This is a genomic window from Bacteroidota bacterium (genome assembly GCA_016714535.1).
Lineage (GTDB): Bacteria > Bacteroidota > Bacteroidia > AKYH767-A > OLB10 > JADKFV01.
Map to the genome: position 1 here is coordinate 173,015 of JADKDR010000005.1, position 57,671 is coordinate 230,685.

The 57,671-nt window shown below is 38.7% G+C and carries 42 protein-coding genes and 2 pseudogenes (2 of these 44 running past the window's edge); 28 read left to right on the forward strand and 16 right to left on the reverse strand.

Annotation, left to right across the window (positions count from 1 at the left end):
* The 6 genes from IPO27_08380 to IPO27_08405 form a co-directional block, all read left to right on the forward strand.
* A protein-coding gene (locus IPO27_08380) for a T9SS type A sorting domain-containing protein (protein MBK8846537.1) crosses the window boundary here: on the forward strand, window positions 1-1,475 show its 3' portion. Its footprint begins 958 nt before the window's first position; 1,475 of the gene's 2,433 nt are visible here — the last part of the coding sequence; its start codon lies beyond the left edge, outside the window; its stop codon occupies window positions 1,473-1,475.
* Window positions 1,476-1,944: 469 nt separating this feature from the next.
* Window positions 1,945-3,495, forward strand: a complete 1,551-nt coding sequence (locus IPO27_08385; protein MBK8846538.1) for a toll/interleukin-1 receptor domain-containing protein — start codon at window positions 1,945-1,947, stop codon at window positions 3,493-3,495.
* 6 nt (window positions 3,496-3,501) lie between these two features.
* Window positions 3,502-6,303: a hypothetical protein gene (locus tag IPO27_08390; GenBank protein ID MBK8846539.1), complete on the forward strand. Its 2,802-nt coding sequence runs from the start codon at window positions 3,502-3,504 to the stop codon at window positions 6,301-6,303.
* Window positions 6,294-8,078, forward strand: a complete 1,785-nt coding sequence (locus IPO27_08395; GenBank protein ID MBK8846540.1) for a hypothetical protein — start codon at window positions 6,294-6,296, stop codon at window positions 8,076-8,078. The genes IPO27_08390 and IPO27_08395 overlap by 10 nt, the downstream gene beginning before the upstream one ends.
* Window positions 8,014-10,557 carry a T9SS type A sorting domain-containing protein gene (locus tag IPO27_08400; GenBank protein ID MBK8846541.1) on the forward strand — a complete coding sequence of 848 codons (2,544 nt, stop codon included), beginning with the start codon at window positions 8,014-8,016 and terminating at the stop codon, window positions 10,555-10,557. Before IPO27_08395 ends, IPO27_08400 begins: the two co-directional genes overlap by 65 nt.
* An 8-nt stretch (window positions 10,558-10,565) precedes the next feature.
* Entirely contained in the window at window positions 10,566-12,374 is a 1,809-nt protein-coding gene (locus tag IPO27_08405) for a thrombospondin type 3 repeat-containing protein (GenBank protein ID MBK8846542.1), read from the forward strand.
* A gap of 5 nt (window positions 12,375-12,379) precedes the next feature.
* On the opposite strand, the gene IPO27_08410 is transcribed toward IPO27_08405, so the two are convergent.
* Window positions 12,380-13,630, reverse strand: a complete 1,251-nt coding sequence (locus IPO27_08410) for a sugar MFS transporter (GenBank protein MBK8846543.1) — start codon at window positions 13,628-13,630, stop codon at window positions 12,380-12,382.
* Between the two features lie 95 nt (window positions 13,631-13,725).
* On the opposite strand from IPO27_08410, the gene IPO27_08415 reads away from it, so the two are divergent.
* Complete coding sequence (locus tag IPO27_08415) at window positions 13,726-14,826, forward strand: hypothetical protein (GenBank protein MBK8846544.1); 1,101 nt, start codon at window positions 13,726-13,728, stop codon at window positions 14,824-14,826.
* 7 nt (window positions 14,827-14,833) lie between these two features.
* On the opposite strand, the gene IPO27_08420 is transcribed toward IPO27_08415, so the two are convergent.
* From IPO27_08420 to IPO27_08440, 5 genes are all read right to left on the reverse strand, one after another.
* On the reverse strand, window positions 14,834-19,489 hold the full coding sequence (locus IPO27_08420) for a PKD domain-containing protein (GenBank protein ID MBK8846545.1): 4,656 nt from the start codon (window positions 19,487-19,489) through the stop codon (window positions 14,834-14,836).
* A gap of 381 nt (window positions 19,490-19,870) precedes the next feature.
* Entirely contained in the window at window positions 19,871-20,338 is a 468-nt protein-coding gene (locus IPO27_08425; protein MBK8846546.1) for a DUF1569 domain-containing protein, read from the reverse strand.
* A gap of 12 nt (window positions 20,339-20,350) precedes the next feature.
* Window positions 20,351-20,980: a dTMP kinase gene (tmk, locus tag IPO27_08430; protein MBK8846547.1), complete on the reverse strand. Its 630-nt coding sequence runs from the start codon at window positions 20,978-20,980 to the stop codon at window positions 20,351-20,353.
* A gap of 126 nt (window positions 20,981-21,106) precedes the next feature.
* Window positions 21,107-21,823, reverse strand: a complete 717-nt coding sequence (locus IPO27_08435) for an oxidoreductase (protein MBK8846548.1) — start codon at window positions 21,821-21,823, stop codon at window positions 21,107-21,109.
* A 98-nt stretch (window positions 21,824-21,921) separates the two neighbouring features.
* Window positions 21,922-22,728: a 2,3,4,5-tetrahydropyridine-2,6-dicarboxylate N-succinyltransferase gene (locus tag IPO27_08440; GenBank protein MBK8846549.1), complete on the reverse strand. Its 807-nt coding sequence runs from the start codon at window positions 22,726-22,728 to the stop codon at window positions 21,922-21,924.
* A 131-nt stretch (window positions 22,729-22,859) separates the two neighbouring features.
* On the opposite strand from IPO27_08440, the gene IPO27_08445 reads away from it, so the two are divergent.
* The 4 genes from IPO27_08445 to IPO27_08460 all read left to right on the forward strand — a co-directional run bounded on the left by IPO27_08445 (window position 22,860) and on the right by IPO27_08460 (window position 26,995).
* Window positions 22,860-24,713, forward strand: coding sequence for a hypothetical protein (locus IPO27_08445; GenBank protein MBK8846550.1), 1,854 nt, complete (start codon window positions 22,860-22,862; stop codon window positions 24,711-24,713).
* Window positions 24,714-24,715: 2 nt separating this feature from the next.
* Entirely contained in the window at window positions 24,716-25,099 is a 384-nt protein-coding gene (gene secG / locus IPO27_08450) for a preprotein translocase subunit SecG (protein ID MBK8846551.1), read from the forward strand.
* A gap of 226 nt (window positions 25,100-25,325) precedes the next feature.
* Window positions 25,326-26,462: a serine hydrolase gene (locus IPO27_08455; protein ID MBK8846552.1), complete on the forward strand. Its 1,137-nt coding sequence runs from the start codon at window positions 25,326-25,328 to the stop codon at window positions 26,460-26,462.
* A 149-nt stretch (window positions 26,463-26,611) separates the two neighbouring features.
* Window positions 26,612-26,995 (forward strand): DUF805 domain-containing protein, encoded by a 384-nt coding sequence (locus IPO27_08460; GenBank protein ID MBK8846553.1) that lies wholly within the window; start codon window positions 26,612-26,614, stop codon window positions 26,993-26,995.
* A 248-nt stretch (window positions 26,996-27,243) separates the two neighbouring features.
* Here the strand turns inward: IPO27_08460 and IPO27_08465 are convergent, their stop codons facing one another.
* Entirely contained in the window at window positions 27,244-28,005 is a 762-nt protein-coding gene (locus IPO27_08465; protein ID MBK8846554.1) for a hypothetical protein, read from the reverse strand.
* 376 nt (window positions 28,006-28,381) lie between these two features.
* On the opposite strand from IPO27_08465, the gene recN reads away from it, so the two are divergent.
* Window positions 28,382-30,040, forward strand: coding sequence for a DNA repair protein RecN (recN, locus tag IPO27_08470; protein MBK8846555.1), 1,659 nt, complete (start codon window positions 28,382-28,384; stop codon window positions 30,038-30,040).
* 97 nt (window positions 30,041-30,137) lie between these two features.
* Window positions 30,138-30,854 carry a bacillithiol biosynthesis deacetylase BshB1 gene (bshB1, locus tag IPO27_08475; protein MBK8846556.1) on the forward strand — a complete coding sequence of 239 codons (717 nt, stop codon included), beginning with the start codon at window positions 30,138-30,140 and terminating at the stop codon, window positions 30,852-30,854.
* Window positions 30,855-30,857: 3 nt separating this feature from the next.
* Here the strand turns inward: bshB1 and IPO27_08480 are convergent, their stop codons facing one another.
* Entirely contained in the window at window positions 30,858-32,006 is a 1,149-nt protein-coding gene (locus tag IPO27_08480; protein ID MBK8846557.1) for a 1-deoxy-D-xylulose-5-phosphate reductoisomerase, read from the reverse strand.
* Between the two features lie 443 nt (window positions 32,007-32,449).
* Here IPO27_08480 and IPO27_08485 point away from each other — a divergent pair.
* A pseudogene (locus IPO27_08485) lies at window positions 32,450-33,453 on the forward strand (NAD-dependent epimerase/dehydratase family protein).
* A 50-nt stretch (window positions 33,454-33,503) separates the two neighbouring features.
* On the opposite strand, the gene IPO27_08490 reads toward IPO27_08485, so the two are convergent.
* On the reverse strand, window positions 33,504-34,496 hold the full coding sequence (locus tag IPO27_08490) for a DUF1028 domain-containing protein (GenBank protein MBK8846558.1): 993 nt from the start codon (window positions 34,494-34,496) through the stop codon (window positions 33,504-33,506).
* 250 nt (window positions 34,497-34,746) lie between these two features.
* On the opposite strand from IPO27_08490, the gene IPO27_08495 reads away from it, so the two are divergent.
* Window positions 34,747-36,441 carry a T9SS type A sorting domain-containing protein gene (locus IPO27_08495; GenBank protein MBK8846559.1) on the forward strand — a complete coding sequence of 565 codons (1,695 nt, stop codon included), beginning with the start codon at window positions 34,747-34,749 and terminating at the stop codon, window positions 36,439-36,441.
* Window position 36,442: 1 nt separating this feature from the next.
* The gene (locus IPO27_08500) at window positions 36,443-37,012 is read left to right on the forward strand and encodes a hypothetical protein (GenBank protein ID MBK8846560.1); all 570 of its coding nucleotides are present in this window, start codon (window positions 36,443-36,445) and stop codon (window positions 37,010-37,012) included.
* Here IPO27_08500 and IPO27_08505 read toward each other — a convergent pair.
* Window positions 37,005-37,295 (reverse strand): DUF721 domain-containing protein, encoded by a 291-nt coding sequence (locus tag IPO27_08505; GenBank protein MBK8846561.1) that lies wholly within the window; start codon window positions 37,293-37,295, stop codon window positions 37,005-37,007. The genes IPO27_08500 and IPO27_08505 overlap by 8 nt on opposite strands.
* Before the next feature lie 162 nt (window positions 37,296-37,457).
* Between IPO27_08505 and IPO27_08510 the strand changes: the two genes are divergently transcribed.
* From IPO27_08510 to IPO27_08520, 3 genes are read left to right on the forward strand one after another with little or no spacing between them, the layout of a single operon-like run.
* A complete protein-coding gene (locus IPO27_08510) occupies window positions 37,458-38,324 on the forward strand; it encodes a transglutaminase family protein (protein ID MBK8846562.1) in 867 nt (288 codons plus the stop codon).
* A 25-nt stretch (window positions 38,325-38,349) separates the two neighbouring features.
* Entirely contained in the window at window positions 38,350-39,195 is an 846-nt protein-coding gene (locus IPO27_08515; protein ID MBK8846563.1) for a hypothetical protein, read from the forward strand.
* A 57-nt stretch (window positions 39,196-39,252) separates the two neighbouring features.
* Window positions 39,253-39,987, forward strand: coding sequence for a DUF2807 domain-containing protein (locus IPO27_08520; GenBank protein ID MBK8846564.1), 735 nt, complete (start codon window positions 39,253-39,255; stop codon window positions 39,985-39,987).
* 35 nt (window positions 39,988-40,022) lie between these two features.
* On the opposite strand, the gene IPO27_08525 is transcribed toward IPO27_08520, so the two are convergent.
* Window positions 40,023-40,907, reverse strand: coding sequence for a universal stress protein (locus IPO27_08525; GenBank protein ID MBK8846565.1), 885 nt, complete (start codon window positions 40,905-40,907; stop codon window positions 40,023-40,025).
* 147 nt (window positions 40,908-41,054) lie between these two features.
* On the opposite strand from IPO27_08525, the gene IPO27_08530 reads away from it, so the two are divergent.
* Entirely contained in the window at window positions 41,055-41,549 is a 495-nt protein-coding gene (locus tag IPO27_08530) for a DUF1573 domain-containing protein (GenBank protein ID MBK8846566.1), read from the forward strand.
* A 44-nt stretch (window positions 41,550-41,593) separates the two neighbouring features.
* The gene (locus IPO27_08535; GenBank protein MBK8846567.1) at window positions 41,594-42,076 is read left to right on the forward strand and encodes a DUF1573 domain-containing protein; all 483 of its coding nucleotides are present in this window, start codon (window positions 41,594-41,596) and stop codon (window positions 42,074-42,076) included.
* A 119-nt stretch (window positions 42,077-42,195) separates the two neighbouring features.
* Here the strand turns inward: IPO27_08535 and IPO27_08540 are convergent.
* The 3 genes and pseudogenes from IPO27_08540 to IPO27_08550 all read right to left on the reverse strand — a co-directional run bounded on the left by IPO27_08540 (window position 42,196) and on the right by IPO27_08550 (window position 49,691).
* Window positions 42,196-44,336, reverse strand: a pseudogene (locus IPO27_08540) (elongation factor G).
* 771 nt (window positions 44,337-45,107) lie between these two features.
* The gene (locus IPO27_08545) at window positions 45,108-46,484 is read right to left on the reverse strand and encodes a T9SS type A sorting domain-containing protein (GenBank protein ID MBK8846568.1); all 1,377 of its coding nucleotides are present in this window, start codon (window positions 46,482-46,484) and stop codon (window positions 45,108-45,110) included.
* Between the two features lie 117 nt (window positions 46,485-46,601).
* Window positions 46,602-49,691 (reverse strand): hypothetical protein, encoded by a 3,090-nt coding sequence (locus IPO27_08550; protein MBK8846569.1) that lies wholly within the window; start codon window positions 49,689-49,691, stop codon window positions 46,602-46,604.
* Between the two features lie 213 nt (window positions 49,692-49,904).
* On the opposite strand from IPO27_08550, the gene mdh reads away from it, so the two are divergent.
* From mdh to nuoH, 6 genes are all read left to right on the forward strand, one after another.
* The gene (gene mdh, locus IPO27_08555) at window positions 49,905-50,846 is read left to right on the forward strand and encodes a malate dehydrogenase (GenBank protein MBK8846570.1); all 942 of its coding nucleotides are present in this window, start codon (window positions 49,905-49,907) and stop codon (window positions 50,844-50,846) included.
* Window positions 50,847-50,988: 142 nt separating this feature from the next.
* Window positions 50,989-51,369 (forward strand): NADH-quinone oxidoreductase subunit A, encoded by a 381-nt coding sequence (locus IPO27_08560; GenBank protein ID MBK8846571.1) that lies wholly within the window; start codon window positions 50,989-50,991, stop codon window positions 51,367-51,369.
* Between the two features lie 313 nt (window positions 51,370-51,682).
* Window positions 51,683-52,216 carry an NADH-quinone oxidoreductase subunit B gene (locus IPO27_08565; protein ID MBK8846572.1) on the forward strand — a complete coding sequence of 178 codons (534 nt, stop codon included), beginning with the start codon at window positions 51,683-51,685 and terminating at the stop codon, window positions 52,214-52,216.
* Window position 52,217: 1 nt separating this feature from the next.
* The gene (locus tag IPO27_08570; GenBank protein ID MBK8846573.1) at window positions 52,218-52,715 is read left to right on the forward strand and encodes an NADH-quinone oxidoreductase subunit C; all 498 of its coding nucleotides are present in this window, start codon (window positions 52,218-52,220) and stop codon (window positions 52,713-52,715) included.
* A gap of 29 nt (window positions 52,716-52,744) precedes the next feature.
* Window positions 52,745-54,031: an NADH-quinone oxidoreductase subunit D gene (locus IPO27_08575; GenBank protein MBK8846574.1), complete on the forward strand. Its 1,287-nt coding sequence runs from the start codon at window positions 52,745-52,747 to the stop codon at window positions 54,029-54,031.
* Window positions 54,032-54,156: 125 nt separating this feature from the next.
* Entirely contained in the window at window positions 54,157-55,179 is a 1,023-nt protein-coding gene (gene nuoH, locus IPO27_08580; GenBank protein MBK8846575.1) for an NADH-quinone oxidoreductase subunit NuoH, read from the forward strand.
* Window positions 55,180-55,464: 285 nt separating this feature from the next.
* On the opposite strand, the gene IPO27_08585 is transcribed toward nuoH, so the two are convergent.
* Together IPO27_08585 and IPO27_08590 are read right to left on the reverse strand one after the other, a co-directional pair.
* Window positions 55,465-55,875, reverse strand: coding sequence for a GNAT family N-acetyltransferase (locus tag IPO27_08585; GenBank protein MBK8846576.1), 411 nt, complete (start codon window positions 55,873-55,875; stop codon window positions 55,465-55,467).
* Window positions 55,872-57,086: a DegT/DnrJ/EryC1/StrS family aminotransferase gene (locus tag IPO27_08590; protein ID MBK8846577.1), complete on the reverse strand. Its 1,215-nt coding sequence runs from the start codon at window positions 57,084-57,086 to the stop codon at window positions 55,872-55,874. Before IPO27_08590 ends, IPO27_08585 begins: the two co-directional genes overlap by 4 nt.
* A gap of 102 nt (window positions 57,087-57,188) precedes the next feature.
* Between IPO27_08590 and IPO27_08595 the strand changes: the two genes are divergently transcribed.
* Window positions 57,189-57,671: the 5' portion of a glycosyltransferase gene (locus IPO27_08595; protein MBK8846578.1), read on the forward strand. 477 nt of this gene lie beyond the right edge of the window; only the first 483 of its 960 coding nucleotides appear in the window; its start codon is at window positions 57,189-57,191; the stop codon falls past the right edge of the window.

Consider the following 57,671-nt stretch of genomic DNA (forward strand, 5'->3'; position numbering starts at 1 on the left):
GCGCGGGACTAAATATTTCGCAGTACTATTCTATTGATATAAATCAAAGCAATAATAATTTTGTAATGGCCGGAGCACAAGATAATGGCTGCAACTATATTAATGTGGGAGCAAATACTAATTTGCATGTCAAAGGTGCCGATGGCATGCAAGTAGCAATACAGCCATCAAATAATAATGTGATTTATTATAGTTGGCAAGAAGGAGGAATGTTTAGAAGCGACTCGGGGGGCGCTGATGCATTGGAGCATTATATATCGCCACCGGGTTCTGGCAATGGTGCATTTTTTACACCATTTATTATGGATAAACAAAATGAAAGCAGGCTATATGCTGGTTACCGAAAAATATTCCGTACTAATAATAAAGGCGATAGCTGGGCAGCTATTACAGATAGTTTATCTGGTAAGGTTTCGAGGCTTGCTCTTAGTACCAATAATAATCAACTTATGTTATGTGTAATTAATTCTAGTTCGGTGCTACGCACAACGAATGCGCTGGCTGCACTGCCAACCTTTACAGCTGTAACTGATACAGATATTGTCTGGCCCATTTCGAATGTAGTTTTTAGCGAGCGCAATGCCGATCAGGCTTTGCTTACTATGGGTGGATTTAATGCAAACAAAAAAGTAGTTTATAGTAACAATGGAGGTGTAACATGGACGCCCATAAATACGGGTTTGCCAAATGTGCCTGTAAATTGTGCAGCGTTTCATCCGGCTTACAACAACTACCTTTTTGTAGGTACAGATGTAGGCGTGTATATGTATGACTTGAATACGGGTGGCCCATGGGTAGCGTATAATAATGGTTTGCCCAACGTAATAGTGCGCGACTTGAAAGTTTATGCTGCAACTAACACCCTTGTAGCCGGCACATTTAGTCGCGGCTTGTGGCGTACTCCCTTACCACGTGTATGCCCCAGCAATTTATTTTTGGATAATACCAGTACCTCATCGGCTGCCGAGTATTGGCATGCCAGCAATGGAGTAGAGAGTAGCGATAACATGACCTGGGGCAATGGTGCGGCAGTTACCTACAAGGCCAACGATTTTATACAAATAAATCCGGGATTTTTTGTTGGTAATAGCATGACCTTTAATGCCAATATTGAGCCATGCGCAAACAATAACTTATTGATGAAACAAACCGGCACGCTCGAAGGACCTATGGTGCCGGAGTACACAAGCGATACCCGCAAAACGTATGCTGAAGATAGCAGGGATTTGCAGGTATATCCCGTGCCGGTTGACGAAGCTTTCACCATACGATTTGTAATAGAGGAGCCAAGTGATGTAACGGTGAGTGTATATGATGTAAAAGGTAATTTTATAAAGTCGATATTGATGAACGAAAAACTCGATAGGGGAGTTTACAGTCAGGATGTATCGGCACTTGAATTAAGCAAAGGAATTTACCTGGTGCGGCTTTTAAAAAATTCGGAAGTAATTACCAAACGGATTACAAAAATGTAAATGTTTTCTGTAGTTGATAAAATAAAAATGCAGCCATTGGCTGCATTTTTTGGTTTGGGGTTAAAGTTAGTAAGGGGTAACGTAACTGGTTACAAACTTAATTTTTGTGCACAAGGATTGGCTTATACATAAAGGGATATCGAAACAATAACGGTATAGGGTATTAGTTACTAATGCCTTTATTTTTTCTATTTTAGTAATGGCTTTGTGTATAAAACGCGCTGAAGACAGTGCACTTTTGAAAAAGTGCTATTTTTTACAAATTCGATTTTTTTATTTCTTATTAACAAGGAAGTTATATATTTGTCTTCGAATTGAATCCATTAGGATGATTTTTGACACTCGCCTTACCCTGAATTAACATTCAAAACTACGCTAACCAATTCCAAAAGGGAGTGCATAACTATCCTGTAGATTAGCAGGAACCATTGTCTTGTTTTATTTTTATTTTGACTATTAAAAAGAACCTATGACACTAAACAAGGATATCTTTATAAGCTACGCACACCACGATAACCAGCTACTTCCTGGTGACAAGGAGGGGTGGGTTACCGAATTCCACAAGGCTCTGGAAGTTATGGTAGGGGAGTATCTAGGCAAGGTACCCGTTATATGGCGTGATTCCAAACTTCAGGGCAACGACATGTTTTCTGATGAAATTACCGAAAAATTCCAGGAACTTAAAGTAATGATTTCTGTAATCTCCCCTAGGTATCTCGAATCAGAATGGTGCACCAAAGAAGTGAATGGTTTTTATGATATAGCTCAGACTAATGGTGGTATAAGTATAGAAAATAAGGCGCGGATTTTTAAAATAATAAAAACACCAGTTGAGTTAAAAGAGTTGCCTGAACGATTAAAGCCGATATTAGCCTACGAATTTTTTAGTACGGATACTACAACAGGTACAACACGTGCTTTTAAAAAAATATTTGGTAATGAAAGCGAGGTAGCTTTTTGGACCAAAATGGATGAAGTGGCACAACACCTTGCTAAATTAATTAAAAAGTTAAATTCAGCTTCGACACAAATACAAGTGGTTGAAAAAAGTGCAACCGTTGTAAATGACAGGAAATTTAATAAACGCACCATTTACCTTGCCGAAACAACAAGTGATGTGCGTGAGTTTCGCGATAACCTGAGGCGTGAACTCGAAGATCATGGATTTAGAATATTTCCTGATAAAAATCTTACCCTGGTTGATGATGCATTTAAGAAAGAAGTAGAGGAGTATTTAAAACAATCTTCTCTATCCTTACATATAATAGGTTCAAAGTATGGAACCATACCCGAGGACTCAGACAAATCAATTTTGTTATTGCAGAACGAGGCTGCTGCTGCTCAAGGCGCATCAGCAGGGCTAAGCCGGCTTATATGGGTGCCACCTATCGATAATCCTGCCGAAGAACGACTTAAACCATTTATTGAACATTTAAAACAAAAGGAGGACTTGCAAAATCTTTCTGATTTGCTGGTAGGTTCACAAGAAGATTTTAAGCATGCAATATTTGATACCATACGAAAACTAGATGAACATGATAAGGCTGTGGAGTTAGCCAGGCAAAAGGCCAAAGCAGCACCGGTTGCAAACAACAATGCGGTCTCTAGCCAAAATTCGGGTCCCCGGGTTATCTATCTTATTTGCGATAAGCGAGATCTTGAAAACACCAAAGATTTAGAAGACTATTTATTTGGATGCGGATATGATGTAATGCTTCCGATATTTGAAAGTGATGAGGCGGAAGAGCGGAAGATAAACGATGAATACCTTAGCCTGTGCGATGCAGCTGTAATATATTACGGTCAGGCCAATGAGGCATGGCTGCGTAGCAGGTCAAGTGATTTGGCACGTAAACCGGGATTGCCCAATAGCAAACCATTGCTTGCAAAATTAGTGTATTTGGCAGAGCCATCAACTCCACAAAAAGAACGATTCAGATCGCACGACCTCATGATAGCAAATGGCCTCAACGGATTAAACAAAGATAATTTCAATGCCTTTATTGATTCACTTAAATAATACAATATGGGTATACGTCCAGGTAAATTAAAAAATCCTTTTGTTGGTTTACGCTCCTACGAAGAAGAGGAAGATTATTTATTTTTTGGTCGCAGTGCAGAAATAAATGACTTACTTAAAAAGTTTAGTACAAGCAGGTTTCTTGCTGTACTTGGTTCATCGGGCAGCGGCAAATCATCATTAGTAAAGTCAGGATTTTTGCCTGCAATTTATAGTGGCTTCTTAAGTGCAGGTCACAACTGGCGAGTAGCACTGATGCGTCCCGGTGATAATCCTATTGGTAATCTGTCGCAGGCGCTTGCCCAGGATTCGGTATTGTATAACACGGCTGCAAATCCCGAAATTCCGCGAAGTGCAATTATAGAAGCAGTACTTAGGCGAAGCGGAAATGGGCTTATCAATGTTTACGATCGTGCAAACCTGACGGAAACCGAAAACCTATTAATAATTGTTGATCAGTTTGAAGAGTTGTTTCGCTTTAACCGATTTGAAAAACTGATACATGAGGAAAGAAGTGATGCACTTAATTTTATAAACCTGCTGCTAACAGCTGCATCACAAACGGTGGCGCCAATTTATGTGCTCATTACCATGCGTTCCGATTTTCTTGGCGACTGTTCGCAGTTTAGAGGGCTACCCGAAGCAATTAATAGTGGGCAATACCTTGTGCCACGTATGACGCGTGATCAGATACGCGAAGCCATCAACGGCCCTATTAAAATTAGCGGTACCGATATTACTCCGCGTTTGCTTACTAAACTGCTCAACGATCTTGGTAATAACACCGATCAGTTACCCATCTTGCAACATGCCTTAATGCGTACATGGGATGCCTGGCACGATCGCAATCAACCCGATGCTTTCATCGATATGGAAGATTACGAAAAAATTGGATCGTTAGAAACTGCGCTATCGCAACACGCTGACATAGCATATGGTGAACTCAACGAACCGCAGCAAAAGATTTGCGAACTAATGTTTAAGGCACTTACCGACATTACTGCAGATGCCCGTGGCACACGAAGACCTCAGAATATAAAGGAGCTAAGCGATATTTCGAAAATGCCCGAATCCGAAGTTATTAAAGTGGTAGATGTTTTTCGGAAGCAAGGTCGTACCTTTTTGATGACGCAATCAAATGTTACAAACCTATCAAGCGATTCGATAATTGATATTTCGCATGAAAGCATTATGCGAATATGGGAGCGCCTCCTTGTGTGGAATAAGCAAGAGGCAGAAAGCGGAAAAATATTTATTCGTCTGGCCGAAGATGCGCAATTATATTTTGACCAACGGCTGGCACTCTATCGAGATGGCGACCCGGAGCTTGCCATTGCTGCTAAATGGTACAAGGATACTAATCCTAATGCCGAATGGGCAAAGCGATATAAAGGTGATTTTGAGAAAGCCATAGTCTTTTTGAAAAAAAGTGAAGAAAGTGCTAGACAAGAACAGGAAGAGAAAAAACGCATCGCCAGAAAAAAGAGACGGTATGCCATAGGGGTGGCTATATTTTTTGGGTTACTCGCTTTAGCAGGAGCAATTATTGCCATATGGACTAATAGTTTAAAAGAAGAAGCAGTCACTGCTAAGAAATTATCTGATAGCGCTGCGGTTTATGCAGATTCGGTGCGCGTGGTATCCGATACATTGAGAGCAGAAGCTATTCGCGACAAAGAGAACGCCATTCTTTTAGAAGCAGCCGCTGACTCTGCTAAAGATGTTGCGGAAGAGCAAACGAAATTAGCCGAAAAAAAAACAAAAGAAGTTGAGGAATTGCTCGATCAGCTTGAACAGGAGCAACTGGAACTAGAAAAAACTTACAAGGCTCTTGTGGATAAAAGCCGTAAGATTGCTGCATCAGCCTATAAAGATTCTATTAGAGAAGGTCCTACCTCGGTTAGTGAAATCAAAAAAAGTTCGTATGATGTAAAACTTGTAGCTTATCTATATCATCTGGCTTATCTTAATGATAAGGCTAAAAATATCGATCTCTATCCTAAAGTTTTTGCAAGCCTTACCGCTAACGACAATAAAGATTTGGTATTAGCACAAATTTCCAGTATTGGTTTTTCGGATACGGTAGCACTTGGCAATAATGCTAAAATTTTGCGCGGTAAAAATAAATCGAAAATAGTGCTCAACCTTGAAGGACATCAAGTGGAACTAACTAAAGAAGGCAATACAAACATCGAATGTCTGACTGCAAATGCTAGCGATAGCCTTATTTTTTGCGCCACCGATAATAATAGCATCGAAGTTTATAAATATAACAATCGTTATAAATTATCAAAACAAGCAACCATACTTATGAATGGGTTGGTAACTGCTATTGATTATAATGCAGCCAACAAGGTAATTTATTTTGGCTTGCGAACCGGTGAAATAGGATATATACAATACAGCAACAATACCTATGAAAAAATCAAACCGGTGTATGAAAATGAATTGGGTTCAAGAGTTACATCCATCGATTTTTTTGAATATAAGAGCAAATATTATTTGCTGGCTTCAAGCCAAAGAGGTAAGGTTACGGTATACGATGTTGGCAATGTCGAATTGGGAAATGTTTCAAGTTTTTTGATTCCTGATAAAAAACTAACAGGAATTGAGTTGCCTATAAATTTACGCGAAATTCAGTATGCCCGTTTTGATGAAGCTAAAGGAAAAGTGCTGCTAGCAGCAGCAAAGGGAAATTATAGTTGGAATCCTTTTACCGAAGAAATTGTTGAATTGCTAAAGAATGAAATAAATAAGAACAGAAAATCTGATTTAGAGAAAATATCAAATGAAACAAAATGGTACTAACTAATATTAAATATAGCAGCATTATTCTTTGTATACTCATGTTATGGAGTAGTGTGTATAATTTAAATGCACAATGTGGCTTAACTATTAACCCTGCTAGTGCTTCTTTATGTCTGGGTAATAGTATTGCATTAAATGCAAGCGACACTGGCAATGCTGCACCATTCAGATGGAGCCCTGCTGCAGGGCTTAGTAGCACCACAGGAGCTAATATAGTAGCTTCGCCAACCAGCACAACTACTTACACACTTAAGAAAAATGGCTGCCCTGACAGTGCTACTATAACAATTACAGTTAAGCAACTTTATATAATTGCGGCCGCAGCCGATAGCTTGTGTGAGGATGATCAGCTTTTGTTATCATCATTGGCACTTGGCGGCAATGGAGTTTACAGTTATAATTGGAGTGGCCCCAATGGTTTTATTTCTAGTGCAGCAAATCCAAATGTCCCAAATGTTAGTAGTGTAAATGGAGGAACATATATAGTAACGGTAACAAGCAATGGTTGTTCAATATCTGATTCGGTATATGTTATCGTAAATCCATTGCCTATAGCAAATCAATTACCCGATACCTTTATTTGCAATGGTTCATTAATGGGTAATGGTTTCATTTTTTCGAGCACTCCGCCCGGTGCAACTTTTACCTGGACATGCTCCCAGAATATTAACTTTGGTATTTCGGGTAGCGGGGATATTCCTGCATTTACGGCTACCAATACGGGTGCACAAAATATTAGTGAAACCGTATTTTTCAATCCGGTTTTAAAAGGGTGTATAGGAACAAATGAAAATTTCAAAATTACTATAAAGCCAACTCCAAAATTGACTAGTTCTACCGAGGAACACTTGTGCGATAAGAGTAATTTTAGTTACACCGCCACTGCCCAACCCCAAAATTCTTTGTTCTCGTGGGCACGGGCGGCAGATGTATTTGGTAATGTGGCAAATTCGGGCAACAATGCAACAATTAATGAGAATCTGTTTAATAACTCAGTATTGCCAATTGAAGTAATGTATGTCTACACGCTTACCCGACCTGGAATTGTAAACCCATGCCCTAAAATTGACACACTAAAAGTAACTGTTAATCCTACTCCCGTGCTTGACATTATAAGCAATTATTCTTACTGCAATGGAGAAGTTGTGATGCCTATTGCCTTCAGCACGTTGACACCCAATGCGGCAATAGAATGGACAAGCAGCGACAATGTAGGTTTTGGCATTGCGGGAATTAATGCCATTCAGGGATTTGTGGCCACTAATAATACTGGTGTGCCAATAGTTGCAACTATTACAGTAAAAATTAAGGCAAGTGAAGATTCTTGTGTCGGGCTCAACAAAACGTTTACGATTACCGTTAACTCTTCACCCCGCTTGAGTTCAACACAGGATACCATCATTTGTAACAGTACCAGCTTCAACCATTTGGCTACAAGTCAAACACCAAACCTTGATTTTAGTTGGACTCGAGCTGGCGTTGCAGGTATTAATGGAGGATTGGCGGCTGCAGGAAATGATTCTTTAATAAATGAAGTGCTAGTAAACACCGATACTATTCCCATTGCTGTTTGGTACATTTTTCAAATGGCTAACAATTCAGGCACATGTGTTGGAAAAGACTCTATGCGAGTTACAGTTATCCCGACCCCGCAGTTGTCATCCGATACTAGTCCAATAAGTATTTGCAGCGGTAGTTTATTAGTATACAATGCTACAAGTGCAACCGGGAGCAGTGTTTTCCTGGACGCGCGGTGCAGTTATTGGTATCAATAATGATACTGCATCTTTTGGCAATTCAAATCTAATTCAAGAAGTACTTCTTAATAATACCGATTCAATAAAAACGATAACGTATAATATTTCTATATCAACTGCTGATACGTGTACGTTTAATGTGCAGGCAATAACTGTAACAGTATACCCTGCACCTAAACTTTCAAATGTTGTTACCGGTTTCAGTACTTGTAATGATGCGGTATTTAATTTTACTGCTACCAGCAACACGCAAGGCACTATAACTTATGTTTGGAAAAGGGATTCCGTGCAAGGTATTACACCTTATACAAGTTCAGGAACAGGAAATACTATAAGCGAAGCGCTAAATAACAGCACTCCGTTTATTCAGGTTGTCACCTATGCTATGACTATTATTGCAAATAATTGCTCTACTATTCAACATGTGACTGACACCGTTTTTCCTACTCCCTTGTTAACGGATACTATACTTGCTGATACGATTTGCAGTGGCAGTAGTTATGTTTATAATGCAAGCAGTTTAACACCCGGAGTTGTTTTTTCTTGGTCGCGCGCGGCAGTTCCCAACATTAATGGAGGTTTACCGGCCAATGGATCATCAAGCCTTATACAGGACACATTAATAAATTCAACCAATACAGTCATAACAGTTACTTATTCGGTTGGTTTAACTGCCTATGGTTGCCCTACCAACTTTCAGAATATAACAGTAGCTGTTAATCCAACGCCATTATTATCAAATACAGTTTTGCTAAAAGATAGTGTGTGTAGTGGCAAATTATTTTTGCGAAATCTTTCAGCGAATATATCGAACACGAGTTTTGAATGGGTAAGAAATCCGGTGCTGGGAATTTCGCCTCTGTCAAACAGTGGTAACACAGCAAACATCAGCGAAACGCTTGTGAATGCTAACTCATTCGCTATTGATGTTACATATATTGTTAAACTTACCACACCTGAAGGCTGCATCAATACGCAAAATATTATTGTTACTGTATTGCCCAAACCGGTTTTGCTTGATAGCGTAAAACGCGATACCATTTGTAGTGGATCTGTTTATAGTTATATTGGATTGAGTGCAACTTCGAACACCACCTTAGTTTGGCAGCGGAGTCCGGTTAGCGGTATAATACCGCTTTCGGCAGTAGGTACTACCAATTTAATTAAGGATTCCATCATCAATATAACGGCATCCCCAATTGTGGTGAAATATTTTTATACAATAACTTCTGCTTCCGGTTGTATTGGATTAGATTCTATTGAACTCCTTGTAAATCCTACCCCGTTCATTTATGATTCGAGTAGTTCCGTATGCAGTGGATTGCAATTCCAATATGAGATAGTTCCGCTTTATGCTACATCAAATATTTTTTATTCATGGACATCAGATAGTGTTGTAAATATTACAGGCAACAATCCTCAACTACCTGAATTGCCAAATGCATTTATAGAAGATACCCTAAATAATAATCTCAATAACACTATTATTCCTGTCAAATATAACATCATTGCAACCTATATAGATAATAATGTACGATGCCAGTCATCAGCTGTTTTTACTGTTAATGTATTGCCTTTACCAAAACCTCCTTTGTTTTCATCTTTAACAAGTAATCAAACTGAAATCGATCTTTGCGGAGGGTCAACGAATATTAATTTTAATATTTCCCCGTCATTTATTCAGGACGGTGTTACTTATATTTGGTATGCCCTGCCAGGTCCAAATGTTTTTATTGCCGATACCACTAATCCCAACACCGTTATCTCTTTTGACAATATAACCAACACCGTTCAAATTGCAGTAACGGCATATAATAATGATTCATTGGGTGGTTGTTTTGCTACTGAATCACAAAGCGTTAATTTAACCGTAAATAATGATTCGATACAGGAACGTAAAATTTTTATAAAGCAACCCGGCAACATACTGGTATACCCTGATAATTCGATGGATGCAACCTATACAGATTCTACTGGAACAGTAAACGGATATCAGTGGGGATATGATACCATTCCAAGTATTTTAAAACCGGATAGCCTGGGTGTGCCTCTTGCCATAGCAGGACAAGTTTACCAATTTTTTGTTCCCGACATTAAGTATGTTGATTCGCAAGGACTAGATACTATTCATTATGCATGGTGGGTTTTATTGCGCAGTGGCGAATGTCGAAGCAAGGTTTATTATAACGGGCCATATGCTTATAATCGTTATTTGGAACAACCTGCTCAAGATAATAGTATCAAGTTAGATATTTTTCCTAATCCGGGCAATGGCAATTTTACCTTTATGCTTAATGGTAAAATTTATGGTGATATAACACTACGTGTATATGATAATATTGGTCAACTTGTTTTTCAAGATCTGATTGAAAAGAAAAAGTATGAACTAACCTCACCGCTTAAGCTGAATAATTTATCTGATGGCATTTATTCGCTTGAGTTGCAAAGTAAGGATATGCAGAAGATATCAACTCGAATAATAATCATCCATAATTAATTGCTGCCATGAAAAAATTGAGTTTATATATATTGCTAATGGTATTGCCTGTAATTTCATTAGCACAATCCGAAGTAGAGAAATCTGATTCTGTAATAAACTATGTAATTAACCAATTGCAAGAGTATTGGACCGTTGGCATTGACTCTGCCGGCCTGGACTTACCTTATTACCGGACCGGTGTATATCACGCTAAATTATTTTCTAGCGGAGCTACCATTGATGATGATATTAATGCTGTTTATAGGCCTTCTTCGCTGGATGATACGAAACCATATAAATTAGACAGTTTAAAAAGTGAAGAATTATATGCCCATGATCTTACATTCCAATTTAAAAGTCTTAATGTGGAAGCAATCGATAAAATAAAACATGGGGACAATAGAAATCCGAATCTGTTATCATTCGAGTTTACCCGAAAAATTTCAGGCGAAAAATACCGCAAGTTTGTTTTTGATGAACCTGGTTCATTAATGAACACGCTCAAAATAAATAAGATGAATAAGCATGGTATTACATTTTTTGATGATACCATTGTACAAAGCCGCATAGCAGAATTTATTACGAAATACGCGGACCGCACATTTAGTTTTGAATCAACAAGCGCGCTCAAAGTAGTATTGATTCTGGAAGGGGATGAATTCAAAATAAAATCGATAACAAGAATCGGAAATCCTGATTTTAAATGTACGAATGATTCTGATAGCGATGGGGTGCCTGATGATGAAGATTTTTGTTTGAAAGAACAAGGTGATATTACCGCCAACGGTTGCCCTGATTTTGATATGGATGGCGTGCCGGATGAAATTGATGATTGCGATTATTTATATGGTGATGTAAAAAATCGTGGTTGCCCCAAAAACTATTTTACAAACAAAACCAGTATCGCTTTTATAGTAGGCGGGCAAGCCAACTCAGTACCAATGAATTTACCTGAACTTAATAACAACGGATATACCGGGATGGATTTTAATGAATCAGCTCAGGGAAAAATTAAAAACGCAGGAATCGTTATGAACCCGGTTTATGGAGCTGAATTTTCATATTACTTTGGAAAAATGAAAAAGACAACAGGAATTTCGCTGGGAGCAAATTTCACAACGTTTGAAGCAAAGTACACACTTACGGAGGATATTATTTATACGTTTAAGGCAAATGATGGTGTGGACGATTACCGCAGGCGTGTAACCTTGCTTGCAGAATCTCAAGAAGAAATTGCTTATAATATTCTAAATTTACCGGTACTTTTTAAATGGCGAAAAATGTATACCCAAACGAAAGCCTCTGAATACAAAGTTTCATTTGAGTTTAGCGCAGGGCCTTCGTATATGATGTTTCAGAACATCTCTTATTTTGATTATACAGCAAATTTTGAAGGCTTGTATCAGATTGACACCATTACCAAGAACAAAGTTACCTATTATGACTACTTTGATAACGGTTCAACGTATAATATCCTGGTTACATCCGATGATATTGATCAGCAATCTGCTATTCCGGGATCGGAAGTGGTTTTCAATCAACTGGATGACCGGACCTATGATTTTGCAAAAAATAAGAGATTGAAAGGAACCAATGATAATTTGAAAAGGAGCACGATTGCCATAAATGCAAAGTTTGATGGCTACTACCGAATGGCAAAACATACATCGCTTAAATTTGGAATTGGTGTTGTATATGCACCCCTTTTAACTGAAAATAAAAGCTATAAGGCAATTGATAAATCAACTGATAAGTTCAATTCGATTTACAATGCAAGTGCTAAAACAAATTATTTTGCTTATGCCATTAACGTGGGATTTGTTTTGCACTGGTAGATAAATTATTTTGATTCTGCCTTCCGATGAAATCCTGCATTCGAATACCATAAGATAAAGAAGTAGCAGGGTATCATAATAAGATAACCGGCTTTCAAGGAATAAGCATCTCCAATAGCTGCATAAAGTAAAGGTAAAAGCGCACCACCGGCTATACCCATAATGAGCATGGCACTTCCGGTTTTTATGTGTTTGCCTATGCCATCTATTGCCAAGGGCCATATTGCAGGCCACATTAAAGCATTTGCCAATCCAAGTGCTGCAATCAAAAATATAGAGGCATAACCATGCAGGAAATAAATTAAACAAGAAAAAATAATTCCTAAACCTGCGCTAAGTTTAAGTGCAGTTTGCTGTGTAATAAATGTTGGAATGGCAAAAATTCCAATTACGTATCCTACAAGCATGCAAGTAAGTGTAACCGAAGGAAAGGTTTTTGCTTCTTTCATTGGAATGCCAATGGATTTTCCGTAGTTAGATAAGGTATCGGCTGCTATTACTTCTACACCTACATAAAGAAAAATTGCGAGCACGCCAAATATCAATTGTGGATACGCAAAAATTGAACGATTGTTGGAATCTTCTTCAGGCTTGTCATTTTCTTCTTCATTAATTTCGGGCAATGGCGAAAAACGGATGATTAACCCTAGCAGCACTAAAGCTATAGCCATGATTACATAAGGCAAAATAACTCGTGACGACAACATATCAAGCGTATTGGCTTTTTGTATAGCATCCATCGTTTTTAATTCAATTTCAAGTTTATCGGCACCTGCCATTACAATGCTTGCCAAAATTAACGGACTCAATATGCCGGCTACTTTATTACATATACCCATTATGCTTATGCGTCTTGCAGCACTTTCTATTGGGCCCAAAATGGTAATGTATGGATTGCTGGCTGTTTGCAGTAGGGTAAGTCCTGCTCCCTGCACAAACAAACCAAACAAGAAAAGCCAATAGGTGCGCGAGGTTGCAGCAGGAATAAAAATCATTGAGCCCACTGCCATAACAAATAAACCTAACGACATCCCATTTTTAAATCCGGTTTTTCTTAATACATACGATGATGGTATTGCCATGAAAAAATAAGACATGTAAAAGGCAAACGTTACAAAAAAGGCCTGAAAATTAGTAAGCTCGCATGCCATCTTTAAATAGGGAATCAGGGTAGCATTGAGCCATGTTACAAAGCCAAAAATAAAAAACAGGCCACCTATAATAGCAATATAGAATTTTTGATTTTGTTTGTCCATATGAGTTATTGAATGATAATTTGCACAATATTCATTAAAAAAAATATGGCCTAGTTTGTTAAGGCATAAAGATTTGAACAATTTGTATGTTTGATTTGACTAAAGTAAGAACTCTTGGTACCCAGGCAATCACTTGTGGACGGATTAATCTTGCTGGTGAGCATACTGATTACAATTTGGGAAAAGTAATGCCGGTGGGCTTACCGTTCACTGTTACCACAAGCATTGTCCTCAATCAACTTAAGGTATCGCGTATATATTCTGCTCACTTCGAACAATGGATTACGATTGATCATGCACATCTTCAACCGACAATGCCCGGGCATTGGCAAAATTACTTGTATGGAGTGTTATTTCAACTTCAGGAAAAATTCGGTCATCATTTTCCATGTGTTGATGCGGTTGTTGATTCCGATGTTCCTATTGGCGCAGGGCTCTCTTCATCGGCCGCTCTTACTACCTCATTTGCCAAAGCGCTGTGTACGTTGTTCGGCTTGCATATAGAAGAGATTAAACTTGCAAAACTTTGCATGAAAGCTGAAGTGCTTTTTGCTAATGTAAAATGCGGACTGCTTGATCATGCGGCTTCATTGTTGTCAAAGGTTGGACAAGCATTGATACTTGATTGCCGCACTTTCAACTATTACCATATACCATGCAATCTAAATAATTGTAACCTGATAGTATTGAACTCGCATGTAAAACATAATCTGTCGCAAGGTGGTCATCTTAATCAGTGTAACGAAGATTGTTATGATGCGGTTGAAGTTGTAAACCAGCATGTGCATCAGGCTCAATGCCTTGCCGATGTGAGTATAGCTGACTTAAGGCAGATAAAACAATTGCTTCATCCCGCAGTTTACATGCGCGCAACGTATATGATTAATGAAATGTACAGGTTTGCAAACTACGAGCAAGCACTTATGACAGGAGATATGGAAACCATGGGGAAATTATTTAACCAAACCCATTATGAGCTTTGTAACTATTACTATATCAGTTGCCCTGAGATAGAAGCATTAAAAGCTATTGCCCAATCATGTAGTGGGTTTTATGGAGCTAAATTAACCGGAGGTGGGTTGGGAGGGTGTACAATTAATCTTGTTAGTAATGAACACACCGAACTTTTTATTGATAAATGTTGCAGCCAGTATTACAAACTAACAGAAATTGAATGCACAGCATTGCTTGTGTAAATGATCCTTACCTGATTAGATTTACAAAACCCTTGCGTTCGAATTTATTTTGGGCTTTGTCGGTAATGAAGAATTGGTATACATACACTCCGGGTGGAGCAAGCCTTCCATCATTATTATAGCGGCCATTCCATGGTGTTGGCATTTGGCCCTGACTGCGATAAACCGGTTGGCCCCAACGGGTAAAAATGGTCATATCGACAAAGTCGATATTTACACCATACATGGTAAAGCCATCGTTTACATTATTCTCATTAGGTGTAAATGCATTAGGCACAAAAAATAAAATGGTATCATTCACCACCACTTCTTTAATGGAGGTATCGCGGCAACCATAATCATTTGTTACCACCAACATAACAGGGTAGGAGGCAGGCACAGCAGGGTAAGTATAGGATGCATTAAAAGTTGTTGAGGTTTGTCCCTGTTCAAACCACCAGTAATAGGTTGACCCGTATTGCGACAAGTTTTGAAAGTAGATGGAGGGATTCATTAAATTGGCAGGGTTGGGCGATGCATAGAAATCTGCAATAGGCTGAGGATCGGGAAATATTACAATGTCTTTTTTTAAGGTATCAAAACATGCTGAGTCTATTGAAGCAATAAGTATAACTTGAAAAGTATCTCCCTGAAAATACGTGTTTGAAGGATTTTGCAGATAGCTTTCGTTGCCATCACCAAATTGCCACCAATATCCGGTAGCATTCATACTATTATTATTAAAGCTGATTGAAATAGGATAACAACCTTCGGTGGCAGAAGAAGTAAAATCTGCCTTAACCTCTGGAAAAACTTTTATGGTATCGTATGCAGTATCGGCACAGTAATAAATATTTGATGCTATAAGCATAATGTTTACAGTTGCTGTATCGGTAAAACTAAATACAGGATTGCTCTGATTACTTGTGTCACCTCCACCCAAATCCCAAAATGATATTCCGCCATTTATGCTCAGGTCATTAAGCACCAGGTTGGCAGGTGTGCTGCACGGAGGTTGTTGCACCGCACTTATTATAGCTTGAGGCACCGGATAAGCATTAATAGAACTGAAGGCTGTGTCGTCTTTACAGCCATTGCTATCAATGGCAGTTAATGTTACAGTAAATTGTCCAGGTACCTGATAATTGTAACTGGGGTTGGCACCATTGAGCGTGTCACCGGTTCCGGTACTCCATTGATAATAGTTGGCTTGCGTACTCGTGCTAATAAAATTTATCGTAAGCGGAACACATCCGTCTATTTTTGGAAAAGTAAGATTAGCATGAGGATAGTCAAGCAACTTAATAACCTGTGATGCCGTATCGCGGCATCCTGTTCCTACCGAGTAGGTTATCAATTGCACCGTTACAAGGCCTGTATCGGTATAGCTATGAGTGGTCATGGTCAAATTACTATCAGGTGCCGAGTTGTCGCCATATATCCAATAGTTGCCTAGCGTAAATTGGGTGGTATCCAAAAATGAAACAGGTTCGTTACCACAATTTACTGGCTTTACCACAAAGCCCGAATTGGGTTTATCGAAAACAGTAATGGTTTGTGATACCGAATCGAACCCGCAGTAATTATCAGTCCATTGCCAAACAATATAAGTACCGGCACTATCAAACGTATGGGTAATAGTATCGCCAAAGCCAGTGTTGCCATCACCAAAATCCCATTGCACCGTTGCAGATTGTGAGGCTATACTACTAAAATTTACTGTAAGGGGAACACATCCAAATGTAAAATCAGTATTGAAAAAGGCTTGCACATTATTAGGTTGAATGGTAACGTATTGAATTCCGGTATCGATGCCACATTGGTTAGATGCTACCAGCATAACCGTATAAAGGCTATCGAGCGAATCGGCAAGAAAAATTTGTTGACCTAAAACCTGAGCAGAACTGTAAAGGCTGTCGTTTATATACCACCAATAGTTGGTTGCGCCACCTTCGGTAATATTTAAAAAATTAATTGGAGCAGGCGAGCAGCTATCTCCCAATTGCACACCAAACAAAACTTCGGGAATAGGCCAAACTGTAACCGTATCAGTATACGTTGCGCTTCCGCATAAGTTTGTGGCAGTTAAGGTAACCAGATATTTTATAGTATCTCCTGTTAAGGCTGTGTAGGATGTGCCCGGTGGATCAAACAAGTTGCTTGTCACACTGTTTCCAAAATCCCAGTTATACGTTGCATCCCAAAAGAAGGTACTCTGATTAATTACACTATCAGGCAGGGTGGTACAACCCTCGTCTGTTACTAAGGAGAATAAAGCATTGGGCGGCTCCGAGATGATGATGGCAGTGTCAACCGTATCGCGGCAGCCCGATAGGTTATCCTGAAGGTACATGGTAACCGTAAACGTATCGGTTAGTAAATAGGCATGCGTTACCGAATCTCCTGTGAGTTGCAGCGAAGCATCGCCAAAATCCCAAATCGCTGTTGCTCCGGCAATGCCATTTACAAAACTTAAGAGAGTCCCTTTGCATGGTAAACCAAAGGTTGCAAAGTTTGAATTGATAGGTGCAAAAAAGTTTACCATAAGCGTGTCAGGGGTAATACATCCGTTTGGATCTGTAATGGTATAAACGATGGTATCATTTATTGGGTAGGCCAGTCCCGGATTGTAAGCACCCGTAAGTGTATCTATTATTCCATTGCCCCACCATACACCACCGGGAATATTACCTGTAAGATTAAAAATGGTGCCATTGCTACACAGCGTAGTGTCATCTCCTGCATATAGTGTTGCGCCTGTTACATCAACAATAAAACTATCGCGCTGCTCACAACTGCCGCTTCCATAGGTGTACAACAAATAATTCTGCTGTTGCTGCGCTAAAGTTGGGTTAAACGAAGTAATCGGGATGCCATTCCATGACCATAAACCGGGAGGGTTGGTTAATATGGCAAGTGGTAATGCCGGATCATATTTACATAAAACCGTATCGTTTGGCACCGAAAAAATTGCCGGAGGTATTAACGTAAATGTATCAGTAAGAACGATGCTGTCGCAGTAGTTCCAGGCAATAACGGTTACGATATACGTTGTAAACTGATTGATATTTATGGCGGCAGGATTTGACGAATTATCGTTTAAATAAATATTTCCTGATGTATCAATTACTACCCATGAGTATCCGCTATCAGTTGGTTGCGGTGTTAAACTAAAATAGTTGGATAGATTTAAATTAAATGCAAGGCATGAATCCGGAATAGTTGCAAGTACACTTAATTGAGGATTTGCATTGAGTGCAAAACTAAAAAATGCTGTAGTATCAGGGCAGCCTGCAGTAGAGGCGGCAACACTGAAAATATAGTTGGAAGGTGTGTTGTAAAACAATACAGGATTAGTGCTCGTATTGGTTGTACCATTAAGATAACTGGCTCCTGGTGCATTCCAGTTGTACGTTTGCCCACTTGGCGAATTGTTGGTAACAAACACTGTGAGTGTATCGCATCCATCTAAGGTGTTGGTTACAATATTTAATTCGGGATGAGCATTGACTGTAACATTAGTAGAAAGCGAATCGGTGCCACAAGGGCTTGTAACCACTAACTTTACGGGATGTACTCCCGGAGTATTATAAAATACCGGGGGCGGGTTAGCTGTGGTGGCGCTTGCAGGATTACCACCTGTAAATGTCCATTGATAATTGGTAATGCTTCCTTGAGGATTAAATATGCCATTAAAATTATTTACAAATCCTGAATCACAAATTGGTGGTATGGTCATTAGCGAAAATTTTGGCCCGGGCAATAAACTAAATATCGTATCCCAAGTGCATATAGCCGGCTGAAAACAACATCCATAAGCTTCAACATGTATCTGGTATTGTCCACTGTCATTTGCTGTTATGAGTGGAGTGGAATCAGCAGGCATGGTAATAATTGGAAAACCCAGCCAGGCCGACCATAACACCGAGTCGAAGGCAATTCCATTAAGTTGCGTGAGCCCTATTGCAGGGGCGCAAGAATCTGTAAGGCTGATAACCGGATGAATAAAAGTAGGGGGCCTTACATGTATCGGAAGGGTTTGCGTTAGTGTGTCACAGCCATTTCCCATAGTTAACGAAACAACATAATTTCCTGCATTAGCATATTGCCACGGAATGATAGGAGGAGCAAATATGGTAGTTGTATTGGGGCTAATCTGATAAGCTATGCCTGTAAAAGTACTGTCGCCCATAACACAGGTATATTCTGACGAATCTATCAGGCAACTATTTGAACAAACCGTATCGGTTTGTATAATAAATGGTTCGTTAGCACAAATGGTATCACTCAGCAAATAAAAGCCAACATTGGGATTAGTTCTAATGGTGATGGTAGTGCTAAAATCTGCATAGCTATATCCGAAAGCGCAGGTGTCTACGGCACAAATTTTTATGGTTGCAAATATTTTTCCACAAGGTGTGCAGGTGTCAGAAGGGTAATCGTACTTGTGCGTTACCACGCCAAGAAAATTGCCCGGCAGGGCCGAGTATTGATCATCGCCCCAACATACATAGATAGAGTCTATAGAACCTTTGGTACTATCTATTGAAATGGCAACGGTGTTGTTAATGCAAAAAAGATTTACTCCTTGCGTGCTCACAGATAGATTTATGGCTCCACAGGCTGTATCTGGTCCAAAGTTATCGCATGGGCATAGCTGCGAAAAGCTTTTTGAAGGAAGCATTAAAAATAACAAAAACATTATCCAACTCACAAAAGCATTTGAAAGAAGACGAAAATATTTTCTACGTAATAAAGTATTCAAAATATTTGTGTTATGCATGCGAAAAATTCATGAGGCTTATAATGGTGCACATTTGTCCAAACAAGCCCTCTATTAATTAGTTTGTAAAACTAAAAATAATAATGAAATATTTTACATTTAATAGAAGCTTTAAAAGGGCATGTTTTACAGTTCAGAAGCGAAATTTCCCTGCCGACTTCCAAACATTGCTACTATTCGCTAGCTAAGGAAGTAATAGTTTAAATAATTTAGAAACTTCAATCAATTACCTGCATTGAAAGAAGTGAAGCTGTTAGGCGATTTCGGATTCTAAATTTTTCCTTAAGCTATTAGTTTAAATTGCCGTAAATGATGCCTGAAGTGTTTGTGAAATAAATGGGTCCATTGCTCAAATGTTAGCGGTCCGAAAAACGGGTTCATTTGAATTTTAGAATGATCATCAGAAAAGAATAATTCGAAATCCGAAATTTCTTGCTCCAATTCTTTTATGGCAGCTGCTATGTTTGCCAGTTTTACTGGCGCAGGAGCTTTTGGCAGTAAGCTGTTTGGTGTATTGGGTCTGAACTCTTTATCACTCAACATAAATGCCTGCAATTTTTCAAGGTTCTCGGCTGGTGTTATCAGGCTATGAGGATCTTTGCCATTGGCAATGCGCACACTATCGCTAAGGTGTTCTATCATTTGCTGAACATTCATCAGTCCCCAATCGGGTACTTCGTCTCCACTGAGCTTTTTCAATAAGTAAATTGCATCGTGCTTTAAATATTTCAATTTTTCAACTTGTTCCATTTTTTGTTTTTTTTATGAAATACGTTTACTTACAATTTCCCATATTTCTGTATGTATAGATTCAACATCCCGATTGCCATCTATCAGGATGATATTTTCATCGCTTCCAAAGTTTTCGAAGGCACTCATAAACGCATTATGTGCTTTATGAATCTTTTCTTCTGTTTCAAATAATTCTTTATTATTTCGGTTTTCAAGTATTCGTTGAGCACAACGTGCTGGGTCGGTATTAATATAAAAAGTAAAATCGGCTTTAAGTAGTTTTTTACTCAGGCTATTAGCTTGCACCAACCAATCAACAGGCACATATTCTGATTGAAAAGCATAATTCGAAAAATAGTAACGGCTGCAAATTACGTGAGTGCCTTGCCCAAGATGTTGGAGCATACCATGTTCAGAGTTAAGAATATGCTCAAGCCTGTCGGCAACAAACAATGCGCCCAACGTTTCAGGTGCCATGGTACTCTTATGCTGAAGGGTTTCGCGTATCATGGTGCCAATAGCATAGGGGGTAGGTTCACATGTTTCAAATACTTTTTGATTATGCATTTTTAATCGAGAAATGAGCTTTTCCATCTGTGTAGATTTGCCACTTCCATCTACACCTTCAAAAACAATAAACCATCCTTTGTTATTCTTCATATTTATTGGCGACAGTTGCTCAGGATTTTATTTAATAAAATCAAAATACGCATCCTTGTTGTGATAGTAACTTTCTTAATTTACCTTGATAATAATTATGTAAATGAGTAAAACTAAATATCGGTATTAGTCGTACGATTCAAATTTAATAGCTTTTTTATCATAGCCCATTGCTTCGAGGCGAGTACGTGCTTCTTTGAGCATATCGGCCCATCCACAAATAAAAAATTTAGCAGGTCGTTTGTCAGCAAAAACTTCTTCGTAAATTGAATGCACATAGCCTTTGCGGCCATTCCAATCGGCATTATCGCGAGACAATACCGGCATAAACTGAAACTCAGGATGCTCTTCCTGAAGCTTTTCCATTTCGCCCCGGTATAAAACATCTTTCGTAAATCTATTACCAAATACCATATACAAATTTTTGTGCGGCATTTGTCTATTGAAAACATCCAACAACATGGAACGTAAGGGAGCTATGCCCGTACCGGTGCATATAAAGCATATGTCGGTATCTATTACTTCGGGCAAGTTAAACTTACCTAAGAAGCGCGAAACTTTACAAGTAAACCCGGGCTTGTAATGCTCGAATAAATATGGGGTGCCAAGCCCTGTAGGATTAAGAACAATGCATAATTCAATTATGCCATCGGAAGAGGGAGCACTGGCAATACTATAACTTCGGTTAGTGTATTTGCTATCAATGGGCAAATCGAGCATAACAAACTGTCCTGCCTTGAAATTGCTGCTTTGAGCTTCAGGCATTTTTATGTAAAATCGTTTTACAACATCCGATTCGTTTTGTACATCAACTACGGTAGCATCATTAAATTCGTATGGCATTGGCTTAAAGAAGTTAAATTGATAATGGCAAACCTAAAATAAAAAATTGATTGATAGATTTTTTTAGAAATAAAAATGCAGCTACCTTATTTGCATACTTACACTGCCACCGAAAAATCTCTGAGCGCATCGTTAAGTGAGGTTTTGGTATTGGTGCTTTCTTTTCTCTTTCCAATAATAAGCGCACATGGAACCTGATACGTTCCTGCAGCAAAGTTTTTAGTATAACTACCGGGAATTACAACACAGCGTTCAGGCACAATACCTTTCATTTCTATAGGTTCTGGCCCGGTTACATCAATTATTTTGGTTGACATGGTAAGTACCACATTTGCGCCCAGCACAGCTTCTTTGCATACGCGCACCCCTTCTACCACAATGCATCGCGAACCAATAAAGCAATCATCTTCGATAATTACCGGAGCTGCTTGCACGGGTTCGAGCACTCCGCCTATGCCAACTCCGCCACTCAGGTGCACGTTTTTGCCTATTTGAGCACAGGAACCAACGGTGGCCCAGGTATCAACCATAGTACCGCTATCTACATAAGCGCCAATATTGACATACGATGGCATTAGTATTGCCCCTTTGGCTATATAAGCACCATAGCGTGCTACAGCATGCGGTACCACACGCACTCCCAGTTGTTCGTACGAATTCTTCAATTCCATTTTATCGTAAAATTCCATTGGCCCTGCATGCATGGTTTTCATTTCACATATTTGAAAATACATGATTACCGCACGTTTAACCCAATCATTTACTTGCCAGCCATCGTCCGTTGGTGTTGCCACGCGAAGCTTTCCTTTGTCAAGCGCCTCAATTACATTTCGTATAGCTTGCCTGCTGCTTTCATCTTTAAGCAGGTCGCGGTTTTCCCATGCTTTGTCTATAATGTCCTGCATATAACTTGTATAGTTTCGGGCAAATGTATCAGAAATTGCATTCTCCTTTTACAGAGAAATGCGCAATTTCCACTAAAACTGATAAACAATATGATTTCAATTTTTACATTTGCCTTGATATCTTTATCATCATGAGCAATAATAGTATACTACAGTACATAAGTCAGGAGGGGTATTTAAACAATGCAACATTAGAGTACCTTGACGACATTATTACCCGCTTTCCTTATTTTCAAGCGGCACATTTTGTGAAATCAAAAGTGTTGCATAGTACCAATAAAGTAGACTTTGCACACGCTATAAAGCAAGCAGCTATTTATGCGCCTGATCGTAGTAAGTTACATGAGTTTATTAATCAGCATTATGAAATGCAAGAGCAGGCTGATAGCGATACTGACCAAGATACTTGCACATTAGTCTCGGATAGCGAACTGGCAGCGTTGAACTTGCAAACTACCGATAAGGTCATGCATAACTTTACGGATGGAATACTACAAAATCTCGAGAATAATTTCGAAGCACAACCAGCTGATGAAATTAAGGTCGACTATGCAGATAATAAAGCAAGCAATTCAACATTTGAAGATGAGACATCCACATTTTCAACCGATGAAATAGTAGATGCAACAACGATTGAAAATGAAATTGATGCAGCTAATGATATACTAACAAGTAACCTAGAAGCTGAAGTTGCAGAAGAACAAACTATACAGGCTAATGATTTCGATGATGAAATAATAGATACAACAGGGCTTGAAACTGAAATTGAAATTGATGTTGAACACGATATAGTAAGTGATAGCTTGGAAGCTGAAGTTGCAGAAGAACAAACTATGCAGGCCAATGATTTTAATATGACTAGTGAGGATATTGGTATCGACTTTGTACATCCCGAAATTGCTGAAGAGGCGGCTTTGCAAGTTGATGAGTCAACACAGGAAGAGGCAATAAATGCGGATGATGAGGCAGCACATGAAATTGCCAGTAACCAAAGTTTGGAACAAATAATTAGTTCGCGGTTAGACGAAATAGAATTGCAAGCAAAAGCAGAGGATCAAATTGCAGAAGAGATGCATACAGCCCAAATGCAAGAAATTGAGGAACTTATGATGTCAATTGAAGCAGCTAAGGAGCTGGAAATGTCTTCTAATGAAACAGCACAAGCTGCTGAAATAAATATTACAAGTGAGGATATTGGAATTGATTTTAATCATCCTGAAATAGCAGAAGAATTGGAATTAGAATCCGACTTAACCGGAGAAGAGGAGATAAGTAGCGATGATGAGGCTGCTCATGAAATGGCCAGTAACCAAAGTTTGGAACAAATTATTAGTGAAAGAATTAAAGAGATTGAAATTCCATCAGCAGAGGATGATTCTGAGGTCTTGCAACAAATACTTGAAGCGGAACCAACCCATGAACCGCTCGCGGTTGATGAAGAGGAAATTCCATTAACCCGGGAAATAACTGAAGCATCTACCGTTTTACCAATATCAGATGTTGATGAGGAAGAGGAGAGCCTCGAAAAGCACGCTTATGTTACAACAAATGATAATGTAACAGAAAACACAGACAATGATTTTTTTGGATGGTTGAAAAAGATTAAAAGTCCATCTACAGTTAAAAAGTCGGTATCGAATAGTGATTTGATACAGACATTTATAGAAAGTAAGATCGATGTTGAGCCATCATTTGAGATCGAATTTGTGGGAAAGGATGATGATAAAACAAGCATTATTGATGAGTTTATTGAAAAAGACCCACGCATTGAGCCTATGAAGGCAAGTTTTTATAAAGCCAGCAATATGGCTCGCAAAAGTGTGGAGTTTAATGATGATGTGGTAAGTGAGACACTTGCGGCTATATTTGAAAAGCAAGGATTGGCCGAAAAAGCAATAAAAGCTTACGAAAAATTATGTTTGAAATATCCCGATAAAAGTCATTTATTTGCAGCCCGAATTGAAAAACTAAAAAACACAGAATAAAAATGTATCTCTTATTATCAATTATTATCATCATTGTAGCCCTGTTACTAGGAGGCATCGTATTAATACAAAGCAGCAAAGGTGGAGGCCTTGCCGCAGGTTTAGGCGGAGCCAATCAGTTTGCCGGTGCGCAACGTACAACCGAAGGCCTTGAAAAAATAACTTGGGGATTTGGAGCAGGATTAATGTTTCTGGTATTATTGGCAAGTTTTGCTGCTCCTAAAATAAATACTTCGAAAGCTACCGAAACCACAGTGGAAGAAAGCCGATTAAAGGACCGTTTATCTACCGGAGTATCCGTAGGGCAACAACCGGCACCTGCTGCTAACACCACACAACCGGCTGCCACCGCTGCACCAGCGCCTGCACCAGCACCCGCCAAATAATTTGGTTTAATGGAGTTATCCTAACATATGTAAAAGCCCGCTCAAGCGGGCTTTTTTTGTGCATCCAAGTAAAGTTTGCTTTTTTTAGTTAAGCTTAAAAAATAGAGGACTGTTTTGCAAGTACAACATTTGAGTTTGATGGTTTATATTTCAGGATTTAACAGGTTTTAATAAATCTTGAAAAATGATTTTTACTTTCTTATTATTGCAATAAACATTTTGACTTATGAAAAAAGTTTTTCTCGTTTTCATCACAATTATTTTGGTGGTAAATGCAGGTATGTTCCTTACCGGTAACAGGCACCTTTATAAGGCTATCTATCATACGTATGCAGATATTGATGACTATAAAATATTTGAAAATAATACAATTGCTGCTACCTCTGGCGCCCCATGGAATTTACACACCTCTTATAACAAAAGCACCATGCTGCAAGACTTTGATACACTTATGGAAGCATGGGACAGCAAAGCATTTGTAATAATTAAGAATGACAGTTTACTCTTTGAGAAATATTGGGATGGATATAATGACACAACTATTTCAGGGTCGTTTTCAGTTGCCAAGAGCATAGTGAATGTACTTGTAGGTTGTGCCTTGCGCGAAGGAAAAATAAGATCGCTGGATGATGCAGTAGGTAATTATATTGATGAGTTCAATATCGGTGCGAATAATAAAATAACCATCAGGCATTTGTTACAAATGGCCTCGGGGTTAGAATGGGATGAGGCTTACAGCAGTGCATTTAGCATTACTACAAAGGCTTATTATGGAACAGACTTGTATAACCTTTGTGCTAACTTACAAGCGCGTGAAGCTCCGGGTAAAGTATTTAATTATCAAAGTTGTAACAGCGAGTTGCTAGGCATGATAGTGATAAAAGCTACAGGAATGTCGCTAGCAGCATATGCTGCGCAAAAGCTTTGGATACCCCTACAAGCAGAGCACAAGGCACTATGGAGTGTTGATAGAAAGGATGGCCTTGAGAAAGCGTATTGTTGTTTTAATGCCACCGCCCGTGATTTTGCACGTATCGGAAAACTGTATTTGCAAATGGGAAATTATAACGGACAACAAATTGTTGATACATCCTTTGTAATCAACTCTACCACACCAAATCAACTTGCAGAAAGCGATGGCACACCCTGCTTGCGCTATGGTTTACACTGGTGGTGTATTAATAAAAATGGTATTCAGTGTTATTTTGCCCGTGGCATTTTGGGGCAATATATTTTTGTGTTTCCTTCGCTTAATGCCATAGCTGTAAGACTAGGAAATGGTCGTGGAGAGCCCACTCCCGATAAGCAACTTACCGATATTCATTTTTACGTTGATCAAACAGTGGCATTGTGTAAAAAATAATTTTCAAAATGGTTTACTCTTTAAGAAATTACTTTTTATTTGTAATTATTGAATTCAACGTTTTAAACAAAAGGAAACTGACCTCCTAATTGAATGGCAGGGTGAAACCGAAAAACCTAAGAGTAGGACTACCTTAAACAAAAAAAATTATGAATTGGTTTATTAAAGCTTTAAAACAGTATGGCGATTTTAAAACGCGTGCGCGCAGAATGGAGTACTGGATGTTTGCAGTTTGTCAGTTAGTGTTCCTGATACCAGCAATGTTGTTGGATAGTTTATTGGGAACAAATTTTGAACCCTTGCCTTATGGGTTTATTTACATGATTACAGCTTTAGTATTTTTTGTGCCAGGCCTCGCAGTCTTTGTGCGCAGAATGCATGATGTGGGCAAAAGTGGTTGGTTTATTTTAATTGCTTTTATTCCTTTAATTGGAGCTATTTGGTTATTGGTATTATTGTTTACAGATGGCCAACCGGGCGAGAATAAATGGGGCCCAAATCCGAAGGAAGCCAACCTCGACCTTATGAAGTAATTATTTTTAGAAAAGCAAAAGGTGAATTTTATATTTCGCCTTTGGACATAAAAAAAGCTGCCAAATAAGGCAGCTTTTTTTTGATAGATTCTTTATGATTTATATTCTGAATTTATTTTCAACCAGTTTTTTTGTTTCTCTAATTCATGTTTTGCATGAATTGCAATTAGCTAAAGAAAAAAAACATAACTATGATAATCCACAAACTCGTCTTAGAAAACGTTATGAATAATAAACGTTCACTACGATTACTTCTTCTTTTTATCTTTTGATTCTTCCTCCTTAGGCGGGTTTTTAATATAATCCAAATTGTTTTTAGCAAGCTCAAATTCAGGAAAGACTTTCAAGGCTTCTTCAAAATGAGTGGTTGCCTGTTTATCATCTTTTGCATCTTTAGCCATTACTCCTTTTAAGTTATGTATGGCTGCGCTTATTGGAACATCCTGTCCGTTATATTGATCGTAGCTGATGTTAATTTTAGAAGTTGCAGCTGCAGGGTCTTTAAGAATGTTGTCACAGGTTAAGGTGCATTCTCCAACACGTTGCAGGCTGTACTGTAACACGGCAATCTGATACAATGAGCCTACATTTTTCGATTTGGCGTATAATTTTTCGTAGGCATCGAGTGCTTCTTTTTTACTACCTAATGCATCGTAGCAAATTCCGGTAATCTCAAGCATGGCCTCATTGTCAGCTTGCTTTTCGAGCACAATACGAGCAGATAATAAAGCTTGTTGAGTGCTACCTAACGAGTAATACAAACGAGCAAGCGAATCGATATAATCGATTCGTCCAGGGTTTTGAGTGAGTAAATTAAACATGGCCTCTTTGGCAACAAGAAGGTCGCCAAAAACCATCGCATTTTGATATAATTTTACATGATAAGATACGGTATCGTTTGCAGAGGCTGCAGCAGAGCCCGCAGTTGGAGCAGGTTTTGCGCCTTGCGAAAATGAAAAGGTCACCATTAGCATTGCAAGTGAACTTAGTAGGATGGTTTTTTTAAGCATTGAATTATTGAATTAATTAATTGTTTTGTATGAAGTCATTTTTACTTTTTTTCGATTAATGTAAGAAATCCATCAACTCTAATTTCTTAGGTTACCCAATAGTGCTAAGGATGGGTTTTGCGTCTATTAGATCACTTCGTTATTGCAGGATTTTTTACATTTGGAGGTGCGAATATATACTACGCGAAACCGTTTGTCAAGATAAAATATGCAAAGCCCACTACCTTGTATTAATAAATCGCAACCTCATCCTTAAGCCTCATTTTAAAAGAAAACTTGAGATATAGAAGTTAATAATTCAATTGCTGTATATGGGAGATAGGTGCTGTTCTTCATTTAAAAACAGTAAACTTGCCCCGATAAAAGTAGATTAGCTATGCTTCAACGTCTGATAGTAAATAATTATGCCCTCATACAATCGCTTGATATAAACTTCGATGCAGGTTTGAATATTATAACAGGCGAGACCGGTGCTGGCAAATCTATTATTCTTGGCGCTCTTAATTTGATATTAGGCGTACGTGCCGATGGTCAATCGCTGCTCGACAAGCAATCAAAATGTATTGTCGAGGGACATTTTATTTTTAATAATAATTTGTTCGAAGCACTATTTCGTCAACTCAATCTTGACTATGACATAGCAGGTACTATACGAAGAGAAATTACCAAAGATGGTAAGTCTAGAGCATTTATAAATGATACTCCGGTTACACTTTCGGTTTTAAAACAGGTAACATCGCAGTTGATAGATATACATTCACAACGTGATCATTTCATTTTCGATAATGTGGCTTATCGCTATCAGGTACTTGATGCTTTTGCCGGTAATGCCACGCTTATGGCTGAGTATACTGCAACCTTTAATTCGTTCAAAGAGTCGCAATGGCAGCTGATGCAGTTGCAGGAAGAGGAGCGTAAAGCCAAATCCGAATTTGATTACTGGCAATTTCAATACAATGAATTGTCTTCAATAGCTTTATCATCTGGCGATCCAGCAACCACAGAAAATGATTTGAAAGTATTGGAGAATGTGGAAGCAATTAAAAAGGAATTGCAGGCTGCTGTGCAAATCCTGTCCGGTGATGATGCAGCAGTTGCTTATATTAAGCAGGCGATACAACACTTGCAACAAGTCTCAAGGTACGATGCGGCTTACGAAGATATGGCGGTGCGCTTGCGCTCTGCATTAATCGAAATTAAAGATATAGCTGATGAATGCGAAGATAAAAGCAACGGCCTGGTGTATGACGAAGAAGCGGCAACACTTTTAAATGATAAATTAACTGTGTTGAACAAATTGCTTACCAAGCATAATGTGCGCACAACAGATGAGTTGCAGGTGATTAAAAATGAACTTGAAGTAAAACTAAATGATTTTAGCAGTATTGAACTTAAAATAGAAACATGCAATAAGCAAGTAGAACAATTAAAGGCAAAATGCAAAGAACTTGCAAATACGCTTTTTAAAAAACGAAAGGCAATTACGGGTAAGATAGAAAGCGAAGTTGAAAAAATATTGACACAGTTAACCATGCCAGATGCACGATTTAAAATTGAAGTAATGTTGAATGAAGATGCAAGCCTCTCGACAACTGGTATGGACAGTATGCAATGGTTATTTCAAGCAAACAAGGGTCATGCATTAAAAGACCTTTCGAAAACTGCGAGTGGGGGAGAGTTATCGCGGCTGATGCTTGCACTTCAAGCGCTGCTTGCTCAAACAGTGCATTTACCTACCATGATATTTGATGAAATAGATACAGGGGTTTCAGGTAATGTAGCTATACAAGTTGGCAATGTAATGAAGCAAATAGCATTAGGACATCAGGTAGTTACAATAACACACTTACCACAAATAGCTGCAAAAGGGCAAACACATTTTAATGTTTTTAAAACATTGGAAGGCACCCGTACACTTACGCAAATTAAACAATTGAGCCAGCAAGAGAAAGTATTGGAAATAGCACGTATGATAGGTGGCGCAACACCATCGCAAGCCGCAATGGATAGCGCTCTTGAGTTAATGAGAAATTAGAAAATACGCTACCTTAAATTGGTTTTACGAAATGGTATTTCTTAAGGACTTTCATTTTACCCAAGTATTAATAAAAAAATAGGAAATAAAAATATTTATGAAACTTGACATTTTAGCATTTGGAGTGCACCCTGACGATGTGGAGATAAGTGCAGCAGGAACTATTATAAAACATCTTAAAATGGGAATGACTGCCGGAGTAATCGACCTTACGCAAGGCGAATTGGGAACTCGCGGCACTGCAGCAACCAGAATGCAGGAATCCGAATCAGCCAGCCAGATTATGGGCTCCACGGTGCGACATAATTTGGCAATGGAAGATGGATTTTTTGAAAACAACCAAAATAATAAACTCAAGATTATTGAAATGGTGCGTTTGTATCAACCTACTATCATATTGTGCAATGCACTTAACGACCGACATCCTGATCATGGCCGCAGTGGCCGCCTGGTGAGCGATGCCTGCTTCTTATCAGGACTTTCAAAAATTAGTACCGAATACAATGGCCATCAACAGCAAGCTTGGAGGCCGCGGGCTGTATATCATTACACGCAAGACCGCTACCATGTGCCAACCTTTGTGGTAGATATTAGCGAGCACATTGATGCTAAGATGGAAAGCATTAAGGCCTATAAATCGCAATTCCACGACCCCAAAAGCAATGAACCCGCAACCTATATTAGTTCACCTGAATTTCTTGATTCTATAAAAGCCCGCAGTGCTGAGTATGGCAGACAAATAGGAGTGAAGTATGCCGAAGCATTTATTACAGAGCGCTATCCGGGCATAAATGATTTGCGCGATTTGATATAAATATCAAATCGTATTGGTTGCAACTGAACGTGTTTCTGCATCACATGCTACCAACTCATCTATGCTTGGATTTGAACTATAAGTAATAGCTTGCATACACCGTTCAATCATATCACTCATTCCGATAAAGCTTATTTTTTCTTTCAAAAATGCATCAACAGCAATTTCATTTGCTGCATTCAACACGCATGGCGTATTTCCTCCTTTATGCATGGCTTCGGTAGCAAGTGCCAGATTTCGAAATGCAGTTGTATCTGCTTTTTCAAATGTGAGTTGAGGATAATTTATAAAATCAAATCGTGGAAAGTCCGATTTTAATCTAACGGGATATGCCAAGGCATATTGAATGGGTAATTTCATATCTGGCAATCCCATCTGGGCCTTCATGCTACCATCGGCAAATTGTACAATACTATGTATAATTGATTGGGGATGCACAATCACATCTATTTGCGAAGGCTTCAGATTAAATAACCACTGTGCTTCTATCATTTCAAGACCTTTGTTCATCATGCTTGCCGAGTCAATGGTAATTTTGGCACCCATACTCCAATTGGGATGTTTCAGCGCCTCTGCAAGCGTAGCATTTTTTAGAAAATCAAGATTCTTGCCTCTAAATGGCCCACCGGAGGCGGTCAGATAGATTTTTTCTATTGGGTTTTTCCATTCGCCAGCCATGCATTGAAAAATAGCGCTATGTTCGCTATCTACAGGCAATATAGCCACGTGGTTTTGTTTAGCAAGGTCGTTAATTATTTTACCTGCAACCACCATGGTTTCTTTATTTGCAAGCGCAATGTTTTTTTTTGCTTTGATTGCTGCTATGGTAGGTCTTAAACCTGCAAAACCTACCATGGCTGTAAGAACTATGTCTATATCTTCGGAATTTACAACCTGGGCAATAGACTCATCTCCACTAAACACCTTAATTGGGTAGTTAGCCACAAGCGATTTTAATTGTTCAGCTTTTTCTCTTGAGCCAATTACGATTACATTGGGATTAAAACGTACTGCTTGCTCTGCAAGTAATTCAACATTGCTGCCTGCGGTAAGTATCTCAACTTCGAATGCATCCGGATTAGCTTGCACTACTTCTAACGCTTGTGTACCTATACTCCCGGTGCTTCCTAATATGGCTATTTTTCTTTTCAATTAATTCAGATGTTTATCCCGCAAATGTATTTTTTTTCAAAAGCAATCATATACATAACAGTCATTGCTGAAATTTTATTTTTCTTGTTTACGTTATACAATGCTGTTTTTTACCTGACATTAACCCCAAATTGGTTTTGAGGAGGGTTGTGTAATGACAAATCTTATGCTGCCTCCAAAGTTTTTGGAAATTGAAACTTTTACCTATAAACTAAGTTTGTTTAAGCTTTGCACTTTAATAATTGAAAATCAGTTACGCTTACTGTGTATAAACTTGTTAATTTCACCAAAAATAATGTGAATTACTATTTGCACCAGTTATTGCGTAATCATACTTTTGCGCCCATTAGTTGCAATTTCCATTATCGCTAATCTAATAATAGGCCCAAATGCTGCTTGGCATAGGCCTTACGAATTAAAACAAACATAATTTATATATTAAGATGAAAATTTTTATTACCGGTGCAGCCGGCTTTTTGGGTAGTCACCTTGCAGACCGCATGATCGAATTAGGTCATAACGTAATTGGATGCGATAATTTACTTGGTGGTTACAAAGATAATGTGAACCCTAAAATGGAGTTTCATGTGGCAGATTGTATGGATTTGCCAAAGATGCTACAGCTAACTAAGGGATGTGACATTGTGTATCATTGTGCAAGTACTGCTTATGAAGGACTATCGGTTTTTTCACCACATTTAGTTACCTGCAATACCTATCAGATAACTATTAGTGTTCTGAGTGCTTCTATCGAAAATAAAGTACGCAGATTTGTATTTTGCTCAAGCATGGCTCGCTACGGATATTTACCTGTTGTACCTTTTACCGAAGCAATGACTCCGGACCCAATTGATCCATACGGTATAGCCAAGCTAGCAGCAGAAACAACTATAAAAAATCTTAGCAAGGTTCATGGATACGAGTATGCCATTGCGGTGCCTCACAACATTATTGGCCCTCGTCAAAAGTATGATGATCCATTTAGGAATGTGGCCGCCATTATGATTAACCTGATGCTACAAGGACGTCAACCCATCATATATGGTGATGGTGAACAAAAACGCAATTTCAGTTTTGTAGGCGATTGTATTTATTGCTTAGAGAAGATGGCTTTTCAGGATAACGTGTTAGGAGAGGTAATAAACATTGGCCCTGATGATGAGTTTGTAACTATAAATCATTTATCAAAAGTATTAGGCGAGTTGCTTAACTTTGATGTAAGGCCTGAGTATCAACCTGACAGGCCTATGGAAGTGAAACATGCCGGTTGTTCGGCCGATAAAGCCCGCAACCTGCTTGGTTATAAGCCAGACATGACCCTTGAAAAGGGATTAACCGAAATGATTGAATATATAAAAGGCGTGGTGTAAAGCCTTTTGAGTATCACCTTGATGTAGAAATTAAAAACGATTTAACTCCCAAAACCTGGACCAACAGATTGTTTTAAGGTAGATAGCATATCATAATCGAATCCCCGCTCCATGCAGGGATTTTTTTTTATTGCACTATGAAGCTTTCGCTTCTCAATGTTCCATCTTTCATTTCTCCCTTAATAATGTAATAGCCGCTTGACAGTCCTGATACATCATAGTGCGTTTGCTCTTTACCATCAACATCCACCGTTGCAATTTTTTTACCTGCCTCATCATAAATAGAAATAGTTTTTGCTGGGTTATCGAAAATCACGTTGATAGAAGCAGATGCCGGATTAGGAAGTATTCTAAAACCGGAGGTTTTTACTTGGTTTTCGCTTAATGCTGTATTGGCGCAACCACCCCAGGTATTAAATGCTGACTGCAATGAGTCAATGGGTTCAATGCTATCCGGATAAGTATTTACATTAAGGTCAAGGAAGAGGTTGTTTATAGAGTCGGTTGAATTGGCAACTCGAATAAATGCGGAAAAGGATGAAATGCCATAACTTAAACAACGTGTATCAGCACCTGCAACTTTTGCGCCTTGCATGGCTGCCATTAATTTACAAGCAAGGGTTCCATTGGTATTTAAAAAGCGCGACTCCATGCTATCCAAAATATATTGTCCGGCAAGTATATTACCTTGAATAGCATAGTTTGGTCCCAAAATGTGATTTTTATAATTAAAACAATTGACACCGGTGTATGCTGCGCTGCGACCTCCATTTACTATATCCACAACTCCATATTGCCGTATGGCAATATTACTTTGAGCATCGTTAGCTACCAATGAGTCAATAATATTTTGAGGCGAAACCCCTGAATTCATTAACTGTTTTGCATAGTTCTGATTAGCTGCATTCCAGTACGATTGCGTGTGCACAACTCCTGTTCCAGGATGTACATCGCTAATAATAAGAGCACTTACGCTTTGCGAAGTAATGCAGGTTGCGCCTGCACTTCCAACTTGTCCGGTTGCACTATCTACGGCACATATCGAAAATGTGTCTTGAGAATAGACCAATGCACATGGCATGGCGAATGTAAACAGAAGAATTATTTTTTTGGTAATCATAAACTGCATATTTAGTCGTGATTAAATCAATTTTTAGTCAATACAAATATAATAGTGTTTTTAACAAAAGTCATTGATATTTTATTTACACAATTTTCAATCTTATCCTGATGTTTATTTTGCATCGGGGTTATTTTAAAATTTCATCATACTATTAATTAGGGTAGTTGCAATAAATCCAAAAAATCTACGGAAAATAATTATGGAGTAAATTGAAAATTCACTTTATTTGTAAAGCAAATTTAATTTTATGAAAAAAGCATACTTGATATTTTCTTTACTATTTGGGGCTTACCATTTATCTATAGCACAAACAATTTTCTGGACTGAAAATTTTAATAATGGCTGTACAGCTAATTGCCCGGCCGATGGATATGCTGGTACCAATGGTGTCTGGACCGTGGCAGACATTGGTGTGCAAGGCAATGTGGCCAATCAATTTTTTATTTCATGTGCCGAAAATGGCGAACCGGTAGGGCAGTGTGGTGCCGGCTGCGGTAATAACGCAACCTTGCATGTAGGCAGCGTTCCATGTCAGTTTTGCTTTTTTTGTCCAAACGGGGATTGTGGTGCAGCCTATAATGCAGGCCCAGCTATTTTTGGTGAGGACCCTACTACTGATAAGCGATGTGTTTCGCCCATGATAAGCACAGTAGGTTATTCAGCTATTACGCTGTCAGGTAAATATATGGAGCAAGGTCAAGGCACACTTGATAATGCTGACTTTGAATATAGTACCGATGGAGGAACTACCTGGACAACAATAATAATAGCAAAATCGAATAATGCTAATTGTTCCCCTCAAGGCGAGTGGACTGCCTTTAGTTATTTGCTACCTGCAACGTGCAATAACATTTTAACCTTTAAGCTTGCTCTGCGTTGGGCAAACAATGATGATGGTGTAGGTACCGATCCCTCGTTTGCTATAGATGATATTGAACTAAGTGTTCAGGTTCAAACCGCACCTATAGCTGGCCTCTCAACTCCTATTCAAAGTTTTTGCGATAGCACTTGCATCTCATTTACCGACAACTCCACCGGTGCACCTACCTCTTACTTGTGGACGTTTACCGGTGCAGTTCCAGCAACAAGCACACTACAAAATCCAACTAACATTTGCTACAACCTGCCGGGAGTATACGATGTGCAACTTATAGTAACCAATGCCGTTGGAAGCGATACGTTGCTTTTGCCTTCATACATTACTGTTAATCCATGTTTTGCTCCTGTGGTAAATATTGCTGCAACCGATACCTTCCTTTGCGAAAAATCGTGTATCGATTTTTTTGATTTGTCCACCAATAGTCCAACTTCGTGGCAATGGACTTTTACTGGTGCATCTCCTCCATCAAGCACGTTACAAAACCCAACTAATGTATGCTTTAACCTTTATGGAACCTACGATGTTACCCTTGTAGCGTCCAATGCTTCGGGGACTGGTAATACAACTTTTACGCAGTTTATTACCGTATTTGAAAACCCAGCAGCACCTTCTGTTACCCAAGTGGGCAATACACTGTTTTCTTCACCAGCCATGAATTACCAATGGTATCTTAATTCGAATATAATTCCCAATGCTGTGCAACAAGTATATATAGCAACACAGGCAGGTAATTATTATGTGGTTATCACAGATAGCAATGGCTGTCAGGCAGCGTCTAATCAAGTTACGGTTACATCCATGATGGATTTACCCGGAAAGGATTTATATTTACTAAGTCCAAACCCGGTCCACAATTTGTTAACCATTACCTTATACCATGCTTTGGCAGATAAGGCAATGCTAGAGATTTACGATGTTCATGGAAGGATGGTGTCAAGCATGGCTTTCGCTAATGATCAGAATAGTATGGTAGTTGATGCAAGTAAATTAAACTCAGGAATTTATTTTGTAAGAGTGCTAACCAAAGCAGGTATTTTCACGCAAAAATTTAGCAAGCATTAGTATGCAGTTTACACGAGATGAGCTAATTGCTGCTTCGCAACAACCGCAATTGAAAACATTGCAAATTATCCTTAAACTCTTAGAGCCGGGCTGGGCGCTCAATGTATATAACCAAGGCAATTCGGTAACAATAGTCGATGGCGATACCAGGCAAATATTAATTAATGCCATGCAAGAAATCAACAGAGGTTTGGTTGATTTATCCTGGGAAGTAACTAATGCAATTAATTCAGCTACCCGCCTACAATTAACCGAAGAAGCAAAAGTCCAGAAAATTTCAGCCTACGAATTTGTCATGGGTATTCATCGCATGGAAGCAGAAGCTCAATTTAGCGCCATGAAAACCGCATCCGAAATTGGTTTCGATTTACGTACTTATGCATTTTCGTCTGCATCGGTCGATGCCTTTACACTTTTTTGGGAAGAAAAAATAACTGATACAGAATTAATAGATACCATTGCCATGGAACATTATGATAAAGGAATGATAACTGACATGCAGGGAAACAAGGACTTTGCAAGGAATATTTATGAAAAGCAATATCATATGCTTAGCACCTCCGTTACTTGATTACTACTTCTTCAATCACTTGCTCGCCAAGGGCATCGTTCAGCAGTGTAATAATTTTCTCTTTACTTAAGTTCATTTCATGTTTTAGAGCAGCACTGCTAATGGTAATAACTAATCTTTTTCCGTATAGATTGATTTCGCTAGTGCGCATGCCTATGGTCTGTCCCATCACGGTTTCATAAACCTCCTTCAATCTTACTTCAGTTAGTCGATTAGTTAGTTTATTTTCTTTCATCATTTGCCTGATGGCACTACCAATGGTATGTTCGTTGCCTTTCCTCATTTGTTTTTGTACTAATGCAAATAACGATGATAAAGACCAAAGTTTCCTGAATTATTATTTTTAAAATTTTTAAACAAAGAGCATGTTCAAAATATGGAAAACTTGTGCCCCCACCTTATTAATAAACACAGTAATATTGTACAATCCATGCACAGATAATTTATGAACGAAAAGGAAATAGATGCACTAATTACATTACTAGATGATGATGATAAGGAAGTTTCGCAGTTGATTGAAGAAAAAATACTATCAATTGGACGCGATGTAATTCCGCACCTTGAAAATGCATGGGGACAATCTTTTGACCCCGAAAAGCAAGAGCGATTATTACAAATTATTCATAAGCTACAGTTTGAAGATACTCTGGCTGCTCTAAGCGTGTGGAGGCAACGCCCCTATGATTTGCTTGAAGGTGCTATACTGGTAGCACGCCATCAATATCCCGATTTGGAAGATGATGCCATTAAGCAGCAGCTCAATCAGATAAAGCGGGACATTTGGATTGAAATTAATGATAACCTTACAGCATATGAAAAAGTCAAAGTAATCAACAAAGTCCTTTTCGAATTGCATCAGTTTAAAGGCAATACGGCTAACTACCACCTTCCGGCTAATTCTTACATCAACTGTGTACTCGAGAACAAGAAGGGCAATCCGTTAATGCTATCATTAATTTATTCGTACCTGGCGCAACAACTTGATATACCAATATATGGAGTCAATCTTCCCGAACATTTTATTATGGCTTATGTTGATGAGCTCAATATTTTAAGGGAGGCCTTTAATGAGAATAATACAAATGTCTTGTTTTACATTAATGCATTCAGCAAAGGAATTGTTTTTGGCAAGAACGAAATTTCTCAATTTCTTGACAAGCTAAAGCTTGAACATGAGAAGATCTTTTTCGAACCCTGCACGGTGCTTGAAATGATTCAACGCCTTGTACGCAATCTTGTTTATTCCTATCAAAAAATTGGAGATACTGAAAAAGAAGCAGAATTGAACAGAATGTTGCAAATTCTTGCCTAACATTACACCTTAAAATATTTTGGCAATGCATTTTCCGGAATTTATTAAGCCTGCTGCTATTATTAGGCTTTTAACCTTTGCTATAGCAGGTTTTGCAATGGCCGGCTACATTTTGCCATTTATATCTGACGATGTGCAAAAAGCACTCAACCCTCACATGCTGAAAATGCTTTTGGTATTTTCAATTTTTGCAGGTGTGTGTTTTCAAATCCTTGTCTTTAGAAAAAAATTCAGTTGGTTGGTTCTGGCTATACACATTTTTGTTTGCATGATGATGGTGCGCATAAACATTTATACGCCCACAGTAGCTTTAGTAAGTATAATTTGGATTGTGCTTTCACGCTTTAACATTATTAAACCTAACACTGCTATTTCGCTGTTATGTTTGAATACTTTAAGCTTAGGTTTGTTGAGTAACGAATTTCAATTTGCAAAATTATGGCCTGTAATTATGGTGTACGCTGTCTTGTATTTCGTACTTGACCCATGTGTGAATAATAAAATAGAGAAGTTTAAACTATGGTCATATGTGGCTATGCTTGCAGCGCTTGTAGCAGGTATGGTCTTGTTGCAGCGTACCACTAATTTTAGTTTCATTTGGAATTCATTGCCGTTTATGTGCATTTTTTTATTGGTTAATATTATGAACCTATATAAGTATCTTAATAACAGTGACGAAGGCAACAATCAACGCTTCATATATCAATTGCCATCATTTCTAATTTTGCTTAATGCGGCTATTATAGCTGGTTTTGCTGGCATATGGTACGGGTTTTTTATTTTGCTTTTGATGCCCTTTACATTTGTTCTTTTCAAAACATTTGAGGAAGACAATTCTTTTTCAGTTACTCAAAAAGATTTGACCTTGTAAGTGTAACTTATATTTGTATCAATGGTCATAGTTGTATTAATGTCAAAAAAAATTAAAATGAAACCAATCAAACTACTTGTAATTTTAGGCGTTATAGGAAGCATTCTTACAGCCGGATTATTGTGCGGACAGCAATTAGCCATTACCGGAAGCGGTAATCTCGAAATGCAAAAGCGCGAAGTTGGTAGCTTTTGCGGAGTATCTTCTTCTTCGGGGATAAATGTTACGCTCAAAAACGGAAAAGAAAACATGGTATCAGTTACAGCTGATGATAATATTTTAAACTTGATTATAACTGAAGTTAAAGACAATCGCCTGATAATTAAGTACAAGAACAATGTAAATATGAAGCAAAGCAAGGCTTGCGAAGTTATAGTGGTAATGAAAGAAGTTTGCGATTTATCGGCATCTAGCGGGAGCAAAATAAAAAGTACCGATACTTTTTCTGGTAATAAAATAGAGCTAAATACATCAAGCGGTGCCTCCATTAAGGTTGGGCTTAATGCGAATGAGATTAGTTGCAGCTCATCAAGTGGCTCGGCAATCACGTTAACAGGCACGGCAGATAAAATGACTGCCAATGTATCGAGCAATGGTGAAATTAAGGCGGGCTCAATGACCATTTCAGATGTTGAAGCAGAGGCGAGTAGTGGGGGAGAAATAGATGTAAATGTAAACAGAAGCATTGTTGCCCGGGCTTCAAGCGGGGGAGAGATTACTTATTCAGGAAATCCGCAAACCGTAGATAAGAAATCAAGTAGCGGTGGACAAATTAAAGCAGCAGTAAATTGATTGCCAAAGCGTCCTATTTAACTTGGATACTGTTTCTATATATCTTCTAAGATAAAGGCGGTTGTGTCTTTACGAGGAAATGGTTTTACCGAACAAACAGGTATTTCACTTTCATTTATTATTTGTTGAGCTTCTGTGCTTAAAAACCACTCGAGCATCGAACCTTCCTGTTGCGCCATTATCAAAATCAAATCGGCATTAGCGGCCTTACTAAAGTTAAGCACAGTATCACTTTGATCAGAAACTTTCATGTAATGGCTTGAACATTGAACACCACTTTCGGTCACATAATTTTCAACCTGGCCTAATTGACGTTTCAGTTTATTTTCAATAAACTCATCATTTGAATCGTCAAGGCAAAGTATCAGTATTTCCGAATTGAAGTATTTAGCAAATTCAACTCCTGTTTCTACCTTATCGCGCGATTCTTTTGTTATATCAATAGGCATAACAATCTTCTTACAACCTTCACGGTGCAATTTGCCTTTAATGGTAATTACCGGACACGGAGCATTACTAATCACCCTAACCGCATTACTACCAATTATTTTTTTAGTTAGCGTTACTTCTCCATTAGTACCCATCACTATAAACGCGGTATTCATTGACTGAGCTTTTTCTATAATTACATCGTAAATTTTTCCTTGTTCAACAATGGTTTCAAATTGCAGTCCGGTTTCGGCAGAATACTTATTAGCAAGTTCTTTCAATTGCTTTTCTGCATCAGCAATCATTTTTTCATCTTGGCTATCATCTTTAAAAATACTTTTGAACTTGTCCATAAAGGCACTATCAATTACGTGTATTAAGGTGATTATGCTATTCTTGAATCTAGCTATGTTGAAAGACTGATTAAGTGCTATTAATGATTGCTCTGAGAAATCGATAGGAACTAAAATGTGATTTTCGAATTTTTGCATGATTTTCTTTATAAATTTGGTGGCTCAAAATTAGTAATCGAAAACGCATTAAAAAACTAAAATAAGATAAATCATTCATTTCGTATTCATACTAATGGCTATATTTTTGAAGTCTGAAAATTATAAACTTCAATAAACAAACAAATGATGAAAAAGATTCTAATTATGGCGGTTATGGCTCTTGGGAGCATGGCAGTCAATGCGCAAACTAATGATGCTGCGGCAACTCCAGCCACAGCAACCGTGGATAACTCCAATAACCCCAATGCCCCTGACATTGTGTTTATGGAAGAGACTCACGACTTTGGTACCTTGCCGTATAGCGGGAATGGTGAAACTGATTTTAAATTTACAAACAAAGGGAAAGAACCATTAATCATCAGCAATGCACGCGGTTCTTGCGGATGTACAGTTCCTGAATGGCCAAAGGAGCCTATTATGCCAGGTCAGTCAGCAGCTATACATGTAAAATACGATACCAAGCGTGTTGGTCAGTTTACTAAAACTATAACTGTAACTTCTAATGCAAAAGCATCAACCAAGGTAATTACCATAAAAGGTAATGTTATGTCACAGGAAGAGACAGAAAACCAAAGCCCAGTAAAAAAGGCAAACCCAATGGCACCAACTGAAAACAAGTAATTCTATTAAAAATAAAAAAATATTCAAATTAAGATGAAAAAATTATGTTAGCTATGGCAGTATGCGCTTTAACTGCAACTTACAGCAATGCACAGCAGGCCACACCAGTTGCCGATGCAAAACAAGAAACGCCACGTGCCGAAAACAAAAATGCTCCTGAATTTAAGTTTGATGTTGCAGAGTATAACTTTGGAGAGATTAAGTCAGGCGAATCGGTAACTTACGAATACGTGTTTACCAATGCAGGCAAAGAGCCTCTTACTATTACCTCGGCTAATGGTTCTTGTGGATGTACTGTTCCAATCTGGCCAAAGGAGCCTATTAAGAAAGGTGAAAAGGGAACAATTAAAGTTACTTTTAACTCAACAGGTAAGCAGGGTATGCAAGATAAGACCATAACTATTCAGTCAAATGCTAAGACTAATCCTATGGTTTTACACATTAAAGGTAATGTGATTAAGGCCGCTGAAACTCCGGTTGCAACCCCTGCAGTTCAGCCAGGACATGAAGGTCACGGACATAACTAAAGAGCTATAATCGTATTTTATTCAAATGCCCTGCAAGTGTATACTTGCAGGGCATTTTCTTTAATTTCAGATTTAATTGGTGATTTCTGCTCTGGTCAAGCCAGATGGTTGCTGAAATTCTAATGATGGTGATGATGTTCATCTCCTGTTTTTAGATATTCTTCGTGCAGTTTCTTTTGTGCTTCCATAGATATTGGTGCGTAATCATGAAAATCGCTTTTCATTTTACCTTTTCCTTGTGTTATACTGCGTAAGGATTGCGAAAGTTTGTCAACTTCGGCAAGCGGTGTGTGTGCTTTAATCACCTGATGCGAGTTTACGCTATCCATACCAATAATAACACTGCGTCTGCTTTGCAGTTCAGTCATTACATCGCCCATCATCATATCCGGAACTTCTATTTCAACCTCGTTTACAGGCTCCAACAATTGCGGTTCGGCATTATGAAAAGCCTCTTTAAATGCCATCATACCGGCAATCTTAAACGAGATATCATTGCTATCAACGGGATGCATCTTGCCATCGTAAACACTTACCCGTATGTCACGTACGTGCGAACCGGTAATTGGACCTTCGTTCATTTTTTCCATTATACCCTTCAAAATGCTGGGCAAAAAGCGAGTATCAATAACACCACCGGTAATACAATTATTAAAAACAAGTTTACCACCCCATTCCAAGTCGATTACATCGGTATCACGCACCGGATATTCAGATACAGGGGGCATACCTTCATGCCAAGGTTCTATTTTCAGGTGCACTTCTCCGAATTGGCCTGCACCTCCCGATTGCTTCTTGTGCTTGTAGGTTGCTAGGGCAGATTTATGTATCGTTTCGCGATAAGGAATTTTTGCTTTTACAAAGTCAACATCTAATTTATAAATATGTTGTAATCTCCACTTAGTTACTGACAAATGCAGATCGCCTTGTGCATGAACAATTATTTGTTTTAGTTCGCGAGAATAGACAATTTTAATTGTTGGATCTTCAGCATGTATTTCGGGAAGCACCTGTCCTATTCGCTCATCATCAGCTTTGTTTTTTGCTACTAGCGCCACTCGCAGGCGTGGTGGAGGAAAATCTATTTCATCAATTACATAATTAATTCCTTTGCCACAAAGCGTATGATTAGTAAATGTATTCTTTAGTTTTAAAGTGGCTCCCAAATCACCGGCTTTTAGTTTGTTTATGGAATTGCGGTTTTTACCATCCATTATAAATAGTTGATTTATACGTTCGGTAGTATCCGTTACCGTGTTGTGCAAGTCAATGCCAACACTAATTTCTCCGGAGGTAACTTTAAAAACGACAGTTTTCCCAAGTGTGACTCAAACAGCGTTTTATAAATAAAAATAGAAGGTGAAGCAAGTGGGTCACAATTTACAATCTGACCATCTGTTGTATGTTCTGGTGGCATTTCGATTGCCGATGGAGACACATTATCAATAAAGCCCATTAATCTTCCGCTACCCATATCCTTTTTTGCACTTAGACAAAATACCGGAAATACATCATGATGCATCATGCCCGTTTTTATTCCAAGGCGCAGTTCATCTTCATCAAGATTGCCCTTTTCAAAATAAAGCTCCATAAGTTTTTCATCATTTTCAGCAGCTTTTTCAACCAACACATTATGTAACTCGTTAGCACGTTGCAATTCACTTTCAGGTATTGGTAGCTTTTCGGGTTTGCCGCCATCTTTTCCAAATCTGTATAAAGTCATTTTGAGCAAATCAATTATTTCATTAAAGCCAGAACCAGTTACTACAGGGTATTGCATTAAGGTAACTGCATTTCCAAATTTGTTTTTTGCTTGCTCCAAGGTTGCCCAAAAATCGGCTTTTTCATGATCACACTGATTAATGGCAAACAAGGTTGGTTTGCGATATCGATCGCAGTATTCCCAAATTAATTCGCTGCCTACTTCTACACCGTGCTGGGCATTAAGCAGCATGATTGCTGTATCGCAAACTCTAATGGAGGAGGCTACTTCGCCAATAAAGTCATCTAACCCCGGGGTGTCTATTATATTAATTTTGTAATCTTTCCATTCGGTATGTAAGGTGGTAGCATATACCGAACTCCCTCGCTCATGTTCAACTTCGTGATAATCACTTACTGTGCTTTTTTCTTCCACTGTACCTCTTCGAGGAATGATGCCAGCCTCAAAGAGCATAGTTTCGCATAACGTAGTCTTACCGGATTTTGCTGCACCAATAAGTACCACGTTTTTAATGTGTTTTTCGTCATACGATTTCATAATTCAATTATTTTTTTTGGTTAAACAATATGTTAAGAACGACTAACTAAAATCTTAAGTGATTCAAAATGATTTGAAATAGGAGTAGAAAAACTTTTGAATTTGGTTTGTGAAATGTAAATAGATTTTTTGAACAGCCAAGAAATATTTTACAGGATGCAAATATTATTACGTAAATATCTGGTTATATAAAACCAATGGTCAGGCTTCACTATCTTAAATTTATCAAACAAATTATGACTAACGTAAAGCTTAATATAATGCCCAGAAATAATGCAATAGTTATTGCTGGTCGTACTTGTAGTTTTTGTAAAATCAAAAATAAAGAAAGGCTAATAACCCAGCTAGGAAAGTAATACACTGACAAAGCAGCAAGGTTTTGCGGTTTAAGCAAATCAAAAAAACCATGGGTGTCTTTATCAATAGAAAATAACAACCAACACGAAGCAAGTATGACGATGGAACTGATAATGATATAATGTAAAGTTTTGTTTTGTGCAGATATAATCATGGTTTGAATGCTAATTTAGCTTGAAAATTTCGGTGGCACTAAAATATGAACTTTATTTTTCGAGAAATAGTATGTTCCAATTTTATAAAAATGTAATTGAGGTGAGGTGGTCGCTATCAACAGTATAAAAGTAAACATTGAAAAATGGGTGGGTGGAAGTAGGTGATGGGCTTTATTATTTTTAACTTCAATGGAAGTGTTTATTTAAATAAAAAAGCCACCCATGAGGGTGGCTTGCACAGTATTGCTTTGATGCACTTTTAATAACTAAACGTTTTCGAATCTATTTTATCGTTGTTAAATATTGAAATCAGATAAACACCTTTTGGTGTGTTTAATGGTAATCTTATTTCATTGGTTCCTATCATTGCTTTTTTATTAGCGCCCGATTCAATCATACGTCCCATTATATCAACTATTTGATAATTATAAGGCTGATCGCTATCGTAATTAAATGATACAATAATACCATTGCCGTTTTGTGGGGCTACCATATTAATACCAAAAGCTCCTTTGCCAAATGATACTGGTACCAAACTACTAAAATCTATATTACCATCTCGTCCAATAAGTTTTAAGCGGTAATACTGGGTTCCACTTACTGGATTATTATCATACAATTCATAACTATGTATTGCACCCGGCCCTATTACAGGACGTTGACCTAAGTATAAGAACGATTCCTTATCAATTGATTTTTCAACATCGTATCGTATAAGCTCTGCATCATTTACAGCATCCCAATAAACTTTCACTTTATCCTCGATTGCTTTAGCCTTAAAGTTAAGCAGTTGAATGGGTAGGGGAGTTCCACCATGGGATAACGTCCAGGGCGAAAACTGAGTTACAGAATCTACTTGAACCGAATATGTGTTGCCTAAGTAGGCGATACCTGTAGTTTGATTTGGATTATTTAACGAAGCGATAGAATAACCATTGGCAGGTGTTGCCCAAACTCCTACTCCTGCAGTAATAATACCTCCGCATGCTAAACCACGGGCTGAAGCAGCCTCATATCGTTGCGCACGCATATTGGGAACGCTCGCAGCAGTTAGGTTTCCGGTTAATTCGCCAGGCAAATAGGTGAATTCTAGTTTTGCTATGCCTCCACCTCCGGGATCCGAAACATCAAGTTGCCAGAAACGGTCAATTGTATTCGGTGAATTGTCGGCCAAGCATTGCTTTTGATTGAAAAGATTATTTACAACGGTTGGAGTTGATGGCATAGGAATATTGTTAGGAGCTGTAGCATAAGAACTCACTATCACATCTCCGAATGTATTGTTTTTTAATTGGAATGAAAATGGCAGATACCCCGCAGGTGAACCAAGAGGGAATGTATGAATAGTCGTATTAGTTCCAATTTTCCATTTAACACGATTGTTATTATCATTTCGTTCGCTTAACACATACCCATTTGTGCGAACCATTGCATTTGGCAATGGATTATTCACCGTCATTAAATGTTGATTAAGATTGAATTCTCCGTTTATACAATTTAATACAGAGTCAACTATTATTCCCGGATTATTATAAGGGTATGGTCCGCCACCATTTATATTGCCTGTAACTGTAGTTATCAGTCCAACTGCATCATCCATATGTAATTGATTGAATGTGGTAACCTGTGTACCCATAATGGTATCTCCATTGCCCCATCCTGGTGCAGATGTATTTAAAAACTTTACTATTGAATTGCCACGAACAAAATTGTTACCACCAGATAAGCCATTGTTAATCCAGTTATGGTCAACCTATATGGTATAAGTAGAATATCTTCTGGTTACTCCAAAAGTAGTGGTAGGGCGAAATGAGAAAGTACTGGCACCAAGTGCACCAGTAAATGGCGCATTGCCACCTGTTACCAAGGTTCCATTAGGATTAGCGCCTCCGGCCGAACCTGCTATGGTTATAGCCGCCAATCCACTTACACCGTTTACCAAAGGAATAATTGAAACAGCGGAGCGGCCAATGGTGCCTTCATATAATACAGGAAAAGCCGCGGTACCCGCCCCTACAAAACTTGAATCTTTCGTGATTTCAACTGTCAAAAATTTAGTGTTATCTACTATATAAGGTGTAGCAAAATTTATTGTATAAACAACATTGGTATTGGCTGGAATAGCAGGTAATTGAAGTGATGTATTATTTAATACGGTAAAAGGTGCATTAATTACACCGGCACCTGGTATTATTGTAGGAACAGTGTTATTTACTGCAATTTCGGTTCCGGCTGCCGGTACCATTGGAAAATTGGGGCTATTATCTGTTTGCCACATCCGAATAGTTGTTCTTCCATTTGGTGCTGAAGCCATAGCAACTGCGTTTCTCAAAGTGAATGACATACTGGTTAAGACATCGCCACTGCGCAAACCCATTACTGCTAATTCTGTTGGCGAATAAAAATACTGAAACTTATTATCGGTTCTGTCAGGCCTGAATGGTGAAATTAATGTTTGACCAACCGCAGAAGCTGGCCCGGAAATCACAGTTGCGTTATAATTAGAATTTACTATCAACTGAGGATTAGTTTGGTTTGCCTGATCTCCTATAAGAACATTATGAAACATATGAAACTTGCCAGTTTGAGTAATTAATGTGTTAGGATTGCCTGCTACAAATTGCTCAGGGGCATCAACCGTAACTGAGGCAGGGTTATATATTCTTAGCGTTGCGCAAACCGGATTTTGCCCTGTGCGTATTATAGGATAATAAGATATGCCATTAACAAGAGTAACGGGGGTAATTAAGGCAGTGTCTAATACCGTAGGAATTGCAGGACACCAGTTGGTTGCAGTAAACCAATCCGTTGGATTTCCAGGGGTTCCGCCCAACCACTTACAAAGTCTGCTAGCTGGTAAAGGACAGTCTTCAACTATAGTAACATCATAATCTTCGGTTTCACCAAATGTATGATTTGAACAAGGCGTGATAGAAGCATTTGAATTTGCAAAAACTTCGCGTACACGCATTCTAACAGTTTTTGCAGTAAATGTTGCAAAGGGTCCAAGCCCCCCGGTTACAGGGTCACCAATACTAGGCACATGTAACGGAATAGTATTCCATTGAACAGCCTGAAACGCAGGATTAAAAGGTCTTCCAGCGCCCTTTGCTGGATAACCAATTACGCTCATTTGTGAGTTTGCACTCATTTGGCCTAACCAGCCAATTGTTTCGCTAATCCATCCGTTAGTACCATTTATACTATCATTAAAATCGCCATCGCCATTCCAATCTATCCAAGCTTTAAGCCCATTTGCAGAAAACCAAGTGCCGGGAGCAACACAGATTTCTTCAACAGGCGATGTAGTGCGTTTTCCTTGTCCCGCTTTTAACAACAAAGTTCTGTCCTTACCCGCGACCGTATTGGTTGGAGGAAAAAGCGTGTAATCAGGCCCATGTGGAGCATGACGTTCGCACCATTGCCCCCCTGCACCTCCAATACCTGCACAAAATGGTGCAGCACCATTGGTGTTATAAGGAATAGAGTTATCGTGTATCTGGCTTAATAATGGATCGCCACCTCCTATGCTGGATACGTAAACGCTACCTATAAAATCGTTAATAGTATATCCGGCAAAAGAAGTACCCACCGAATATGAACCGATACAATAGCTTACCCCAATGAGCATGCCTCCCGGTAAGGTGCCTGATGTACCTGGAACATTGATTAAAGTTGCACACGTATCCGAAACTATTCTTACAAAATCTGCATCAACAATATTACCCGGAGTAGATGGGGGGCTGGCATTAATATCATAGGTAAGCCAAAAGTAGTTATCGCCCATAGACATATTTGGTGAGCCAACCCCACCTAATGGCACCGAACCAAACCCTAAATAGGGGCCTACGTTGGCCAATGATACTTGGGTGGTAAATACCTGCGGTGCTGCTGAGCTATAAACAGGGCTGTTGCCGGTATAGCGCACTTTTGCATTGGCTACATCATTAGGAATATTAGTTCCGGTGGCAAGAAAATACAAAGAGTCTAATTTACAAACGTTTCCGCAATTACCCGGAAGTGACCCACAAGTAGTAACATTTATTCCAATTACCATATTGTTGGTACTGCCAGGGCCCACGGTTAAAGTATTCTGAGCCACTATAGTTGCACCTGTAGTGCGCATGCGCGTTTGAAAGCGGCTGAAACTAATTTGATCCATATAGATATTTCTGCGCGAATCCCACGTCTTTGCCATAAGTATAATGAAGACAGGCGCACAGCCATCAAACTGTGGTAAAACCGGAATGTTGAACGTGTGCTGTCTCCAAGCATTGCCGGCACCCCAACCAACGGTATCTACCCATACCGATCCAATTAATGTAGCAGCAGCTACTGAGGTAGAATTACCAACATAAACTGAAACAGAGTCGGATTGGCGATTTTGAAAGGCTGCAGGAATTCCAAGCCTCACCCCTTGAAAAAATTCATGAAATAACCAAAAACTAACAGTTGCCGGAGCACCAGCACGCCCTGAGTAATCTAAAGGTGCGGTAGATATATACGCACATCCAGAATCAATACCTCCGGTACATAAATTGTTAACATTATTAAACTGAAGGAAGTTAGGAGCGGATTGCGGAGCTGGAGCCGCGCAGCCTGAAGCAAATACATTCCATTGATTTCCAGGTAAAGTTCCGCCACCACTGGCGGGAATCGTAGAAGGATACATTACCTGCATCTGCCAAGATGTCCATGGATGATTTGTTGTTAGTGTAGCACCAATAGGATCCGTAAACACCTGTGCTGAAGCAATGTTTGTAACATATAATGTTACCGTTAACAAAAAAACAATTGCCCTTAAAACCCGGCAATGATTTTTTAATTGTAGACTTTTTACCATAGTGTTATTCGTTTGTTAGATTAACTTGATTTTTTTTTGAATAAGCGAATTTTATAAGTGGGTAAATATAATTTTTTTTTAATAAAAAATGTATACGCAAAAATATTTTTTATAGGTCCAAATGGCTAATATTAGGTTGTTCAAAAAAATCAGGTTGCACCAAAGGAGGCAAGTATTAATTTCGCACCCTCATTTTTTAATTAAATCAATCGAATGAAAGTAACAGTAGTAGGCGCAGGCAATGTAGGTAGTACATGCGCCAATGTAATTGCACATCGCGAATTATGTAACGAATTAATATTGGTGGATATCAAAGAAGGAATTGCCGAAGGCAAATCGCTTGATATGTGGCAAACATCGCCAATTAACTTATACGACACGCGTATTAAAGGTGTAACCAATGACTATAACGCTACCGCAGGCAGCGATGTAGTAGTTATAACTTCGGGCTTGCCACGCAAACCCGGAATGAGTCGCGATGACCTTATTGCCACCAATGCAGGAATCGTAAAATCGGTAACCGAGAATATCAAGAAGCATTCACCCAATGCCATTATTATTGTTGTTTCTAATCCACTTGATGTAATGACTTATTGTGCTTACCTCAACAGTGGTTTCGATTCGAAACGTGTGTTTGGTATGGCTGGAATTTTGGATACAGCCCGCTACCGTGCGTTTCTGGCCGAAGCGTTAAATTGCTCCCCTAAGGATATTCAAGCGGTATTAATGGGAGGTCATGGCGATACCATGGTGCCGCTTCCCCGTTATACAACAGTTAGCGGTATACCAGTCGCTGAGTTAATTGATGCTGCCAAGCTAGACTCAATTATAGAAAGAACCAAGAAAGGTGGTGGCGAACTTGTTAACCTTATGGGTACCTCTGCATGGTACGCTCCAGGAGCGGCTGCAGCGCAAATGGTTGAAGCTATAGTAAGAGACCAAAAGCGTATTTTCCCCTGTTGTGCTCTTTTAAATGGAGAGTATGGTCTAAAAAATATATACCTGGGAGTTCCTGTTAAATTGGGTAAAGCAGGAATCGAAGAAATAATTCAATTAAAGCTTAATGCTGACGAAATGAACTTGCTCACTCAAAGCGCAGCAGCTGTAAAAGAGGTGATGGATGTATTGGATAAAATGCCGGAAATGACAGCATAGTTCATCTTAAACTTAAAAGGAAAAGCGCTGCAATTTAGTTGTAGCGCTTTTTTGTTGATAATTCTGCAAGTCGTTATTCAACTATTTTTTTTAATTAATAAATGAAAACTACATTTGCACGAAAACGTATATATATCGAAACATGCTAAGTTCAATATTATTAAGTACACCTGCCGATTATGTTCCCATAGCTATGATGTTTGTGGTAGCCATTGGTTTTGTTATTACTACCATTTTTGTAACGCATAGACTAGGACCCAAGCGCGATACTAAAATTAAGTTGGAAGTCTTTGAATGTGGTATTGAATCAAAAGACAATGCTCGTGTTCCTTTTAATATCAAATATTTTCTTGTTGCCATATTATTTGTATTGTTTGATGTAGAGGTGATTTTTATGTACCCATGGGCAGCAAACTTTAGAGAGCTAGGATGGTTTGGTTTTGTTGAAATGATGATATTCCTTGGTACATTGCTTGTTGGTTTTGCATATGTGTGGAAAAAGGGTGCATTGAATTGGGATTAAACCGATAGCTCAAATTAATCTTGTTTTGAAAGAGAAGTTTCGAATAGGTGATAAAACATTCCACAAAAAAAGGGCACCTCATAAATAGTTCGAAAGAATAAATGTAAACACATAACAAGATAATTTTTAATGCATGACTGAACGATTTTTATCGAAACTTTTTAAGTCAGGGGTGGTTGTATAGATAAGGGTAAATTGATAGGTTAACACATGGAGCTAAAAAAATTAAAGATTTATGCTAATAGAGAAAACCTGTATGAATTATAATATATAGTATTTACTCAAAAACGTTATTAATAGTAAAAATTGAAAAATGGCTGAAGTAGAGAATATAGAAAGTTACGAAGGGCCTGGATTTATGGCCACCAAGTTAGACAAGATAGTAGGCATGGCTCGCAAAAATTCGTTGTGGCCATTGCCTTTTGCCACCTCTTGTTGCGGAATTGAATTTATGGCAACCATGGCTTCACATTATGATTTAGGGAGATTTGGATCTGAACGATTAAGCTTTTCGCCACGGCAGGCCGATATGCTCATGGTAATGGGTACCATTGCCAAAAAAATGGGACCAGTATTGCGACAAGTTTATGAGCAAATGGCAGAACCACGTTGGGTACTCAGTGTAGGCGCATGTGCTAGCACCGGAGGAATATTTGACACCTACAGTGTTTTGCAAGGTATTGATAGAGTAATTCCGGTAGACGTATATGTGCCAGGTTGTCCACCACGTCCTGAGCAAATACTTGACGGAGTTTTAGAAATTCAAAAATTAGTGGAAAACGAAAGTTTGCGCAGACGCAATAGTGACGAGTATAAAGCCTTGCTTGCCTCTTACAATATGGAATAATATGAATACACCCAACAAAGACAATTTTACCGAGTTACTCAAGGCTGATTTTGCCGAAGGTATAATAAACTCTTCTCTTGAATATGACATATTGTGCGTTGAAGTGAAAAATGAAATAGCACATGATGTAATCTCATCATTAAAGGAAAAGCATGGATTTGCTTTTCTCACTAGCTTAAATGCCATGCATTTTCCTGATTTAAAAAGCAAGTTTGGCATGGTATATCATTTACATAATCTGCCCCAAAATCTAGTGGTTCGCGTAAAATCTTTTGGCAACAATGAGCATCCACAATTTAAGTCACTATGCGATATATTTCCTTCGGCTAATTGGATGGAACGACAAGAGTATGATTTCTTTGGATTTCATTTTGATGGACATCCAAACCTAAAGAGAATATTAAACATGGATTCGCTGGAAGGATGGCCACTGCGTAAAGAATATCCTCTGGAAGATCAAACACGCACAGATAAAGACGATCGCATGTTTGGTAGATAAATAACAATACATTAAAAAGAATCATTCCTATGGCTAATAATAAAAATAAAATTGCTGCTACGCATGATGATACGATTGTATTATCTTTTGGCGAAGGAACGAACACCGGCAATGAGCAAGTTGTAGTTCGAGATAAGAAGGATAGATATACTACGCTTAATCTTGGCCCTACACATCCTGCTACCCATGGCATCTTCCAAAATGTGCTCACCATGGATGGCGAAATTATTATAGATGCGGTTCCCACGGTGGGATACATACACAGAGCTTTTGAAAAATTGGCTGAGCGCAGACCTTATAATCAAATAACACCAATTACCGATCGTTTAAATTACTGCTCATCGCCCATTAATAACATTGGTTGGCATATGACGGTAGAAAAACTTGCACGAATTGAAATTCCGAAAAGGGTTCAATACCTGCGTGTAATTATAATGGAGTTGGCACGCATTGCCGATCATATTATTTGCAATTCGGTAATTGCGGTTGACAGTGGTGCCATGACCGGCTTCTTGTATGTATTTCAGTACCGCGAAAAAATTTATGAAATTTATGAAGAGATATGTGGCGCGCGCCTAACAACCAACATTGGACGCATAGGTGGATTTGAGCGCGAATTTCCGCAAAAGGCCTGGGAAAAAATTGAAGCATTATTAAAGGAATTACCAGCCGGGTTAAAAGAGTTTGAAAATTTGGTTGAACGCAATCGTATATTTATGGACCGCACCATTAATTGTGGACCCATCACCGCAGAGAATGCTTTGGCATACAGTTTTACAGGACCTAATTTGCGCGCTGCGGGCATCGATTATGACGTACGTGTTATGAATCCGTACTCAAGTTATGAAGATTTTGACTTTATCATTCCTATAGGAACAAATGGCGATACTTACGATCGATTTAGGGTTCGAGAGCAGGAAATGTGGGAGAGCATGAGCATCATCAAACAGGCTATGCAAAAACTTACCACCCTTGCCGATAAAAGTACTTATCATGCAGAAGTACCAGAGTTTTATTTACCACCAAAAGAAGATGTGTATTCCAAAATGGAAGCCCTTATCTACCATTTCAAAATTGTGATGGGAGAAACAGAAATTCCCAAAGGAGAAGTGTATCATGCCGTAGAAGGTGGTAATGGTGAGTTAGGATATTATCTTGTAAGCGATGGTGGCCGCACACCGTATAGGCTTCATATTCGCAGGCCTTGTTTTATTTATTATCAGGCTTATCCCGAAATGATAAAGGGTGGTATGTTAAGCGATGCCATTCTTACTATGAGCAGCATGAATGTTATAGCCGGAGAGTTGGATGCTTAATTAATTATACATGATACAGCGTGCAATAGTTGGAACGAACTAATAATGTTCTAAACGGTGTTTCAAAATAAGTGCTTGTCAGGTGTTCCTGGCTTCAAACAAATTATAAAAAAGAACATAGAAATATGGAAATAGAATTACTCATAAAATTTTTGCTGGTAGTAGGGGTGTTTGCTGTAGCGCTAGGCATAGCAGCATACTCAACCTACGGTGAGCGCAAGATTGCTGCCTTTTTACAAGACAGATTAGGGCCAAATCGCGCGGGGCCGTTTGGCCTTTTACAACCACTTGCCGATGGTGTAAAGATGATAATGAAAGAAGAAATCATCCCTGCACATGCCGACAAGTTTCTTTTTATTCTTGGTCCGGCTTTAGCCATGCTTACAGCCTGTATGACCGGGGTAGTAATTCCATGGGGAGGAACATTGCAAATTGGCGGACGCGAGTTTCCACTTCAAGTTACCGATATAAATATCGGTATACTCTATGCTTTTGCGGTAGTTTCTATAGGTGTATATGGTGTAATGATAGGAGGATGGGCCAGCAATAATAAATATGCACTGATGGGTGCGCTGCGGGCTTCATCGCAAATGATTAGCTATGAGTTGGCCATGGGTATGAGCATTGTTGCGTTGGTTATGCTTACAGGTGAACTTAGTTTAAGTAAAATTGTACAACAACAAAGTGGTTGGCATTGGAACGTGATTTATCAACCCCTTGGTTTTTTAATATTTATTGTTTGCGCATTTGCTGAATGCAACCGCACACCTTTCGATTTACCTGAATGTGAAAGCGAACTGGTTGGAGGCTATCATACCGAGTATTCAAGTATGAAATTGGGCTTCTACCTTTTTGCCGAATATATCAACATGTTTATCTCTTCAGCAATTATCTCATCGCTTTATTTTGGCGGGTACAATTTTCCGGGATTAGACATGCTTAATTTATCGCATAACTTAATGACCATTTTAGGCACTTTAATTTTCTTTGGTAAAATAGTTTTCTTCATATTCTTCTTTATGTGGATACGATGGACTATCCCTCGTTTCCGTTATGATCAGTTGATGCACCTTGGCTGGAAGGTTATGATTCCGCTTGCAATAGTGAATATGATAATAACCGGTGCAGTCATATTGTGGTTAAGGTAATTTCTCAATCTGCCTGTTTAGAGTATATCGGCTAAACAAATAATAATTAAGAAGGCACGCTACTTAGGGTACCTTCTTCTTTATAAGGAAATCGAAAAAGTTTAAACTGTGCAAAAGCAAATCACTGCTAGCAAGCTATAAGCAAAAAGTTTTTTGATAATAAGTGAAAGGCTTTTTAAAATTTAAGTAGCTCCAACTAAAGTTTTCAATTAGAACGTGTTTTACTAGTCGTTTATCTACGCTGCACGTATTAAAAACTTAATACGTGTTGGTGTTTATAACAATTCATTCTGCAAATTTCCTTTCCATCATAATCTCTGGTTTTTCAAGTTCGGTAAAGCCGTACTTGCGGTAAAGTTCTTTGGCAGTGCTGCTTCTAAGCAACATTTTACGAATAGTTGTATGTATCTCATCATCTAAAATATATTCCACAAGTAACTTACCATAACCCTTGCCACTGTGAGGTGGTAAAATAAACACATCACACAAGTAGGCAAATGTTGCGCTATCAGTTATTGTGCGGCCAAATCCTATTTGCTCACCATCGAGAAAGGCTCCATAACACTCCGAGTTTTGTATAGAGCGTTCAACTATATTTTTAGTAACTCCTTTTGCCCAATAACTATGATTACAGAGGTAATCATGTATCAGGTTCACGTTTAGCCGACTTTTGTCTTTGTTAATTTCTAATTTCATAGGATTATTTTTTTAACTGCATTATCCACAGCTTGTGTCACGGTAACTATATCTGCTTCGCTTAGGTGAAGATGCACTGGCAACGAAATTTCGTAACTGAAGTTAGCGTAACTTATCGGGTAGTCAGTCATTTGGTAGCCGGCATTTTTATAGAACGAAAGAAGTGGCAAAGGAATAAAATGCACATTCACCGAAACGTCTGCATCAAATATTTGCTGCATAACGGCATCGCGCTGCGCCTCAGTACAATTATTTATTCGAAGTGTGTATAAGTGATAAGATGTTTCGCGGTTATCATCTGCCAACACTGGCACGGTGTATTCTTTCTTATTAATAAAAAAGTTCTGGTATGCCATGCAAATTTCCTTTCGTCTAACAAGTAGCATGCTATCGTAGCGTTCAAGTTCTATTAAACCAATGGCTGCTGACAAATCTGTCATGTTACATTTATAGCCGGCCTCAATAATATCATAACGCCAATTCCCTTTTTGCATCTTGGCAAGGGCATCCTTGTTTTGACCATGTAAAGTAAATATGCAGAGGTATCGGTAGATGGCTTCATTATCGAAGGGGGCAGGCAGGTTAAGCACAATGGCACCACCTTCGGCAGTAGTAAGATTTTTTACTGCATGAAAAGAAAATACTGAAATATCGGTAAGTATACCTGCACGTTTACCTTTATAGGTTGCGCCAAATGAGTGTGCCGCATCCGATAAAATAAGAATCCTGGCAAGTTGCTGCTGTGCTTCGGTAGTTGCCTTAAATAATGAACGTATATCGTTATCGTTAACAATGGAATGAATTTCATCATAGTCGCAAGGCAACCCCGCAAAATCTACCGGCATTATCACCTTGGTTTTTTCGGTAATGGCCGCCTTTATTTTTTCGGGCGAAATGCAGAAATCATCCTCATTAATATCCACCAGCACAGGTGTTGCACCGCAGTGCATAACTACGTTAGCGGTGGCACTATACGTGTAGGCAGGCAATATGACTTCATCACCCGGCCCCACGCCAAACCAACGCAATATTATTTCAAGACCTGCGGTAGCACTATTAAGGCAAAGGACATTGGGTGCATGACAGTATTCAGCAATTTTTTTTTCGAAAAGTTTGGTGCGAGGCCCTGTAGTTATCCATCCTGACTTGAGGGTAGCTACCACTTCGTTTATAATTTTATCGTCAATATAGGGAGGAGCAAATGCAATCATTCCTGCTTTTTTTTTGGCAATACTAAAAATATAAAATCACTTTCCCTTGATTTGTTTTTATATTACATATTTGCATCAAGTTCCAATTCCCCCAATAATGAAATGCTAACCATATTATTTGTAATACCGGGTAGTCCTGAGGGCAACTCAATGATTTTTAGTAAACGTCAGGCCAGGCAGTTGGAAGAGGCTGGGCATAAGGTGGTTGTATTTTATTTGCAAGAGCGTGGAGGTATTATGGATTTAGTTAGGCAAACAAAGCTAGTAAAAGCACAAATCAAGCAGCACAACCCCGATGTAGTTCATGCGCATTATGGCACATTTACAGCTATGGTGGTGGCCCTGTGCCGGTTTAAGCGGACAATTATTACGTATCAGGGCAGTGACCTGAACATGTTACGTAGCGAACCATGGCTAAAGGAGGTTGTTGCAAAACTATTTTCGCAACTTGCTTCCATTCAGGCTTACAAGGTTATATGTGTGAGTAAAAAGTTAAGGCAAAAATTAATTTTTGCCAGGAGTAAATGCAGTATCATTCCTATGGGAGTAGATTTGGAGCAATATTATCCAATACCCATGCAAGAA

Coding starts and splice junctions, on each gene's coding strand:
- IPO27_08385 (MBK8846538.1), top strand. CDS start 1,945: ATGACACTAAACAAGGATATCTTTATAAGCTACGCACACCACGATAAC.
- IPO27_08390 (MBK8846539.1), top strand. CDS start 3,502: ATGGGTATACGTCCAGGTAAATTAAAAAATCCTTTTGTTGGTTTACGC.
- IPO27_08395 (MBK8846540.1), top strand. CDS start 6,294: ATGGTACTAACTAATATTAAATATAGCAGCATTATTCTTTGTATACTC.
- IPO27_08400 (MBK8846541.1), top strand. CDS start 8,014: ATGCTACAAGTGCAACCGGGAGCAGTGTTTTCCTGGACGCGCGGTGCA.
- IPO27_08405 (MBK8846542.1), top strand. CDS start 10,566: ATGAAAAAATTGAGTTTATATATATTGCTAATGGTATTGCCTGTAATT.
- IPO27_08410 (MBK8846543.1), bottom strand. CDS start 13,630: ATGGACAAACAAAATCAAAAATTCTATATTGCTATTATAGGTGGCCTG.
- IPO27_08420 (MBK8846545.1), bottom strand. CDS start 19,489: ATGCTTCCTTCAAAAAGCTTTTCGCAGCTATGCCCATGCGATAACTTT.
- IPO27_08425 (MBK8846546.1), bottom strand. CDS start 20,338: ATGGAACAAGTTGAAAAATTGAAATATTTAAAGCACGATGCAATTTAC.
- tmk (MBK8846547.1), bottom strand. CDS start 20,980: ATGAAGAATAACAAAGGATGGTTTATTGTTTTTGAAGGTGTAGATGGA.
- IPO27_08435 (MBK8846548.1), bottom strand. CDS start 21,823: ATGCCATACGAATTTAATGATGCTACCGTAGTTGATGTACAAAACGAA.
- IPO27_08440 (MBK8846549.1), bottom strand. CDS start 22,728: ATGCAGGACATTATAGACAAAGCATGGGAAAACCGCGACCTGCTTAAA.
- IPO27_08445 (MBK8846550.1), top strand. CDS start 22,860: ATGAGCAATAATAGTATACTACAGTACATAAGTCAGGAGGGGTATTTA.
- secG (MBK8846551.1), top strand. CDS start 24,716: ATGTATCTCTTATTATCAATTATTATCATCATTGTAGCCCTGTTACTA.
- IPO27_08455 (MBK8846552.1), top strand. CDS start 25,326: ATGAAAAAAGTTTTTCTCGTTTTCATCACAATTATTTTGGTGGTAAAT.
- IPO27_08460 (MBK8846553.1), top strand. CDS start 26,612: ATGAATTGGTTTATTAAAGCTTTAAAACAGTATGGCGATTTTAAAACG.
- IPO27_08465 (MBK8846554.1), bottom strand. CDS start 28,005: ATGCTTAAAAAAACCATCCTACTAAGTTCACTTGCAATGCTAATGGTG.
- recN (MBK8846555.1), top strand. CDS start 28,382: ATGCTTCAACGTCTGATAGTAAATAATTATGCCCTCATACAATCGCTT.
- bshB1 (MBK8846556.1), top strand. CDS start 30,138: ATGAAACTTGACATTTTAGCATTTGGAGTGCACCCTGACGATGTGGAG.
- IPO27_08490 (MBK8846558.1), bottom strand. CDS start 34,496: ATGATTACCAAAAAAATAATTCTTCTGTTTACATTCGCCATGCCATGT.
- IPO27_08495 (MBK8846559.1), top strand. CDS start 34,747: ATGAAAAAAGCATACTTGATATTTTCTTTACTATTTGGGGCTTACCAT.
- IPO27_08500 (MBK8846560.1), top strand. CDS start 36,443: ATGCAGTTTACACGAGATGAGCTAATTGCTGCTTCGCAACAACCGCAA.
- IPO27_08505 (MBK8846561.1), bottom strand. CDS start 37,295: ATGAGGAAAGGCAACGAACATACCATTGGTAGTGCCATCAGGCAAATG.
- IPO27_08510 (MBK8846562.1), top strand. CDS start 37,458: ATGAACGAAAAGGAAATAGATGCACTAATTACATTACTAGATGATGAT.
- IPO27_08515 (MBK8846563.1), top strand. CDS start 38,350: ATGCATTTTCCGGAATTTATTAAGCCTGCTGCTATTATTAGGCTTTTA.
- IPO27_08520 (MBK8846564.1), top strand. CDS start 39,253: ATGAAACCAATCAAACTACTTGTAATTTTAGGCGTTATAGGAAGCATT.
- IPO27_08525 (MBK8846565.1), bottom strand. CDS start 40,907: ATGCAAAAATTCGAAAATCACATTTTAGTTCCTATCGATTTCTCAGAG.
- IPO27_08530 (MBK8846566.1), top strand. CDS start 41,055: ATGAAAAAGATTCTAATTATGGCGGTTATGGCTCTTGGGAGCATGGCA.
- IPO27_08535 (MBK8846567.1), top strand. CDS start 41,594: ATGTTAGCTATGGCAGTATGCGCTTTAACTGCAACTTACAGCAATGCA.
- IPO27_08545 (MBK8846568.1), bottom strand. CDS start 46,484: ATGGGTACACAGGTTACCACATTCAATCAATTACATATGGATGATGCA.
- IPO27_08550 (MBK8846569.1), bottom strand. CDS start 49,691: ATGGTAAAAAGTCTACAATTAAAAAATCATTGCCGGGTTTTAAGGGCA.
- mdh (MBK8846570.1), top strand. CDS start 49,905: ATGAAAGTAACAGTAGTAGGCGCAGGCAATGTAGGTAGTACATGCGCC.
- IPO27_08560 (MBK8846571.1), top strand. CDS start 50,989: ATGCTAAGTTCAATATTATTAAGTACACCTGCCGATTATGTTCCCATA.
- IPO27_08565 (MBK8846572.1), top strand. CDS start 51,683: ATGGCTGAAGTAGAGAATATAGAAAGTTACGAAGGGCCTGGATTTATG.
- IPO27_08570 (MBK8846573.1), top strand. CDS start 52,218: ATGAATACACCCAACAAAGACAATTTTACCGAGTTACTCAAGGCTGAT.
- IPO27_08575 (MBK8846574.1), top strand. CDS start 52,745: ATGGCTAATAATAAAAATAAAATTGCTGCTACGCATGATGATACGATT.
- nuoH (MBK8846575.1), top strand. CDS start 54,157: ATGGAAATAGAATTACTCATAAAATTTTTGCTGGTAGTAGGGGTGTTT.
- IPO27_08585 (MBK8846576.1), bottom strand. CDS start 55,875: ATGAAATTAGAAATTAACAAAGACAAAAGTCGGCTAAACGTGAACCTG.
- IPO27_08590 (MBK8846577.1), bottom strand. CDS start 57,086: ATGATTGCATTTGCTCCTCCCTATATTGACGATAAAATTATAAACGAA.